The organism is Pseudomonas spelaei, assembly GCF_009724245.1.
GTDB classification, from domain to species: domain Bacteria; phylum Pseudomonadota; class Gammaproteobacteria; order Pseudomonadales; family Pseudomonadaceae; genus Aquipseudomonas; species Aquipseudomonas spelaei.
Window position 1 is genome coordinate 172123 of record NZ_WNNK01000003.1, and the last position, 57671, is coordinate 229793.

54 protein-coding genes and 1 pseudogene (2 of these 55 only partly in view) are annotated in these 57671 nt (G+C 58.2%); 23 read left to right on the forward strand and 32 right to left on the reverse strand.

Features of this window, described 5'->3' with window-relative positions:
* From GNF76_RS04920 to GNF76_RS04945, 6 genes and pseudogenes are all read left to right on the forward strand, one after another.
* A protein-coding gene (locus tag GNF76_RS04920) for a hypothetical protein (protein ID WP_218585281.1) crosses the window boundary here: on the forward strand, window positions 1-583 show its 3' portion. Its footprint begins 86 nt before the window's first position; only the last 583 of its 669 coding nucleotides appear in the window; its start codon lies beyond the left edge, outside the window; its stop codon occupies window positions 581-583.
* Window positions 583-1044 carry a hypothetical protein gene (locus GNF76_RS04925; RefSeq protein ID WP_155582051.1) on the forward strand — a complete coding sequence of 154 codons (462 nt, stop codon included), beginning with the start codon at window positions 583-585 and terminating at the stop codon, window positions 1042-1044. The genes GNF76_RS04920 and GNF76_RS04925 overlap by 1 nt, the downstream gene beginning before the upstream one ends.
* A gap of 126 nt (window positions 1045-1170) precedes the next feature.
* A complete protein-coding gene (locus tag GNF76_RS04930; RefSeq protein WP_155582052.1) occupies window positions 1171-2190 on the forward strand; it encodes a hypothetical protein in 1020 nt (339 codons plus the stop codon).
* A gap of 14 nt (window positions 2191-2204) precedes the next feature.
* Window positions 2205-2753, forward strand: coding sequence for a hypothetical protein (locus GNF76_RS04935; protein WP_155582053.1), 549 nt, complete (start codon window positions 2205-2207; stop codon window positions 2751-2753).
* A 34-nt stretch (window positions 2754-2787) separates the two neighbouring features.
* Window positions 2788-3432 carry a hypothetical protein gene (locus tag GNF76_RS04940; RefSeq protein ID WP_155582054.1) on the forward strand — a complete coding sequence of 215 codons (645 nt, stop codon included), beginning with the start codon at window positions 2788-2790 and terminating at the stop codon, window positions 3430-3432.
* Between the two features lie 450 nt (window positions 3433-3882).
* A pseudogene (locus GNF76_RS04945) lies at window positions 3883-4149 on the forward strand (Arm DNA-binding domain-containing protein); the annotation flags it as partial.
* A gap of 234 nt (window positions 4150-4383) precedes the next feature.
* Here GNF76_RS04945 and GNF76_RS04950 read toward each other — a convergent pair.
* Both GNF76_RS04950 and GNF76_RS04955 read right to left on the reverse strand, forming a co-directional pair.
* A complete protein-coding gene (locus GNF76_RS04950; protein WP_155582055.1) occupies window positions 4384-4740 on the reverse strand; it encodes a type II toxin-antitoxin system RelE/ParE family toxin in 357 nt (118 codons plus the stop codon).
* Between the two features lie 2 nt (window positions 4741-4742).
* Window positions 4743-5033 carry a type II toxin-antitoxin system ParD family antitoxin gene (locus tag GNF76_RS04955; protein ID WP_155582056.1) on the reverse strand — a complete coding sequence of 97 codons (291 nt, stop codon included), beginning with the start codon at window positions 5031-5033 and terminating at the stop codon, window positions 4743-4745.
* Window positions 5034-5336: 303 nt separating this feature from the next.
* Between GNF76_RS04955 and GNF76_RS04960 the strand changes: the two genes are divergently transcribed.
* From GNF76_RS04960 to GNF76_RS04985, 6 genes are all read left to right on the forward strand, one after another.
* Window positions 5337-6320 (forward strand): 5'-nucleotidase, encoded by a 984-nt coding sequence (locus tag GNF76_RS04960; protein ID WP_155582246.1) that lies wholly within the window; start codon window positions 5337-5339, stop codon window positions 6318-6320.
* A gap of 238 nt (window positions 6321-6558) precedes the next feature.
* Complete coding sequence (locus GNF76_RS04965) at window positions 6559-7335, forward strand: AraC family transcriptional regulator (protein ID WP_155582057.1); 777 nt, start codon at window positions 6559-6561, stop codon at window positions 7333-7335.
* Window positions 7336-7435: 100 nt separating this feature from the next.
* Complete coding sequence (gene yddG / locus GNF76_RS04970; protein WP_155582058.1) at window positions 7436-8341, forward strand: aromatic amino acid exporter YddG; 906 nt, start codon at window positions 7436-7438, stop codon at window positions 8339-8341.
* A gap of 292 nt (window positions 8342-8633) precedes the next feature.
* Window positions 8634-8801: a hypothetical protein gene (locus GNF76_RS04975; protein ID WP_155582059.1), complete on the forward strand. Its 168-nt coding sequence runs from the start codon at window positions 8634-8636 to the stop codon at window positions 8799-8801.
* 25 nt (window positions 8802-8826) lie between these two features.
* Window positions 8827-10437, forward strand: a complete 1611-nt coding sequence (locus GNF76_RS04980) for a gamma-glutamyltransferase family protein (protein WP_155582060.1) — start codon at window positions 8827-8829, stop codon at window positions 10435-10437.
* Window positions 10438-10607: 170 nt separating this feature from the next.
* Window positions 10608-13034, forward strand: a complete 2427-nt coding sequence (locus GNF76_RS04985; protein ID WP_155582061.1) for a penicillin acylase family protein — start codon at window positions 10608-10610, stop codon at window positions 13032-13034.
* A gap of 358 nt (window positions 13035-13392) precedes the next feature.
* On the opposite strand, the gene paaZ is transcribed toward GNF76_RS04985, so the two are convergent.
* The 12 genes from paaZ to paaG all read right to left on the reverse strand — a co-directional run bounded on the left by paaZ (window position 13393) and on the right by paaG (window position 25238).
* Entirely contained in the window at window positions 13393-15447 is a 2055-nt protein-coding gene (gene paaZ / locus GNF76_RS04990) for a phenylacetic acid degradation bifunctional protein PaaZ (RefSeq protein WP_155582062.1), read from the reverse strand.
* A gap of 29 nt (window positions 15448-15476) precedes the next feature.
* A complete protein-coding gene (locus tag GNF76_RS04995; protein ID WP_155582063.1) occupies window positions 15477-17123 on the reverse strand; it encodes a cation acetate symporter in 1647 nt (548 codons plus the stop codon).
* Window positions 17120-17428, reverse strand: coding sequence for a DUF485 domain-containing protein (locus GNF76_RS05000; RefSeq protein ID WP_155582064.1), 309 nt, complete (start codon window positions 17426-17428; stop codon window positions 17120-17122). Before GNF76_RS05000 ends, GNF76_RS04995 begins: the two co-directional genes overlap by 4 nt.
* Window positions 17429-17476: 48 nt before the next feature.
* Complete coding sequence (gene paaE / locus GNF76_RS05005) at window positions 17477-18553, reverse strand: 1,2-phenylacetyl-CoA epoxidase subunit PaaE (protein ID WP_155582065.1); 1077 nt, start codon at window positions 18551-18553, stop codon at window positions 17477-17479.
* A 33-nt stretch (window positions 18554-18586) separates the two neighbouring features.
* Window positions 18587-19120: a 1,2-phenylacetyl-CoA epoxidase subunit PaaD gene (gene paaD, locus GNF76_RS05010; protein WP_155582066.1), complete on the reverse strand. Its 534-nt coding sequence runs from the start codon at window positions 19118-19120 to the stop codon at window positions 18587-18589.
* Entirely contained in the window at window positions 19107-19868 is a 762-nt protein-coding gene (paaC, locus tag GNF76_RS05015; RefSeq protein ID WP_155582067.1) for a 1,2-phenylacetyl-CoA epoxidase subunit PaaC, read from the reverse strand. Before paaC ends, paaD begins: the two co-directional genes overlap by 14 nt.
* A gap of 8 nt (window positions 19869-19876) precedes the next feature.
* Window positions 19877-20158, reverse strand: a complete 282-nt coding sequence (paaB, locus tag GNF76_RS05020) for a 1,2-phenylacetyl-CoA epoxidase subunit PaaB (protein ID WP_155582068.1) — start codon at window positions 20156-20158, stop codon at window positions 19877-19879.
* A 27-nt stretch (window positions 20159-20185) separates the two neighbouring features.
* On the reverse strand, window positions 20186-21175 hold the full coding sequence (gene paaA / locus GNF76_RS05025; protein WP_155582069.1) for a 1,2-phenylacetyl-CoA epoxidase subunit PaaA: 990 nt from the start codon (window positions 21173-21175) through the stop codon (window positions 20186-20188).
* A 176-nt stretch (window positions 21176-21351) separates the two neighbouring features.
* Window positions 21352-22677 carry a phenylacetate--CoA ligase PaaK gene (gene paaK, locus GNF76_RS05030; RefSeq protein WP_155582070.1) on the reverse strand — a complete coding sequence of 442 codons (1326 nt, stop codon included), beginning with the start codon at window positions 22675-22677 and terminating at the stop codon, window positions 21352-21354.
* A 101-nt stretch (window positions 22678-22778) separates the two neighbouring features.
* Entirely contained in the window at window positions 22779-23990 is a 1212-nt protein-coding gene (pcaF, locus tag GNF76_RS05035; protein ID WP_155582071.1) for a 3-oxoadipyl-CoA thiolase, read from the reverse strand.
* Complete coding sequence (gene paaI, locus GNF76_RS05040; RefSeq protein WP_155582072.1) at window positions 23983-24432, reverse strand: hydroxyphenylacetyl-CoA thioesterase PaaI; 450 nt, start codon at window positions 24430-24432, stop codon at window positions 23983-23985. Before paaI ends, pcaF begins: the two co-directional genes overlap by 8 nt.
* Before the next feature lie 14 nt (window positions 24433-24446).
* The gene (gene paaG, locus GNF76_RS05045) at window positions 24447-25238 is read right to left on the reverse strand and encodes a 2-(1,2-epoxy-1,2-dihydrophenyl)acetyl-CoA isomerase PaaG (RefSeq protein WP_155582073.1); all 792 of its coding nucleotides are present in this window, start codon (window positions 25236-25238) and stop codon (window positions 24447-24449) included.
* A 361-nt stretch (window positions 25239-25599) separates the two neighbouring features.
* Between paaG and paaY the strand changes: the two genes are divergently transcribed.
* Together paaY and paaX are read left to right on the forward strand one after the other, a co-directional pair.
* On the forward strand, window positions 25600-26190 hold the full coding sequence (gene paaY, locus GNF76_RS05050) for a phenylacetic acid degradation protein PaaY (RefSeq protein WP_155582074.1): 591 nt from the start codon (window positions 25600-25602) through the stop codon (window positions 26188-26190).
* A 61-nt stretch (window positions 26191-26251) separates the two neighbouring features.
* Window positions 26252-27175, forward strand: a complete 924-nt coding sequence (gene paaX, locus GNF76_RS05055) for a phenylacetic acid degradation operon negative regulatory protein PaaX (protein ID WP_155582075.1) — start codon at window positions 26252-26254, stop codon at window positions 27173-27175.
* Between the two features lie 410 nt (window positions 27176-27585).
* On the opposite strand, the gene GNF76_RS05060 is transcribed toward paaX, so the two are convergent.
* Window positions 27586-28017 carry a hypothetical protein gene (locus tag GNF76_RS05060; RefSeq protein WP_155582076.1) on the reverse strand — a complete coding sequence of 144 codons (432 nt, stop codon included), beginning with the start codon at window positions 28015-28017 and terminating at the stop codon, window positions 27586-27588.
* Window positions 28018-28652: 635 nt separating this feature from the next.
* Here GNF76_RS05060 and GNF76_RS05065 point away from each other — a divergent pair.
* Window positions 28653-30068 (forward strand): serralysin family metalloprotease, encoded by a 1416-nt coding sequence (locus GNF76_RS05065; protein WP_155582077.1) that lies wholly within the window; start codon window positions 28653-28655, stop codon window positions 30066-30068.
* Window positions 30069-30212: 144 nt separating this feature from the next.
* On the opposite strand, the gene GNF76_RS05070 is transcribed toward GNF76_RS05065, so the two are convergent.
* Entirely contained in the window at window positions 30213-31493 is a 1281-nt protein-coding gene (locus GNF76_RS05070; RefSeq protein ID WP_155582078.1) for an MFS transporter, read from the reverse strand.
* Between the two features lie 376 nt (window positions 31494-31869).
* Here GNF76_RS05070 and GNF76_RS05075 point away from each other — a divergent pair, with 376 nt between their 5' ends.
* From GNF76_RS05075 to GNF76_RS05085, 3 genes are all read left to right on the forward strand, one after another.
* Window positions 31870-32874, forward strand: coding sequence for a helix-turn-helix transcriptional regulator (locus GNF76_RS05075; RefSeq protein ID WP_155582079.1), 1005 nt, complete (start codon window positions 31870-31872; stop codon window positions 32872-32874).
* 126 nt (window positions 32875-33000) lie between these two features.
* Complete coding sequence (locus GNF76_RS05080; RefSeq protein WP_155582080.1) at window positions 33001-34743, forward strand: amidohydrolase; 1743 nt, start codon at window positions 33001-33003, stop codon at window positions 34741-34743.
* A 100-nt stretch (window positions 34744-34843) separates the two neighbouring features.
* A complete protein-coding gene (locus GNF76_RS05085) occupies window positions 34844-35572 on the forward strand; it encodes a TorF family putative porin (RefSeq protein ID WP_155582081.1) in 729 nt (242 codons plus the stop codon).
* Window positions 35573-35838: 266 nt separating this feature from the next.
* Here the strand turns inward: GNF76_RS05085 and GNF76_RS05090 are convergent, their stop codons facing one another.
* Window positions 35839-36399 carry a TetR/AcrR family transcriptional regulator gene (locus GNF76_RS05090; RefSeq protein WP_178123182.1) on the reverse strand — a complete coding sequence of 187 codons (561 nt, stop codon included), beginning with the start codon at window positions 36397-36399 and terminating at the stop codon, window positions 35839-35841.
* A gap of 99 nt (window positions 36400-36498) precedes the next feature.
* Between GNF76_RS05090 and GNF76_RS05095 the strand changes: the two genes are divergently transcribed.
* A complete protein-coding gene (locus GNF76_RS05095; RefSeq protein WP_178123183.1) occupies window positions 36499-37902 on the forward strand; it encodes a flavin monoamine oxidase family protein in 1404 nt (467 codons plus the stop codon).
* A gap of 26 nt (window positions 37903-37928) precedes the next feature.
* Here GNF76_RS05095 and GNF76_RS05100 read toward each other — a convergent pair whose 3' ends face one another.
* The 5 genes from GNF76_RS05100 to GNF76_RS05120 all read right to left on the reverse strand — a co-directional run bounded on the left by GNF76_RS05100 (window position 37929) and on the right by GNF76_RS05120 (window position 42166).
* Complete coding sequence (locus GNF76_RS05100; RefSeq protein WP_155582084.1) at window positions 37929-39368, reverse strand: catalase; 1440 nt, start codon at window positions 39366-39368, stop codon at window positions 37929-37931.
* A gap of 95 nt (window positions 39369-39463) precedes the next feature.
* Window positions 39464-40324, reverse strand: a complete 861-nt coding sequence (gene focA / locus GNF76_RS05105; RefSeq protein WP_155582085.1) for a formate transporter FocA — start codon at window positions 40322-40324, stop codon at window positions 39464-39466.
* A gap of 121 nt (window positions 40325-40445) precedes the next feature.
* Entirely contained in the window at window positions 40446-40682 is a 237-nt protein-coding gene (locus tag GNF76_RS05110; protein WP_155582086.1) for a thioredoxin family protein, read from the reverse strand.
* 211 nt (window positions 40683-40893) lie between these two features.
* Window positions 40894-41598, reverse strand: coding sequence for an MOSC domain-containing protein (locus GNF76_RS05115; protein ID WP_155582087.1), 705 nt, complete (start codon window positions 41596-41598; stop codon window positions 40894-40896).
* Window positions 41599-41605: 7 nt separating this feature from the next.
* Window positions 41606-42166: a MarR family transcriptional regulator gene (locus GNF76_RS05120; protein WP_178123184.1), complete on the reverse strand. Its 561-nt coding sequence runs from the start codon at window positions 42164-42166 to the stop codon at window positions 41606-41608.
* A 301-nt stretch (window positions 42167-42467) separates the two neighbouring features.
* Here GNF76_RS05120 and GNF76_RS05125 point away from each other — a divergent pair, with 301 nt between their 5' ends.
* Window positions 42468-44186, forward strand: coding sequence for a hydrogenase maturation protein (locus GNF76_RS05125; protein WP_155582088.1), 1719 nt, complete (start codon window positions 42468-42470; stop codon window positions 44184-44186).
* 104 nt (window positions 44187-44290) lie between these two features.
* On the opposite strand, the gene GNF76_RS05130 is transcribed toward GNF76_RS05125, so the two are convergent.
* From GNF76_RS05130 to GNF76_RS05170, 9 genes are all read right to left on the reverse strand, one after another.
* Window positions 44291-44947, reverse strand: coding sequence for a S8/S53 family peptidase (locus tag GNF76_RS05130; RefSeq protein ID WP_155582089.1), 657 nt, complete (start codon window positions 44945-44947; stop codon window positions 44291-44293).
* On the reverse strand, window positions 44940-46223 hold the full coding sequence (locus tag GNF76_RS05135; protein ID WP_155582090.1) for a PEP/pyruvate-binding domain-containing protein: 1284 nt from the start codon (window positions 46221-46223) through the stop codon (window positions 44940-44942). Before GNF76_RS05135 ends, GNF76_RS05130 begins: the two co-directional genes overlap by 8 nt.
* 1 nt (window position 46224) lies before the next feature.
* Window positions 46225-47151 carry a hypothetical protein gene (locus GNF76_RS05140; RefSeq protein WP_155582091.1) on the reverse strand — a complete coding sequence of 309 codons (927 nt, stop codon included), beginning with the start codon at window positions 47149-47151 and terminating at the stop codon, window positions 46225-46227.
* Window positions 47152-47153: 2 nt separating this feature from the next.
* Window positions 47154-47951, reverse strand: coding sequence for a hypothetical protein (locus GNF76_RS05145; RefSeq protein WP_155582092.1), 798 nt, complete (start codon window positions 47949-47951; stop codon window positions 47154-47156).
* Entirely contained in the window at window positions 47941-48717 is a 777-nt protein-coding gene (locus tag GNF76_RS05150) for an ABC-2 family transporter protein (RefSeq protein ID WP_155582093.1), read from the reverse strand. The genes GNF76_RS05145 and GNF76_RS05150 overlap by 11 nt, the downstream gene beginning before the upstream one ends.
* Entirely contained in the window at window positions 48717-49652 is a 936-nt protein-coding gene (locus GNF76_RS05155; protein WP_178123185.1) for an ATP-binding cassette domain-containing protein, read from the reverse strand. Before GNF76_RS05155 ends, GNF76_RS05150 begins: the two co-directional genes overlap by 1 nt.
* Before the next feature lie 23 nt (window positions 49653-49675).
* Window positions 49676-50824 (reverse strand): peptidase M16 family protein, encoded by a 1149-nt coding sequence (locus tag GNF76_RS05160; protein WP_155582095.1) that lies wholly within the window; start codon window positions 50822-50824, stop codon window positions 49676-49678.
* Window positions 50821-51948 carry a hypothetical protein gene (locus GNF76_RS05165; protein WP_155582096.1) on the reverse strand — a complete coding sequence of 376 codons (1128 nt, stop codon included), beginning with the start codon at window positions 51946-51948 and terminating at the stop codon, window positions 50821-50823. Before GNF76_RS05165 ends, GNF76_RS05160 begins: the two co-directional genes overlap by 4 nt.
* Before the next feature lie 98 nt (window positions 51949-52046).
* Window positions 52047-52271 (reverse strand): hypothetical protein, encoded by a 225-nt coding sequence (locus GNF76_RS05170; RefSeq protein WP_155582097.1) that lies wholly within the window; start codon window positions 52269-52271, stop codon window positions 52047-52049.
* Window positions 52272-52472: 201 nt separating this feature from the next.
* Between GNF76_RS05170 and GNF76_RS05175 the strand changes: the two genes are divergently transcribed.
* From GNF76_RS05175 to GNF76_RS05185, 3 genes are all read left to right on the forward strand, one after another.
* A complete protein-coding gene (locus GNF76_RS05175; RefSeq protein WP_155582098.1) occupies window positions 52473-52622 on the forward strand; it encodes a hypothetical protein in 150 nt (49 codons plus the stop codon).
* 127 nt (window positions 52623-52749) lie between these two features.
* Window positions 52750-55164, forward strand: a complete 2415-nt coding sequence (locus GNF76_RS05180; protein WP_155582099.1) for a DUF3772 domain-containing protein — start codon at window positions 52750-52752, stop codon at window positions 55162-55164.
* Window positions 55165-55458: 294 nt separating this feature from the next.
* Entirely contained in the window at window positions 55459-56508 is a 1050-nt protein-coding gene (locus GNF76_RS05185) for a DUF2931 family protein (protein WP_178123186.1), read from the forward strand.
* 99 nt (window positions 56509-56607) lie between these two features.
* On the opposite strand, the gene GNF76_RS05190 is transcribed toward GNF76_RS05185, so the two are convergent.
* On the reverse strand, window positions 56608-57671 hold the 3' portion of the coding sequence (locus GNF76_RS05190; protein WP_155582101.1) for an MFS transporter. 163 nt of this gene lie beyond the right edge of the window; 1064 of the gene's 1227 nt are visible here — the last part of the coding sequence; its start codon lies beyond the right edge, outside the window — the gene reads right to left on this strand; its stop codon occupies window positions 56608-56610.

Here is a 57671-nt window from a genome sequence, read left to right on the forward strand (position 1 = left end):
GATGCCGGCCACCACCAAGGTCTTCAACAATCACGAGCAAAAAATTACCGTGAAAAACATGGGGGATGCACCGCTGTATCTCTCCATATCGCTGCAAAAGGTCATGAACCCGGGGCTGGTGCCGGAAACCAAGGTAGGTCTGGGTGAACTTCAGCACCCCGGCATGCTGGCCAGCCCGGAAAGACTGACGCTGGGGCCGGGCCAGAGCCGTAAGGTCAGCCTCAAATCATTGTTCGAACCGGTGGATGAACAGCTGTACCGACTGTATATCGTGCCGGTCAGGTCGCTGAAGGTGGACGATGCACCCAAGGACAAGATCACCGCGCCGATGTCGGTCGCGATTGGCTACGGCGTGTTGGTTCGGCATATGCCGGCCCCGGACAAACAGCGCAGCGGCTGGAGCCATCGCTGTGATGCTGGTGCAATCACATTGGTTAACACCGGTAACGTGCGTTATGTGCTGTCGGATGTTGGCAAAGTCGGAGAGACCGTGGCCGTGTTCCCCGGCACTCCTCATCAGTTTCCGGGCAAGCGCTTGAGCGTGCTCGACCAGGGCCAGGCCCGGACTGTGGATTGTCCCTGATGATAGACACGAGCAGATTGTTCCTGGGGGTACTGTTGGCACTGTTCGCCACACAGGGCATGGCGGAGGGCGTACTGAAGCTTTCGCGTACCGAGCTGAAGCTGGAGCCCGGTAAGCCAGCCCACACGCTGTACGTCGAAAATACTGGAGACACGCCCCTGTATCTGGAGGTTAAACAGGAGCTGCTGCTCAATCCGGGGCAGACTCCCGAACACCTGGTGCCGATCCAGGAAGTGGAGCGTCCGAGTCTGTTGATCACCCCCGGCCGGTTGGTCCTGGCACCTGGACAGAAACGCCGAATGGTGATTAGAGAGCTGAAGCCCCCCACGCGAACGTTGGTATGGCGGGTGACTTTCCGTCCCAAGGAACAGTTGGTCATTGATGCTGAAGGGGTATCGGCGCCGCTTGTCGTCAGTGTCGGTTATGGCACGGTGATCTATCAATTGGGCCTTGATAGATAAGTGATGACGCATGGAGGTGAACGCCAGAAGGAAGGGTATATCGAACAAGATTCAGTTAGCCCGAGGGTGCCGACTTACGAGTGTGAGAGATAACTTTTCTGTAGCAGAATAGAGGAGGGGTTACTTTTGAGAACTTGGAAAACGTATTTGTTAGAAATTGGTAAGTTATGCATTTTTGTCGGTGTTTGGAGTTTTATGAAGTGCGAGATGGCGTACTCAGTCACTCTAGAGCTTGGCGATATCAGTAGCGCCTACTCAAACTGTACTTTTAAAAGTAACGGTAATGGAACCTCTACCGTATCGACAGTTGTTGACTATAAGGAGATTAAGCGGGTATGTGGCATTGGTTGCAAGGATCCTTATGCGGGTCGAGGGCTTATAATTTATGCTTACGATAAAAATGGAAAACCGAAAGCGTCTTCGTTTGCAGCCACATCTGTAAAGTTGAATGGGGTCGATAACTATGGTAGGTATTTGGGTGAGGGCTACTCTATATATCAGAATAACTATCGTCATTATCCATGGGGTAGTATGTCCCAATTTTCCGCAACGTTCACTGCTATTATTCCTGACTCTAACTTTTCGGCCTGGCCTGCTATTAGCCTGCGGGCTGCAAATGTTGGGATTTTAGGTACTACGAATGATACGGCAGAGATCAAAGGCGCGGCATATATAGCCACGAGTTCAAGTAATGACGGTACTTGCAAGGTGATTGTCAATCCAGAAACGCCGCCGCCGCCCGATATCAATATTAGCGTATCTGCACCGGACTGGAATCTGGGTGAGCTACAGCAAGGTTTATCTGACACCCGATTGAGCCGTGCGGATCAGATGCTTTGCTTCAGTTATGATGCGGCAGATGTTCAGGGAGGGAAATTTATCATCGGTGCCAGCAATGCCAATGGTGTGGTGAACAACCGCTATCAACTTAGGCATCTGTCGGATACCACCCAAGTGGTGCCCTACAGACTGACGCTAGACAGCGGCAGCACGCTTATTAAGTTACCTGATAACAGCAACGCACTTCCCCTCGGTGGTGCTGGCCGTACCTGTTTTATTCCGACATTTACAACAGAGGTGGGTAAGGCCGTGAAAGAGGGCGACTATAGCGACGTATTGACCTTCACGATCACCACAAAGTCCTAGAAGGCTATAGTGATATGAAAAAATACACCTTCGTGTACCTGTTCCTCGCACTAGGGTTGTTGCCGGTAATGGCGCCGGCTGCGGTGATACTCAAAGGCAAGACCAGCAGCAAGGTAACTGCACATGTCACCCGTCCCAACAACCTGTTTGTGACCGATGATAAAGGTGGCTGGTTCGAGCAGGGGCTGGAAATGCAGCAGCTCGGTGGTTGGGATACCCCTTACGAGGTCAGCGCACGGTTGCGGGTGGTATCCACCACCGGATTGTTTCAGGTGCGCATGGACGAGCCCTTGCAGATACGCAACCAGGCCAACCCCGCATTGGTGTTTCGCACACCGGTAGTCCGGCTTGGGGTGGAGGGCGGGGACCTGAAACCCCTTATGGTTGGTCAAGGCACTGAGTTTCGCAATCCGGCATCGCCCTCGGAAGACGAGGACTCTGTCGGTTACTACGGGTTGGCCATCTCGGCCCTTCCTCCAGACGGCAATTTCAAAAGCACAGCGGGCATCTACGGCGGCGTTCTGTCGCTCACCTTCGAGCCGGTGGCGAAGGCGCCTGAGTGATGACCCTGAAAATGCCCTTTAAGGAATAGTGAACATGCGCTTGTCCGTACTTTCAGCTCTGCTTTTATTGCCCTACCTGGTTGTGCCTGCGCCGGCTTTTGCGCTGATCGACATTTCACCCAAGGAAATCGTCGTCCAAGGCAAACCGGCTACCGTCCAGATCATCAATAATGGCGAGCGTCCGGAGTATGTATCCATCACCCTGTCGCGCCTGCTCAACCCCGGGGTGGAGGGGAGTAGCGAACGGCTGGAGCCTATTACGCTGGCGAGCAAACCGATTCTCTACGCTTTTCCTTTCCGCATCACGCTGGCACCCGGACAAAGCAAGACCATTACCCTGAAGCCGCTCGAAGAAGTTCAGCGGGAACAGGTCTACCGTCTGGACGTCACACCCGTCATCAGCCTGAAAGAGACGGAACATCGGGCGTCGTCCGGCAATGTTTTGATCAACCTCAGCTTCAGCGGTCTGGTCCGCCAACTACCGTACGCCGAAAAATCCCGATTGGCGGTGACCTGCGAAGGTTCAGGCGCTCTTCTGGCCGCCAGCGGAAATGTGCGTTACCCCGTAAAGGGCGCCAAGGTGGATGGCTCTACAGTAGACCCCTTCAATGTTTACCCAGGTGAGCCAAAACTGTTGAAAGGGAAGTCGATTTCAATTCCTGGCCAGCCGTCTTGTTAAGTTGCTTTGGGGAAGTGTTAGCGCTGGAGTGGCCCTCGTCCGATTGGCTATGAGTAGGACACCAATAGCCTTGCTTAGAATTACCCCTTTTTTCGCTCTTGAAACCTCCCAATAACAAGTCCAGAATTGAGTCTTTTCCTGCTTCGGCAAGAAAAGAAACCTCTTAGACTTCAATGGGTCGGACGTCAGATGCGAGTCTCGTTTCCCGCTCCAAACATAGAAAAAGCGCTACTCATTGAGTGGCGCTTTTTTTTGCGCGTTATTTTATTGTCAGCATTGAAAAAGAGGCTTCAGTCTCTTTTTTCGTTCCAGTAAGTTCCACTCGAAACCACAACCAGCCGCGATTTTTAAATACATTATTCCGGCATCTGGCAGATCGCTCTTTCGTGGTATTCGCCTCACTGGAAGCCGTACAAATCACCTCCATCCAAACGAGACGGAGATTGTACGATGGCTCTCACCGATACCGCGGTCCGACACGCCAAACCCCGCGCCAAGGGCTACACCCTCCCTGAATACGATGGCCTCGCTCTTTTCATGAATACGAAAGGCGCCAAGTGCTGGCACTTCCGCTTTTCCTAGGCGGATAAGCAACGGCGTATTTCTCTCGGAACCTATCCTGAAATTGGTTTGCGGGATGCATGTGCTCTGCGTGATGTTGCGAGAGCAGTGGTTGCCAGGGGCATCGATCCGCGTGTCCATCGGCGGCTGGTGCGTAATGCCAGGCGCCTGGCCACGGAAAACGCTTAAGAAGCGGTTGTTCAGTATTGAAAGTGACACGCAACGTTGAGCATCGTGCTTCTGGCCGTGGGTCTCGATAATCCGGTCGAGCCCAGAACCTCCCGCTTCAAGTGACCACCGAGTCGGCTGGCAGCGAGGGCGCTCAGGTTGCATGTAGAGGCGGGCGCCTTACCTTCGCTGTTGATGGCCAGCTAAGCCTTTGGGCCAGGATCAGTCATTAGGCAAGTGCAACTGCACTTCCATGGCGTCATGAAGGAGCCTGACGACCTCAATCACATCGTCGTTTGCCACACGATAGAACACGATATGGCGTGGGCTTTTGACCATTCCATGGGTTTGTTTGGCCTGCTGGCGTGAATAGATGAGGTGATAACTGCGAAGGCCCGGTGCCAGCTCATCGCGTTCGTGGCTGCCAATGCGATAAGGCGTGCAGGCAATCGCTTGCAGCGCCGCGAGGATCAACGCCTGATACCGCTGGCGTGCTTGATCGCCGAACTGCGTCTGGGAGAGCCTGAGGATGTCGACAATGTCGGCGCGCGCCGCGTTGGAAATTCGATACGGCGGCATGCTCAGTGTTTCGCGCGCGCGGGGATGCTCGCCTCCAGGCTCAAGCCCTCGAGGTAGTGCTCCAGATCCCCTTCGTTCAACTGAGTAAAGCGCCCGTGCTCAAGGTCCATGATGCCGATCGAGGTCGCCTGACGCAGGGCCTCAATTTTGGCGGTGTCTTCGGCTACGCGCTGTTCCAATAGGCGCAAACCTTCTCGCATCACTTCGCTGGCATTCTGATAACGGCCGGACTGCACCAGGTCCTGGATAACCTGTTCCTGGTGAGGGGTGAGCACAACGTTTCGCGTCGCCATAATTAGCTCCAGCTCTATGCAATCAGGTACTTTCGATTATTGGCATATTATGCCATTTTCGCTCAAGAGCATAGCTTAGGGCCGACATTCGGCGATCAGGTGATGGCTGACTCGGGGCCAATTAGCAAGGGTCAAAGTGATCCACCCATTAATAAAGCAACCTGCAGATTGATTTGAAGATTGATATGCCTGACTGTGCGCCGGAGGAGGCGCGCGATGTGTGCTTCTCGATCCGCCCTGAAATCGATCGGCATGTTCGGTGCCCATCAATATTTGCGTTTAGAGGCATCAAGAGAGGTTCCAATGCCCTACGAGTTAGAAAATCGCCTGGTGATCGGCGTGGCTTCCAGCGCTGTGTTTGATCTGCTGGCATCGGACGCAGTGTTTCAGAGTCAGGGGGAAGAGGAATACCGCAAGTTCCAGCAGGAAAATCTCCACGTCCCGCTTCCTAAGGGGATCGCGTTTCCGTTCATCAAGCGTTTACTGTCAGTGAATGACCTGAGCGTCGATCCTACGGATCCGCTTGTCGAGGTAATACTTCTTTCGCGAAATGATCCCGACACTGGGCTGCGCGTTCTGAAGACTATCGAGCACTATGGGCTTGGGATGACAAGGGCGATTTTCATGCAGGGAAAGTCCCCGTACGAATACATACCGGCACTGAATATCGCTTTATTTTTGTCGGGTGACAAAAAAGACGTGGAAGCCGCTATCAAGGCCGGGTACCCGGCAGGCCAGGTGCTCGATTCAAAATTCGAAGACGACGAATCTGATAAAACCCTGCGCATCGCATTCGACTTTGACGGCGTACTCGCCGGCGATGAGTCTGAAACAATCATGCAGGCCTCGGGATTGTCCGAGTTCCATGCGCACGAAGTGAAGAACGTTATGCAACCCCATAACCCTGGGCCGCTGAAGGAGTTCATGGTGCGGATATCCAAGATCCAGTCGGTCGAGGAACAGCACAAAAAGCTCAATCCTAAATACGAAAACCGCATACGCGTTTCGATCGTCACGGCCCGCAATGCTCCGTCTCATGAGCGCGCGATGAATACACTCAAGAGTTGGGGTGTCATGGCCAATGACGCCTTCTTTCTGGGTGGCATCGAGAAAGGGAAAATTTTGGGCGTGTTGAAACCGCACATTTTCTTCGATGACCAATCAGGGCACCTTAAATCGACTAGCGCGGTTGCTCCATCCGTGCACATTCCTTTTGGCATCACCAACCATGTGGCGACAGAGGTTGCGCTAGAGCTTGAAGCTGATCAGGTTCAACAGGTGGTGTAATACGGTGGCTTGCGCGCGTAAGTGTGAATCGCCCCGGATTTCGTAGACACCTCTTTGCCTTAAACTGAGGCCAATCAGGAGGTGCCATGAGCAACCCACGTTATCCCGAAGAATTCAAAATCCAAGCGGTCAATCAAGTTAACCGCAGCTACTCGACCGCAATTGCTACCGTTAGCAGACTGGTTCCCGGAATTACCGTTGACGTAAGATAAGTGCTTCGGATTAAGGAGAGTGATGGATGAACGCTACGCCCCCCCAACCATTCTCTCTGGCTCTGCGCTCCTATTCTGGTCAGGTCGAGCTTCACGAACACGACTTTCATCAAATAGTCCTGCCCCAGTCCGGTTGTATGGAGATTGAGGTCGACGGACGCGGTGGCAAGGTCGATGCGAGCCAGGGCGTGGTGATCGCCTCCGGGGCCCGGCATACATTCCTGGCCAACACCCATAACAGTTTCCTGGTGCTGGACGTATTGACTCAGTGTGCCGATGGGCACAAAAGCACCGGACAGTTACTTGACCCTCTCTATGACAAACGTTTTTTTGCGGTCAGGCCCGATATCCGTCATTTGCTCGATTACGCAAGCAGCAATGGACCACGGTTGATCAGTTCGCCCACGATGGCTGAGTCATGGAGCCGGCTGTTGCTGGGTTCTTTATTGCAGCCAGAGGTTGCACCGAACGATCCCGGGCAGTTTATCCTCGCCAGGGCATTGGCCTACATCGAACAACATCTGAGTACGCCCATGACGGTGCATGACATTGCCCGTAATGCGGGCACCAGCGAGCGGCGCTTGTATGTCCTGTTCGGGCGGCACCTGAAAATCACCCCGTTTACCCATATAGCGACCTTGCGCCTGAATCTGGCCATCGACCTGTTGCACCAGACCGCTCTGTCGATCACTGATATTGCGCATCGCGCCGGTTACGCCGACCAAAGTGCACTGAGCCATGCCCTGAAGAAAGCCCGCAACCTGACCCCTGCCTCGGTGCGCAAGCAAGCGCGCGACCACTAAAAGCAGCAGACTTGAACAATTTTTTAGCGGGCTTGATCAATACGTCCTCGCGCAACCTTTCTATTGTCCTCGCATCAGGATTATCCGCAGACGGGCTTGCATGAACACGACTAACGCATCCATCGCCATCACCAAAGGCGCCGCAGGTGCCACTCTGATTGGCGTGATTGCGGTGTTCCTGTGGGCGTGCCTGGCGCTACTGACCACCTTGACCGCCGGAATCCCGGCCTTTCAGTTGCTGGCATCGAGTTTCGCCGTCGCGTTCGTGGCCAGTCTCTGCACGCTCGGCCTGCGTGGCGCTGGGGGGTTCAGCAGTTGGCGACAGCCCTGGTATGTATGGGCAACGGGGTTCGCCGGCATCTTCATCTACCACTCGTTGTATTTCTTTGCCCTGAAGACCGCACCGGCGGCGGAGGCCAGCCTGATTGCCTACCTGTGGCCGCTATTGATCGTCCTGCTCTCAGGGTTTTCTACTGGCGAGTCGTTGCGCAAGCGCCAACTGCTGGGAGCCTTGCTCGGCCTGGTGGGGACAGCCTTCATTATGCAACAGCGTGCCGAGGGTGAAAGCGTCGCCATGCCGCTCATCGGTTACGCCGCAGCCTTTGCCTGCGCGTGGGTCTGGTCGATCTATTCGGTGGTCAACCGGCGTTTCAGCAATGTCCCAAGCAGCATCATCGGTGGCATTTGCGGCCTGGTCGCAGTGGCTGGGCTGCTCTGCCACCTGGCTTTTGAAACCACGGTGCGGCCGGACGCAGGCCAATGGGCAGCAATCATCGCCCTGGGGTTGGGCCCAGTGGGTCTGGCCTTCTTCGCCTGGGATCACGCGACCAAACACGGAAACCTGGCGATGCTTGGCGCCTTGTCTTACCTGGCGCCGCTGTTCTCCACCCTGCTGCTTATTGCCGTGGGGCAAAGCGATGCCAAGCCGACCCTGATAATTCCCGCAGGGCTGATCATCACGGGGGCTGTCATTGCCACTTCCCGGTCACGCAAGACCTCACAGTGATATCGACCAATTAAGGAGACAGGCAAATGGATTTGATCGCTTCGCAGGGAACCATGCGGATCGAAAGCAGTTGCTGGAGAGCCGACGCACTGAGGGCATCATGCCTTGCATTCAGATTCATGAAGCGCTATTGGTTACTTTTGAGGGGGCTGACAGGGCAACAGTGGCTCTTTCACGGACATGATTGAGGGTTGTTGTTTGCGCGGTGGTGTTACTACTCTCGCCTATTGTCTGGAGAGGCGCCGTTCGCCGTGTAGCACTAGCTAACACGATTCGAGGGTGAAGCACTCCAATGATAGGGAGTAGAAACTCCCCGATCTCGCTCGCCCGCTGCGCCGCCACTGTCCCCAGGACTCCCGCCGGCCCGCGCCTGATGCAACGCCTGGAAGCCGCCGACCTGCCGGCAGCCATCCAGCGCGTGATGACTGGTGAATGGAGCCGGGTCAAATCCGGCCAATGAATCCTTGTTTTGAAGAGCCTTTGCCATGTTGAAATTTTCTGCCCATGAATACCCCTATCCCTCCCAGCGCCAGAGTGTGTTTGCCCGCCGTGGCATGGTCGCGGCATCACAACCCTTGGCCGCCCAGGCGGGCATCGAGATCATGCAACAGGGTGGCAACGCGATCGACGCCGCCATTGCCACAGCGGCGGCGCTGACGGTGGTCGAGCCCACCGGCTGCGGCCTGGGGGGCGACGCGTTTGCATTGGTCTGGAGCAAGGGCCAGTTACACGGGCTTAACGGCAACGGCCATGCGCCGGCGACGGTGTCGATCAAGGCGGTCAAGGACGCCGGCCATGAGCAGATGCCGCTGTATGGCTGGACCCCGGTGACGGTGCCGGGCTGCCCGTCGGCGTGGGCCGAGTTGTCGCAACGCTTTGGCAAGCTGCCGTTTGCCGAACTGTTGCAGCCGGCCATCAGCCTGGCGCGGGACGGTTTTCCGCTGTCGCCGGTGATTGCCCATCTATGGCAGGTCGCCCTGGACAAGTTCACGCCCCATCGCGACCCTGTGCTGGAGGCGTGGTTCGAGACCTTCCTGATCGACGGCCGGGCACCACAGGCCGGGGAGCTTTTCCGCAACCCGGCCCAGGCCCGAACCCTTGAAGAGCTGGCTGCGACCCGCTGCGAAAGCCTGTATCGCGGTGCCCTGGCCGAGCGCCTGGATGCCCATTCCCGGGCCACCGGCGGCTACCTGCGGGCCACCGACCTCAGCGGCTACCGTGCACAGTGGGTGGAGCCGATCCACATCAATTATCGAGGCGTCGACGTCTGGGAAATCCCGCCGAGCGGGCAGGGCCTGGTAGCGCTGATGGCCCTGAAGATTCTGGAAGGGTTCAGCTTCGATCACCGTGACAGCCCGCAGACCTGGCATCGCCAACTGGAGGCGATGAAACTGGCCTACAGCGATGGCCTGCACTACATCACCGACCCGCGGCACATGCGCGTGGCGGTGGCCGATTTGCTCAGCGATGACTACAGCACCCGGCGGCGCAGCCAGATCGACGAACAGGCCCAGCTACCCAAGCCCGGCGACCCCCATGCCAGCGGTACCGTGTACCTGGCCACCGCGGACGCGGAAGGCAACATGGTCTCGTTCATCCAGAGCAACTACCACGGCTTCGGCTCCGGTGTGGTACTGCCCGACAGCGGCATCGCCCTGCAAAACCGCGGGCAGGAGTTCAGCCTTGACCCGGCCCACGCCAACTGCCTGGCGCCCGGTAAAAAAACCTTCCACACCATCATCCCCGGCTTCCTCACCCAGAATGGCCAGGCCCTCGGCCCGTTCGGCGTGATGGGCGGGTACATGCAGCCCCAAGGCCACGTGCAGATGGTGATGAACCTGGTGGATTTCGGCCTCAACCCCCAGGCGGCGCTTGATGCACCGCGTTGGCAATGGCTGGGGGGCATGAAGGTCGGCATTGAGCACGGCGCACCCCGGGACCTGGCCAATGCCTTGGCCCGGCGCGGGCACCAGGTGCAGATTGCCAGCGACCTGACGGGCTTCGGGCGCGGGCAGATCATCTTGCGGGACCCGGTCAGCGGCGTGCTGTGTGGCGGTACCGAGCCCCGGACGGATTCGCATATTGCGCTCTGGTAATCCTGTCGTAATCGGAATTCGCTTCTATTCAGTACTCAAACTGAATCGCTTGGTTGCGGAAAATAAACGTGAGTAACGAGAAAGAGGCTGACGGCTCTTGCTATAAAGCGATACTCATTATCTAATTAATGTTAGATATTAGTATCGAATAATAATAGCTAGAGGATTCTATGAACTACCTCCTACCGTCACGATTCGCGCTGCGGCTTTCCACCGTTCTGTTTCTTGCGGTGCCCCTTGCTCAGGCTGCCGACGTCACGATCAAGCGCGACGCATACGGCACCCCTCACGTGTACGCGAGCGAGGTCTATGGTCTGTTCTACGGCTATGGCTACGCCATTGCACAAGATCGCTTGTATCAACTGGAAATTTCCAGGCTCAGTACCCAGGGGCAGGTGGCGGCAGTATTGGGTAAGGATTATGTGAGCTTTGATATTGGTATTCGTAAAAACTATGCACCGGCCAATATCAAGGCACAGTTGGCGAAGCTACCCAAGGCGGATAAGGACATTCTTGAAGGGTATGCGCAGGGCATCAATAAATGGCTGGATGAGATCGATAAAAACCCGCAAGCGTTGATGCCTAAACAGTTCATCGACAAGGGTTTCACCCCGCAGCGTTGGACCGCGTATGACGTGGCGATGGTGTTTATCGGCTCGATGATCAACCGTTTTGGCGACTACAACACTGAGCTGCAAAACCAACAGATACTCGACGGGTTGATCCAGAAAAACGGACAGGCAAAGGGCAGGGCGATCTTCGAGAAACTGCTGGCCGTCGGCAACCCGGATGCGCCTACCACCATTGCCAAGGGCGAATGGCAACCCTCTCTGCGCAACGGCGCTTATGTGGCCCCCAAGGCTTCGATAGCGGCGCAGCGGTCACAGCCGTCGGTGGCAAAGAACCCGACCCAAGGCTGGGAAGCGCCGAAGGAGCGTGCCTTCAGCAACATCATCGTGTTGGGCGCGCAGAAGTCGAAGGACGCCAAGGCCATTCTCCTCAACGGCCCACAGTTCGGATTTTTTCAGCCGGCCTATACCTATTCGATTGGTTTGCACGGTGCGGGTTATGACGCGGTCGGCAACAGTCCCTTCGGTTACCCGATGGTTGAGTTCGGTTACAACAAGGATATTGCGTGGGGCAGTACCTGGGGGGCTGGCGACAACGTCGATCTGTATCGCCTGGAACTGAACCCGGAAAACCCGCAAGAGTACCTTTATCAAGGGCACTACCGGCCCTTTGAAACGCGCACCGAAACGGTTGAGGTCAAAGGTGAAAAGAGCCAACTGATCACGGTCTATCGCAGTGTCCAGGGCGCGGTTGTCGAATATCAGCCAGAGGCTGGCGTTGCCTATGCCAAGCGGCGCGGCTGGGAAGGCGAAGAAGTTGCAACGCTGCTGAGCTGGAATAAAGTCAGTCAGGCAAAGAACCACGAGCAATGGGTCGATCAGGTTCAGCACTCTGCGATCAACGTCAATTGGTACTACGCCGACAACCAGGGCAATATCGGCTACGCCCTAGGCGGGCGGTATCCGGTGCGCGTGCAAGGCCACGACAATCGCTTGCCGGCGCCTGGCAACGGCGACTTCGAGTGGCAGGGTTTTATGCCCTTCACGACCAACCCACAGGTCTACAACCCCAAGAGCGGCTACATCGCCAACTGGAACAACCGTCCAGCCGAAGGCTTTCCAAACCCGGATCAGTGGTGGTACTCCTGGAACACCGCTGACCGTATCCAGACGCTGTTTACCCGCGTGAATAGTCGCGCAACCTTCACCCCCGCCCAGGCCTGGAGCCTGATGATGGATGCCGGGTTCGAAGACCCTAATGCGCGATTCTTCGTGCCGCGCCTGGTCAAGGCCGCCGAGCACAGTGATCAGCCGAAGATCCGCGAGGCAGCAGCAATCCTGGCTCAATGGGATTATCAAGAACGCGATACCGATGGCGACGGTCGCTACGACTCAGCGGCTACACCTGTCTTCCGTGCCTGGCTCAAGCATATGTTGGTGCTGTCGCTGGGCGATGTATTGCCCAAGGAACAGGCCGAACAGTTCCTCGAAACCGGCCACTTCAAACCGGGCAGCAGTTCGCCGGGCAGCCAGAATATCAACGTCGGCACCAAGGTCATGCATCAGGCGATGATCGCCAGCGCAGCTGAAAAAGCCCAGGGTTTTGACATGTTCAAGGGCAAGGATATCGACGCGCTGATGCTCCAGGCATTGCAACTGAGTATCGATGAGCTGAGCGCGGAACAAGGCGCAGACGTTAAAGCCTGGCGCACAGGAATCGCACACACCACCTACGGCACGAAGAACTTCCTCGGTATTCCCCAGGCGGGCGATGAACAACCGATGAGCAATCGACTGGCAATGAACCGTGGCACTGAAAACAATCTAACGGTGTTCACCACTGCCGGCGTTCAAGGCTTTGAGGTTGTTGCCCCCGGGCAATCGGGGTTTATCGCCCCGGACGGGACTCGGTCCAAACACTTCGATGATCAACTGGCGCTCTATGGCGATTTGAAGAACAAACGCACGTGGCTGAGCGATCAAGATGTGGACGCTCATACGGTCGAGAAAACACACCTCAGCTACTGACTCCACTTGCGCTTTCAGGGCTCAACCCTGAAAGCGCAGCGACCAGACTGGAGCGAGGTCGGGGCTATTGAGCTGACACCTCGCTCAAGGCAGTGAAGATCAATTGTGGGAGCTGTCGAGCCCCTGCGAGGCTGCGATGGCGGCGGCACAGCAAACATTGATGCCGCCTGATCCACCGCTATCGCAGCCTCGCTGGGGCTCGACAGCTCCCACAAGGTGTTCGCTTCGCCGGTTAGATCTTCGTCCCTCGCCAGGCGATTGGTGTTTCAAAGACCTTGAAAGGGCTGACTTTAAAGCCGACAGGGCTTGGGCGGATAGCTGATTTCAGCCCGCCACCGCCACTGTCTTTTCTGGCCGTTTAGCTGTCGCGCTTCACCACCAACGTCAAAATGTCATAGCTGGCCACCAGTTCTCCCAACTGATTGGTCACTTCCACGTCCCACGCCACCACCCCTTGTCGTATGCCCTGAGGGCTCTTCTTGCCCTGATCAATCTTGCGCTTGCAGGTCAGTCGCGCCTGGATGGTGTCGCCAATCCCCACCGGATTGATAAAGCGCAAGGTGTCCAGGCCATAGTTGGCCAGTACAGGCCCCGGTGCCGGGGATACAAACAGGCCCGCCGCTGCGGACAGTACGAAGTAACCATGGGCAATTCGCTTGCCGAATTGCGACGCCTTGGCGGCGATGTCGTCGAAGTGCATGTAGAAGTGATCGCCAGACAGGCAGCCGAAGTTGACCAGGTCGGCCTCGGTAACGGTGCGGCGGTGGGTCAGCAGCGACTCGCCGATTTGCAGGTCCTCGAAGAACCGGCGGAACGGGTGCACATCGGTTTCAATGACCTTGGCACCGCGCACGTATTCGCCGGTGACCGCTGCCAGCATGGTCGGCGAGCCTTGTACGGCAGCGCGTTGCAGATAGTGTTTAACCGCACGCAAGCCACCCAGTTCTTCACCGCCGCCGGAGCGGCCCGGGCCGCCGTGTTTGAGTTGTGGCAGTGGTGAGCCATGGCCGGTGGACTCGGCGGCGGATTCGCGGTCGAGCACCAGCAAACGGCCGTGCCAGGCGGCGGCAACGGGGATGGCCTTGGCGGCGATCTGCGGGTCTTTGGTGATCAGGCTGGCCACCAGGCTACCTTTGCCGCGTGCAGCCAGTGCCAGGGCTTCGTCTAGATCCTCATAGGCCATCAACGTGCTGACTGGGCCGAACGCTTCGATGTCGTGGGCGCCGCCCTCGGCATGCGGGTCGCGTGCTTGCAGCAACGTAGGGGCGAAGAAGGCGCCCTGGCTGACGTTTTCACCGCGAGGCTCGAAACCGTCGCGGGCACCGAACAGCAGGTCGCTGCTCTGTAACAGGCTTTCCAGGCGTTCGGCCACGTCTTTCTGTTGGTCGTGAGAGGCGAGGGCCCCCATGCGTACGCCCTCCACCGACGGGTCGCCCACCACGACTTTTTTCAATCGATCCCGCAGACGAGCAGCGACCGCATCGATGTGTTTGGCCGGGACAATCGCACGACGAATGGCGGTGCATTTCTGCCCGGCCTTGGTGGTCATTTCTCGCGCGACTTCCTTGATGAACAGCTCAAACTCTTCATCGTCCGGTGTCACGTCCGGGGCGAGGATCGCGCAGTTGAGCGAGTCAGCCTCGGCGTTGAACGGCACCGAGTGGCGGATCAGGTTCGGGTTGACCCGCAGCTTGGCGGCGGTGTCGGCAGAACCGGTGAACGTCACCACGTCCTGGCCTTGCAGGCGGTCGAGCAAGTCACCGGTACTGCCGATGATCAACTGCAGGCTACCCGCCGGTAGAAGACCTGATTCGTCCATCAGGCGCACCACGGCCTCGGTCAGGTAGCTGGTGGCGCTGGCCGGCTTGACGATGCACGGCATGCCGGCCAGAAAGCTGGGGGCGAACTTCTCCAGCATGCCCCAGATCGGGAAGTTGAACGCATTGATGTGCACCGCCACGCCGCCACGGGGCACCAGGATATGGGTGCCGGCGAAACGGCCCAGTTTGCTCAACGGCATCGCCGGGCCTTCATGGACGATATTGCCCGACGGCAGTTCCCGTGAGGCAAGGCTGGCGTAGGTGAACAGCGTGCTGTTGCCGCCTTCGATATCGATCCAACTGTCGGCGCGGGTAGCGCCGCTGTGGTGGGACAGGGCGTAGAGCTGTTCCTTGCGTTCGCTCAGGTACAAGGCGATGGCCTTGAGGCGCTGGGCCCTTTGCTGGAAGTCCAGGGCCATCAAACCCGTGACGCCCTGGCGGCGCCCATGTTCGATGGCTTCAGCGAAGTCCGGACGTTCTTCGTGAGTGCGCGCCAGCTCATGGCCGTCGATGGCGCTGCGCAGCACCTGGGCACCGTGTTGGCCGATCCAGCGGCCGGCGATAAAACTTTGCAGGGTAGGGGCGTGAGGCATCACGATTCCTCCGGGTTGGGTAAAGAGCGTTAGTGTTTGCTGGCGCCTGCGGCACCAATGCCAGTCATGGAGCGGATGAACTGCGCCAGGTAACGGCCGCGCTCAAGGGTGGCGCGAGGCGAGCGGTCGGTGACGGAGAAGATCCAGGCGCTGAAAAACGCCAGGCTCATGGAGAACAGTGCCGGGTTGGAGTAGGGGAACAGTGCCTGGTCGTAATGCAGCACGTTGACCCACACCGCCGGGCTGAGTAGCAGCAGCACAATCGCCGAGACCAGCCCTGCCAGGCTGCCGGTCACCGCGCCACGGGTGGTCAGGCCCTTCCAGTACATCGAGAGGAACAGCACCGGGAAATTCACCGAGGCGGCAATCGCCAAAACCAGGCCGGACAGGAACGCAATGTTCTGCGACTCAAACAGCAGGCCGAGGATGATCGCCAGCACGCCGATGCACAGCGTGGCGATGCGCGAGACGCGAATTTCCTGCTGCTCGGTGGCCTGCCCCTGGCGGATCACGCAGGCATACAGGTCATGGGAAACCGCTGATGCACCGGACAGCGCCAACCCGGCCACCACGGCGAGAATGGTGGCAAAGGCCACGGCCGAAATGAACCCGAGGAACAGGTTGCCGCCCACGGCCTGGGCCAGGTGCACGGCGATCATATTGCCGCCGCCGATAATCGCGCCACTGGCGTCGCGGAAGGCCGGATCGGTGCCGACCATGACGATGGCACCGAAGCCGACAATGATCAGTAAAAGATAGAAGTAACCAATGAACCCGGTAGCGTAGAACACGCTTTTACGCGCTTCCTTGGCATCGCTGACGGTGAAAAAGCGCATCAGAATATGCGGCAGGCCGGCTGTGCCGAACATCATGCCCAGGCCCAGGGAGATCGCATCAATCGGGTTGGACAACAAGCCGCCCGGCGCCATGATCGCGCTGCCCTTGGCGTGCACGGCGGTGGCGCCGGCGAACATCGCTTCGGTGCTGAAACCAAAATGCTTGAGCACCATGAACGCCATGAACGTAGTGCCGAACAGCAGCATCACCGCTTTGATTATCTGTACCCAGGTGGTGGCAAGCATGCCGCCGAGGGTCACATAGAACACCATTAGCACGCCCACCAGCATCACGGCATAGAGGTAGTCGATGCCGAACAGCAACTCAATCAGTTTGCCGGCGCCGACCATCTGCGCCACCAGGTACATCAGCGCTACGGTCAGGGTGCCGAAGGCTGAAGTCAGGCGCACCGGGGTTTGTTCCAGGCGGTAGGACACCACATCGGCAAAGGTGTATTTACCCAGGTTACGCAGACGTTCGGCGATCAGGAACAGAATGATCGGCCAGCCAGCCAATACGCCCAGGGCGTACAACAAACCGTCATAGCCGTTGAGGAACATCATCGCCGAGATGCCGAGAAAGGACGCTGCCGAGATCATGTCGCCAGCAATCGCCAGGCCATTCTGGAAACCGCTCATGCCGCCGCCGGCGGTGTAGAAATCGCTGGCAGAACGGGTGCGCAAGGCGGCCCAGCGCGTCACGCCGAGGGTGAATAGCACGAACACCAGGAACATGCCGATGGCGTTCCAGTTCAGTGGTCGGGAGGCGTCGTCGGCGGCAATCGCCAGGTCTGTGGCCAGCGCCAGGGGCAAGAGAAACCACGCTGCAAGCCGGCTCATGATGTGCACTCCTGCTTGAGTTTGTCGTTCAGCGGGTCGATTACATGATTGGCGCGGTACACATAAAAACCGGTCAGTGCGAACGCCAACAGCACGATCACCACACCCACCAGCATGCCCACCGTGGTCACGCCGCCACTCAGCGACTGCCCGAGGGTGGCCGGGGAGAACGCCACCAAGAGCACAAAGCCGAAATAGATCACCAGCATGATCAGCGACAGCGACCAGTACAGGTTCTGTTTGCGGCGTACCAACTGGATGAAATCGGGATGTCGACGGATGCGTTCGATAGCGTCGGGGGTCATGGCGGTGTGCTCCTTTTTATTGTTGTGGTTGTGGTGTTGCGGCACGCGTTACAGCTGATCGAAGTCCAGTACCACCTTGTCGCTGACTGGGAACGCCTGGCACGACAGCACATAGCCGGCGGCCACTTCGTAGTCCTCCAGGGCGTGGTTGCTGTCCATCTCCACTTCGCCTTCGATGACCTTGCATTTGCAGGTGGAGCACACGCCGGCCTTGCACGAATACGGCAGCTCAGCGCCTTGGGCGTTGCCCGCGTCAAGAATGCTTTGGCTGTTGCGCGGCAGGTCGAAGGCCAGGGCGCGGCCATCGCTGATCACGGTGATCTGGCTGACCGCCGCATCCACTTGCCGCGCCGCTTCACGAGCCTCGCGTTTGTGCTGGCTGCCGGCGGCGGCGAACAGTTCGAAATGAATGCGCTCCGGCGCCATGCCCTTGGCCTTGAGACTGTCGCGCACGGTTTCGGTCATTTCCTGGGGGCCGCAGATAAAGGCCGCGTCGAGGGCTTTTACGTCGAGCCAGCGGGAGAACAGTTGCTCGCATTTGTCGGCGTTGATGCGGCCGTTGTAGAGGTCCACGTCCTGCTGCTCGCGGCTGAACACGAAGATCAGGTTCAGGCGCTGCAGGTAGCGGTTTTTCAGGTCTTCGAGCTGTTCGCGAAACAGCGCGCCGGAGCTGGAACGGTTGCCGTACAGCAGCGTCACGCGGCTGTGGGGCTCGGTTTGCAGGGTGGTCTTGATGATCGACAGGATCGGCGTGATGCCGCTGCCGGCCGCCACCGCCAAGTAATTGCCATGGCGAGCGGGATCAAGGTCCACATGAAAATGCCCGGCGGGCGGCATCACTTCCAGGCTGTGCCCGGCCTTGAGCTGCTCATTGGCAAACGCCGAGAACCGCCCTCCGGCCACGCGCTTGATGGCGATGCGCAGTTCACCGTCATTGACCCCGGTGCAGATCGAATAGGAGCGGTGCACTTCCTCGCCATCCAGCTGGGTGCGTATCACCAGGTGCTGGCCTTGGGTGAAGTGGAAGCTGTCTTGCAGGTGCTGCGGAATCTCGAAGGCGATGGACACCGCATCACGGGTCTCGTTGCGCACATCCTTGATGATCAAGCTGTGAAATTTGCTCATTATTGTTCTCCAACCAAGCGGGCCGCTGGCCCCTCAGATGCACTTGAAATAGTCGAACGGTTCCAGGCAGTCGCGGCAGCGGTGCAGCGCCTTGCAGGCGGTGGAGCCGAATTCGCTGAGCACTTCGGTGTGAGAGCTGCCGCATTGCGGGCAGGCAATCACCGGGCTTTCACCGAGCAAGCTGCGCTTGCTGGTGCTGCCTTCTGGCGGCGCGATGCCATAGGCGCGCAGGCGTTCGCGGCCGTGGTGGGTGATCCAGTCAGTGGTCCAGGCCGGGGTCAACTTGCGCTCCAGTTGCGGTGCGCGAAAACCAGCTGACTCCAGCGCCTGGCGAATGTCACTCTCGATCACTTCGGTGGCGGGGCAGCCGGAGTAGGTGGGCGTGACGACGACATGCAGGTGGCCGGCCTGCCAGTCGAGGTCACGGACGATGCCAAGGTCGACCACGCTGACCACCGGCACTTCCGGGTCCATGACCTGCGCCAGGGTGGCCCACGCGGCGGCCAGGTCGGTGGGTTGCGCCGGCCGTGCGCCCTGGTCGCTGGCGATCAGCTCACCAGGTTGCATCGGGGTACGCTCGGGGCAGGAATTGCATTTCTGCCAGCAGAATCCCCAGGTGCTCGCTGTGCAGTCCACGGCGGGCGTCCAGGTAGAAATAGCTCGCGGCCGGCGGCAGGGGCAGGGTGGCGCTGGTGAAGATCTCGCTGACCTTGGCCTGCCACGCCGCAGCCACTTGCGCCGCGTCCGGAGTGATGCCGGCGGTGTGCAGGCGCTGTTCACTGTCGTCGGCGCTGGTCAGCTCCACGGTGAAACGCCACACCTCGGGGATCGCCGCGAGCATGCGTTTGTGACTTTCTTCGGTGCCGTCCCCCAGGCGTTCCACCCACTCACCGGAGCGGCGCAGGTGGTAGGTGACTTCCTTCACGGCCTTGGCGGCGATCCCGGCGATGCGCTCGTCGCTGGACTGGGCAAGACCGCTCAACACCGGCAAGTGCCAAGCGTCATAGAGAAACTGCTTGAGCAGGGTCACCGCGTAATCGCCGTTGGGTTGTTCCACCAACAGCAGGTTGCGATAGGCCCGTTCGTCCCGACGAAACGCCAGGTGATCGGCGTTGCGCCCGTCATCCAGCAGTTCGGCGGCGTATTCCAGCCAGTTACGGGCCTGGCCCACCAGGTCGAGGCCGACGTTCATCAGTGCCAGTTCTTCCTCCAGTGCCGGTGCATGACCGCACCACTGGCACAGGCGCTGGCCCTGAATCAGGGCGCTGTCGCCCAGGCGCAGCAGGTATTCGATCAGATCGGTTTTAGTGTTCATGGTCGACCTCACATGTGCCCGACTTCGGCCGGCAACTCGTAGAAGCTGGCGTGGCGGTAAACCTTGTCGTCGGCCGGATCGAACAGCGGGTCTTTCTCGTCCGGTGATGAGGCGGTGATCAGCTTGGAGGGCACCACCCACAGACTCACGCCTTCGCTGCGGCGGGTGTACAGCTCCCGGGCGTTTTCGATGGCCATGGTGGTGTCGGCGGCATGCACACTGCCGACATGTTTGTGATTCAGGCCGTGCTTGCTGCGCACGAAAACTTCAAACAGGGTCCATTCAGACATAACGGTGACTCCACATCAGGTGGCCGATCAGGCGACGTTCTTGTTCTGTTTTTTACGCGCATGGGCAACCGCGGCTTCGCGCACCCAGGCGCCGTCTTCAATGGCTTTGCGGCGAGTGGCGACACGTTCCTGGTTGCACGGGCCGTTGCCCTTGAGCACTTCGTAGAACTCGCTCCACTGAATCTCGCCGAAGTCGTAATGACCGCGTTCAGCGTTCCATTTCAGGTGCGGATCCGGGCAGGTGCAGCCCAGCAACTCCAGCTGCGGGATGGTCTGGTCGATAAAGCGTTGGCGCAGTTCGTCGTTGCTCTGGCGCTTGATCTTCCAGGCCATGGATTGGGCGCTGTTGGGCGAGTGTTCATCGCTGGGGCCGAACATCATCAGCGACGGCCACCACAGGCGGTTGATCGCGTCCTGGACCATGTCTTTCTGCGCCTGGTTACCCTCGCGCATCAGGGTCAGGAGGATTTCGTAGCCCTGGCGCTGGTGAAAACTTTCTTCCTTGCAGATACGCACCATGGCCCGGGAGTAGGGGCCGTAGGAGGTGCGCTGCAACACCACCTGATTGACGATGGCGGCGCCATCCACCAGCCAGCCCACGGCGCCCATGTCGGCCCAGTTCAAGGTTGGGTAGTTGAAGATGCTCGAGTACTTGGCCTTGCCGTTGTGCAGCTTGGCGATTTCTTCGTCGCGGTCGGCGCCCAGGGTTTCCATCGCGCTGTATAGGTACAGGCCATGACCGGCTTCGTCCTGGATCTTGGCCATCAATTGCAGTTTGCGTTTGAGGGAGGGCGCGCGGGTGACCCAGTTGCCTTCCGGCAGCATGCCGACGATTTCCGAGTGGGCGTGCTGGGAGATCTGGCGGATCAGGGTTTGCCGATAAGCGTCGGGCATCCAGTTCTTGGCTTCGATCTTGATTTCGGCGTCGATCTTTTCCTGGAAGGCGCGCTCCTGCTCGGACATCTCCGACAGCGCCTTGATGCGCTTCACTCCGGTTTCAACAAGCTGTGCGTACATGGGGTTTCTCCCGCCGTGTCTCTGTTCAGGGCATGGATAACTTTATAAGCGATACCAAATTTAATATCAAACGCAAAATGACGTGTCGTAATTGTTTTTTGTATCGCTTTGGTCGAATCAGTTGTTTCACGGGCGAAAAAAAGCCCCGCAGAGGCGGGGCTATAAAGGTGCAGCAGTCATGCTTTAGGGCGTCTGTCCATGACGTGGCAGGCCTTGCCCTCGGACCGTTTGATCGAGTGCAGCGGCTGCAGGACGATACGTGAACTGATGCCGATATAGGTCTTGATGTGCCGACTCAACTCGGTCGCGACGGCTTTTTGCTGTTCGTCGCTGAAGTGCTGATGTTCCGCCTTGAGTTCTACATGCACATCCACGCTGTCGAGATTGCCATTGCGATACAGATGTATTTCATAGCACTCTGAAAGTTGTTTGATTTTAAGTACCTGCTCCTCAATCTGTGTGGGAAACACATTGACCCCGCGGATGATCAGCATGTCGTCGCTGCGCCCGGTGATCTTGTCGATGCGCCGCATGGGCCGCGCAGTGCCGGGCAGCAAGCGTGTCAGGTCGCGGGTCCGGTAGCGGATCATCGGCAGCGCTTCCTTGCTCAAGGACGTGAACACCAGTTCGCCCATCTGCCCGTCCGGCAGCACTTCCCCTGTCACGGGGTTGATGATTTCCGGGTAAAAGTGATCCTCCCAGAGCGTTGGGCCATCTTTGGTTTGCGCGCACTCCATGGCCACACCCGGGCCCATGATTTCCGACAGCCCGTAGATATCCAGCGCGGTGATACCCAGGCGCGTTTCGATGGCGCTGCGCAATTCGCCAGTCCAGGGTTCGGCACCGAAGATCCCCAGGCGCAGGGCCAATTTGTGTGGGTCGATGCCCTGGCGCTCGATTTCGTCGGCGATGTTCAGCATGTAGGAGGGCGTGACCATGATGATGTCCGGCTGGAAATCCTTGATCAGTTGCACCTGCTTTTCGGTCTGCCCGCCGGACATCGGAATCACCGTGCAGCCCAGGCGTTCTGCGCCGTAGTGGGCCCCGAGGCCGCCGGTAAACAGTCCGTAGCCATAGGAAATATGCACCTTGTCGCCACGCCGGCCGCCGGCGGCGCGGATCGAGCGGGCGACCACGTTGGCCCAGGTGTCGATGTCGCCTTGGGTATAACCCACGACCGTCGGCTTGCCGGTGGTACCACTGGAGGCATGCAGGCGCACCACCTCATTCATGGGGACGGCGAACATGCCGTAGGGGTAACTGTCCCGCAGGTCGCTCTTGGTGGTGAAGGGGAATTTCGCCAGATCGTCCAGGGACCGGATGTCATCGGGGTGCACCCCCAACGCATCGAAGCGTTGACGATACAACGGTACATTCTGGTAGGCGTGGCGCAGGCTCCAGCGCAGACGTTCCAGTTGATGGCTGCGCAGTTGGTCGACACTGGCGGTTTCCATCGGGTCCAGAACGGGATCAAGCACGGCTTTGGTCATTGGCATGTTCATGAGTTCACTCGAATTATTTTTGTGTATCAGCCCACTGCACGAGGCGGGCTTTGAGTGCATGCCCAGAGGATACCGCTCGGGTCCCCGGGAATCGCGATTCTTTAGACGGACAGCCGCTCAATGATCAGCGCGATGCCTTGGCCGACGCCGATGCACATGGTGCACAGCGCGTAGCGGCCGCCACGTTCCTCCAGTTCATGCAGAGCGGTGGTCACCAGCCGCGCGCCGCTCATGCCCAGTGGATGCCCCAGGGCAATGGCGCCGCCGTTGGGGTTGACCCGTGAGTCGTTGTCGTCAAGGCCCAGCTCTCGCAACACCGCCAGGCCCTGGGCGGCGAAGGCCTCGTTGAGTTCGATCACGTGCATGTCCGCCAGGCTCAGGTTGGCCAGCTCCAGCACCTTGCGAGTGGCCGGCACCGGGCCGATGCCCATGATCCGAGGGTCCACACCGGCGGTGGCCATCGCCACCACTCGGGCTCGGGCTATCAGGCCGTGACGCTTGGCCACTTCCGGGCTGGCGAGTAGCAGGGCGCAAGCACCGTCATTGACGCCGGAAGCATTGCCGGCGGTGATGCTGCCGCCTTCTCGAAACGGTGTACCGAGCTTTTGCAGTTGCTCAAGGGTGGTGTCGCCGCGTGGGTGCTCGTCGTGCTCGACCACTTTGGCCGGGCCTTTGCGTTGCGGGATGTCTACCGCGACGATTTCCCTGGCCAGGCGCCCGCTGGCCTGGGCGGCAGCGGCCCGTTGCTGGCTGCGCAGGGCAAAGGCGTCCTGGTCGGCGCGGGAGATGTTGAACTGCTCGGCGACGTTCTCGGCCGTCTCCGGCATCGAGTCGATGCCGTAGGTCTTTTTCATCAGCGGATTGACGAAGCGCCAGCCAATGGTGGTGTCGTACACCTTGGCCTCGCGGGAAAACGCCTGCTCGGCCTTGCCCATCACCAAGGGCGCGCGGGACATCGATTCGACGCCGCCCACCAGCATCAACCCGGCCTCGCCACAGCGAATTGCCCGGGCCGCGCTGCCGATGGCATCGAGCCCGGAGCCGCACAAGCGGTTGAGGGTGGTGCCCGGTACGCTGACCGGCAGCCCGGCCAACAGTGCCGACATGCGGGCGACGTTGCGATTGTCTTCGCCGGCCTGGTTGGCGCAGCCGTAGATCACATCGTCGACGCTGTTCCAGTCAACTTGCGGATGGCGGCGCAGCAACTCGCGCAACGGCACGGCGCCGAGGTCGTCGGCCCGCACGCTGCTCAGGGCGCCTGCGTATCGGCCAATCGGGGTCCGTACTGCGTCGATGATCAGGGCGTCATTCATTCGGGGTCTCCTGCGCCAGCACCGTGCCGCGCACTTTGTAGGATTTGCCATGGAACAGCGCAATCAGCTGGCCCGTCTGGTTTTCGATGCGTACGTCGTAGTTACCGGTGCGGCCGGCACGGCTTTGCTCGCGGCAGTCGGCGCTCAAGGTGTCGCCCAGATGGGCCGGGGCGATGTAATCGATGCTGCAACCGAGGGCCACGGTGGCGTCGTTGTAGCTGTTGCAGGCCACGGCAAACGCCGAGTCCGCCAGGGCAAACAGGTAGCCGCCGTGGCAGGTGCCGTGTCCCTGGATCATCTCGGCGCGTACGCTCATGCCCAACCGGGCGCAGCCAGGTGCCACCGAGAGCAGGCGTATGCCCATCGCCTGGCTGGCGGCATCACGGTTGAACAGGGTCTGGGCGCACTGGTTGGCCAGGCTCATGGCTTCAGGGTGGGTCATGCGGTGTGCTCCCTTCAGCGGCCCTTGAAGTGTGGGCTGCGTTTTTCCATGAAGGCGCCGACGCCTTCGCGGTAGTCCTCGCTATGCCCGGCTAAACGTTGCAGGTCCCTTTCCAGTTCCAGCTGTTCATCAAAGGTGTTGCTCAGGCTGGCGTTCAGGCTGCGTTTGATCAGTGCCAGGCCGTAGGTGGGTTGTGTGGCCAGGTGGCGGGCGAGGGTCAGGGCTTCGTTGCGCAGATCGGCGTCGTCCACGCAGCGGTAGATCAAGCCCCATTGCTCGGCCTGTTCGGCGCTCAGGCGGTTGCCCAGTAAGGCCAGGGCCTTGGCGCGAGCCATACCTACCAGGCGCGGCAGGGTCCAGGTACCACCGGAGTCAGGGATCAGGCCGATCTTGCAGAAGGCTTGAATGAAGCTGGCTGAGCGGGCGGCTAGCACCAGGTCGCAGGCCAGCGGAATGTTCGCCCCGGCCCCGGCGGCCACGCCATTCACCGCGCAAATCACCGGCAGGGGCAGGTCACGCAGTTGGCGGATCAGCGGGTTGTAGAACTGCTCGATGGATTCGCCCAGATCCGGCACCGTGCCGCCGGGCGCCACGTTGCGGTCGCCGAGGTCTTGCCCGGCGCAAAAGCCACGGCCTTCGCCGGTCAGCAGCAGTACTCGCACGTCGGGGGTTTGCTGAACCAGCCTCAGCGCTTCTTTGACCTCGCCGTGCATCTGCGTGTTGAAGCTGTTGAGTTGCTCGGGGCGGTTGAGGCTGAGCAGGGCGACGCCGGCCTCGATGGAAAACAGGATGTGTTCGAAGTTCATGGTCGTGAGGACCTCACGGTGCACGCTCGGCAATCAGCCGGCTCTTTATTGGATCGGCCGAGTCAGCCGGTTTTGTCGGAGTATAGTCTTAATGCGATACATAAATGCAATTACAAAATAGATTTAATGTGTCTTGTTTTGAGTTTTCTAGAATTTATCGTGAATGTTCCTGGCCGCGAATATTGCGATAATCGCTATGTTTCATTGAGTTATGACTGATGTGTCAGGCCGCACATTCCGCTTGCATCGGTCGATATATCAAGCGATACGCTTTTTCAGCTTTGTGCTTGAAAAATTGATGTGATACAAAATGAATCAAGATCGCCATCGCTTTGCGAACACGCCTCACAAGGAATTCTCCATGACCTGCTACAGCCTCGACGGCCTGACCCCGGTGGTTGACCCCACGGCCTACGTCCATCCCTCAGCGGTACTGATCGGCGACGTGATTGTCGGCCCCCATTGTTATGTGGGACCGCTGGCGAGTTTGCGCGGCGACTTCGGGCGCATCGTCCTGGAAGAGGGCGCCAACCTGCAGGACACCTGTGTGATGCACGGCTTCCCCGACAGTGACACCGTGGTCGAGCGCAACGGTCATATTGGCCACGGCGCTGTGCTGCATGGTTGCCGGATCGGCACGGATGCCCTGGTGGGAATGAATGCGGTGGTGATGGACAACGCACGCATTGGCGCGCGTTCGTTCGTCTCGGCAGCGGCCTTCGTCAAGGCCGGTTTCGAGTGCCCCGAGCAGTCATTGGTGATGGGCACACCGGCCAGCGTCAAGCGCAGCCTCAGTGACGAAGAGGTGGCGTGGAAGCAAACCGGTACCCGCGAATACCAGCGCCTGGCCCAGCGCTGCCTGGAGCAGATGCAGGTGTGCGAGCCCCTGAGCGCGCCGGAAACCGACCGGCCGCGGATCAGCGACAGTGGCCTGAGACCCAAGGGCCAATGAAACGCCTGCATCCTGACGCCGCTAAAAACGGTATATTTTCTCTTTTTGCCTCGGTACGCCCATGTCGTCACTGACCCCTTTGAACCAACTGATTACCCGCTTCCAGGAGCAGACACCGATCCGCGCCAGTTCACTGATCATCACGCTGTACGGTGATGCCATTGAACCTCACGGCGGTACGGTCTGGTTGGGGAGCCTGATTCAGTTGCTTGAGCCCATCGGCATCAATGAACGGCTGATTCGTACGTCGATCTTTCGCCTGACCAAGGAAGGCTGGCTGACCGCCGAGAAAGTCGGTCGTCGTAGCTACTACAGCCTTACCGGGACCGGGCGTCGTCGTTTCGACAAGGCCTTCAAGCGGGTCTACAGCTCCACCGTGCCGGCCTGGGACGGTTCCTGGTGCCTGGTGATGCTCACCCAGTTAGTCCAGGAAAAGCGCAAGCAGGTACGTGAAGAGCTGGAGTGGCAAGGTTTCGGTGCCATTACCCCCACCGTGCTGGCCTGCCCACGCAGCGACCGCGCCGACGTCAACGCCACCTTGCTCGACCTCGGTGCTCAGGAAGACACCATCGTTTTCGAAACCACCGCACAGGATGTACTGGCCTCCAAGGCTCTACGGGGACAGGTACGTGAGAGTTGGAACATCGAGGAACTGGCGGCCCACTACAGCGAGTTCATTCAACTGTTCCGGCCGCTCTGGCAGGCACTTCGCGAGCAGGAGCAGCTACAACCGGCAGACTGTTTCCTGGCGCGAGTCCTGCTTATTCACGAATACCGCAAACTGCTGCTGCGCGACCCACAGTTACCCGATGAGCTATTGCCGGGAGACTGGGAAGGGCGTGCCGCGCGTCAGCTGTGTCGCAACATTTACCGGCTGATTTACGCCAAGGCTGAAGAGTGGCTCAACAGTGCCCTGGAAACGGCTGATGGTCCGCTGCCGGAGGTGGGTGAGGCGTTCTATCGACGTTTTGGCGGGCTTAAATAACCTCACTGCATATGGGGAACCCCTGAGATTGTCCCGTTACGACAGCGTCATGCCTGAGGCCACACTACTGGAAACCGGTCCTCGCGCATCCGATCACCCGTGTTCAAGTCGATGCCAGGGAAGGGCGGTGAGGTACGGCCCGGGCTCTGGATATAACACACGTCGTCGCCCATAAAACGGGTGGCAAACCTGTGCGAGGGCTTTTTGCCGGTGTGGAATAGGTGCGGTCGCCATCGAGGAGAGGGTAGGTCAGAACGAAAAAGCCCGGCACGTGGCCAGGCTTTCTGTAGAGGGGGCCAAGTCCTTTTGGCTGACCGTAGTATGTTGGGTCGATGTGATGAAGAGATGACAGGCCGATACGAAAAACCCGGCGCTAGGCCGGGCTCGAACGTGGATAAATACTCTATCTATCAGCGATGTTTGTTCTTGTGCTTGTGTTTATTCTTGCCCTTGTAGTGCTTGCCGCCTGACCTGTGTTTACTGCCGTCGTCGGCCAGGTTATTGCCCACCGCGCCACCCGCTGCGCCGCCCAGACCGGCACCGATGGTCGAGCCGGTGGTGCCTCCCAGCTTGTTGCCGATGATAGAGCCGCCAGCTGATCCGATCCCGCCACCGATGGCGGCTTCGGTTTTGTTACCTCTCGGCGCTCCGATTGCACTACCCGCAGCTCCGCCTACGCCAGCGCCCACGGCAGCCCCCGTGGATCCGCCTAACTGCTGGCCAACGATGTTACCCAGCACGCCACCGACACCACCTCCGACAGCGGCGGAGCCATCTCCAGCGGCCATGGCGCCCTGTGCAAACAGGAGGCTTACAGCAAGGATCGGGAGTGTCATTCGCATTTTCTGAACCTCGACAGGGAGTGATCTGACGCTCACGGTTTGAAAGACGTCTAGGGTTTAAGAGCAGGCGAAAAGCTCAAAGTTCTTTGGTTGCCAAGGCGCCACTTGTAACAAATAGTTTCTCCGTGAGCGGATCCTGCGTTGTCAGCCGTGCATGATGGGCATCAGTGGCGCTTGCCCCAGCACCTGGCCGTTCAGCGTTTTTAGTCGACTAAAGGGCCTGTTCGTGTAATGCCCGCTCGCCTACTTTGTAACAAACCAATTCATTTTCATGCCTGCTGTTTGCCCCCGATATCGAGGACAAGCCGCACGCGTATCGGCACAACACTTCTGTCCAGGCTCCATGAACTTTCTTGTCACCCCACAACAGTAAGTGCATGACCTGACAGCCTTTACCCTCATCGAAGTGATGAAACACGGCTCAAGAGTCATTGCCATCCCACTGATGGGCTCCGAATAACACCTTGACAGTGTTTCAGAGACTTGCTGGCAACTAATTAATAATTAAATTAGACGGCAAGTTACGCGCCATGCCAGTTTTATCGTGCCCCCAATGAAGTGAGCGACCGGTTCTTTTTCGAAGGATCGGTGTCGTCTATTGGATTTTCCTCAGCAATCAGATAACAAGGATGTCTATGTCAAAGCTCAAAGAGAACGTACTGTCATCGGTCGGCCAGACCAGCAAGGCCTTCGATCAGGTGGTGAGTTTCGGCCATTGGTACGATCGCGGTGGCGCCGATCTGGTGAACGGCAAGCCTTCGTTCACCGCTGATCAAGCCGCAGACGAATTGCTGCGTAAAGGCGCGAGCTGGCACGATCAGAACGGCGACGGCAAGATCAGCCTCAGCTACACCTTCCTGACCGCCAAGCCTGCTGATTTCAACCCGGCCCTGGGTACTTTCAGCGAGTTCAGTACGCTGCAAAAAGCTCAGGCGGTACTGGCATTGCAGTCCTGGTCTGATGTGGCCAATGTGACCTTCACCGACACCCCGGGTGGTGTCGATGGTCAACTGACGTTTGGTAACTACAGCAGCTTTGCCGGCGGCGCCGCCTTCGCCTACCTGCCAACCGGTGGTTCGCGCGACGGCCAGTCCTGGTACATGGTCAATGACCAATACCCGACCAATACCACACCGGACAACGGCAACTACGGCCGGCAGACCCTGACCCACGAAATCGGTCACTCCCTGGGCTTGTCCCACCCCGGCAACTACAACGCCGGCAACGGCAACCCGACGTACAACGATGTCACGTATGCCGAGGACACGCGCGGCTATAGCCTGATGAGCTACTGGAGCGAAAGTAATACCCAGCAGAACTTCAGTGGTGCTTATTCGTCCGCACCGTTGATGGACGATATCGTGGCGATCCAGAAGCTCTACGGAGCCAACCTGGATACCCGCGACGGCAACACCGTTTACGGTTTCAATTCAAACACCGGCCGCGATTTCTACACGGCAAACACCTCCAGCGACAAGCTGGTGTTTTCGGTCTGGGACGGCGGCGGCAACGACACCCTGGACTTTTCCGGTTTCAGCCAGAACCAGAAAATCAACCTCAATGCAGGTTCGTTCTCCGATGTGGGCGGGCTGGTGGGTAACGTGTCTATTGCTCATGGGGTGACGCTGGAAAATGCCATCGGTGGCGCTGGCGACGATCTGCTGATTGGCAATTCGGCGGCCAACATCCTCGAGGGCGGTGCGGGGAACGACATCCTCTACGGTGGTGGTGGCGCAGATACCTTGTGGGGCGGCGCCGGTGCAGACACCTTCGTGTTTGGCCAGGCCAGCGACTCGACGATGACCGCGCCGGACTGGATCATGGACTTCACCAGTGGCGAGGACAAAATCGACCTGTCAGGTCTGTTCGCTTCAGTTGGCGCGACGTTGAACGTTGTGACCGGCTTCACGGGCCATGCCGGGGACGCGATCCTGACCTACTTCCAGGAGACCAATCAGACCAGCCTGATGATCGACCTCACCGGCAGTGGCCTTGTAGATTTTGCGGTAGGCACGGTGGGGCAGGCTGCGATGACCGATATCGTAGCCTGAGCCAAACCTGGAATAAGAGGTAAAAAAAGCGAAGCCAGATGAATGGCTTCGCTTTTGATTTTATGGCGCTTGAAACGCCTGAAAAGTAAGACGTCGCGCCCTTTAAAGGCCTTTACTCAAGGCCTCCTCTCCGATTTTTCGAGCTTAAGCGGTTGCCACGGTTTTCAGTTGCCACGGCTTAAAACTCAGCCACAGCAACACCCCCGGTACCTGTAGCGCAATCATCACGCCCAGCGACCACTGATAAGCTTCCACCGGGTGCCCTTGTCCCGTGGCCGGCCACAGGTTCAGAATTTCCCCCATCAACCATTGCAAGACAAACGCCAGCACGAACACCACCAGGTTGAATGACGAACTGACCCGCCCGGCCAGTTCAGGCGATACCGACTGAGCCACGATCGCGTAGTTCATGGTGGTGGAGGTGCCGAAGAAGCTGAAACCCATGGCAATCAGCAGGGGTGATATAGGCAGTCCGCTGATCATCAATGATTGAAATACGATGAAGATCGAAACCCCGGCGCCGCACACCATGATCGGCTGTACGCCAAAGCGCCGCAGGTAGTCGGTGATCGAGCCGAAGGCCAGCGAGCCTGCCACCATCGCCACGGTGCCCCAGAGCAAGGTATTGGCCATGCTGGACTCGCCCAATTGGGCGACGTCGCGTAGCCACGGCCCCATCCACAGCGACAGCACCGACATGTAGATCGCATGGGCAAACACCGAGTACAGCGCCAGTCGCCAGAATACCCACGAGGAGTAAAGCGTCCCCACGGCCTTGGACATTTCGGCAAGCGTGGTGTGTTTGGGTTTGTAGGTGCGTGGCACGCTGAGATGAATGACCACGCAGACGAACAGCGTCAGCAGCGCCAGAATCAAGAATGCTTCACGCCATGAGATCCACTTGAGCAACTCATGCAGCGGGGTGGTGGACGCCATGGCGCCCAGGCCGCCTACCGATAACAGGCACGCGGTACTCAGGGGCAGGCGTTCGACGGGCAGCCAGATGGCGCACGCCTTGATCGCACTCATCAACGAACCGGCCACACCCAGCCCGATCAGCCCACGACCAATGATCAGGCCCAGCTCGGTATGGGAGAAGCTGAAAATCAGCGAGCCCAATACCGCGAACAGCAGCATGGGGGCCTGCACGCTGCGCGGGCCGTAGCGGTCGAGCATGACGCCGAGTGGAATTTGCGCCGTAGCGAAGGTCAGAAAGTACACGCCGGTCAGCAGGCCCAGGCTACTGGCGGGCAGGTGCAGTTCCCGCTCCAGGTCCACGTAGATCAACGCGTTGACCGTGCGAAACAGGTACGACACGAAATGGCCGAGGCCAAAGGGGATGAAGATGGTCAAAAACAGGTACAAGAAGGTGTGCTTGATCTCCTGGTCGGCCTTGGTGCAAGAGCCTGTATTCTCATTGCTCATGTCGGAAGAGCCTCGTAGGTGGAAAAGGTTGTGCGTATTTCACAGCAGAAACGACCCCGTGCTTCTTCCAGCCAAAGTTCATCGGGACACGGCCGCATTTCAGAGAACTTTACGTGATTGGCGTTCTTCAGCGCATTAGTCATGCCGTCGAAGGATAACGGGTTATCGAAGTCGAGAAACAGCGGTTTGGGTTCGGTATCGATCTTGACTTTGCGCTGAGAAGGACCGATGAACGCGGACTAAACATGCACTTATCCTGCCTTCCAAGTCGTCCGGCGCGTCACACAATCCCGTTGGGTGTTGCTGAGCTGGACGCGATTGTTCGCCTTATGGCATGGTCGAAACGACAGGTCATGCAGCCAATGGGATCAAAGCGATGGGGGAGGGTGATGAGTTCGATGCTAACGTGTCGATGGCAACGCTGAACGCGTTCAATCGTTGCGTGCTCCAGCTTGCCCACCTGGCTCGATCACGCGGCGGCTCCCATTTCATTGCCGATGGTCTGCAGACGTTTCGTCCACTGGTGCCCTTCGCTTCGGCCTGGTGGGGTGAGATGTCGAGTGCACACGCCAAGGCTGCGCCGCAAAGCTGGATGCATGGGCGCATCAACCTGCCTGAGTCGTTTGCCGCCGAATGGAGCGCGATTGCCGGCCGCGACAGTTTTGCCCATGACACGCTCAATCAACCGGGCAAGGTCGTGCGCGACAGCGAGTTCACCGACCCTGACGAGCAGGTGAATGTGTTTGCACGGCGCCATGACCTCTACCACCTGATGTGCATCACCTTCGAGCTGCCTGAAAGTGGCTTGATGTTTTTTGTGTGTCTGTACCGTGGCATGGATGCACCCGCTTTCGACGAAACGCAGGATGCTCTGTTTTCGGCCTTCTGCGCCCACCTGTTGCAGCTGTGGCGGTTTCAAGTGCAGGACATGATCCGCTCCGACACGGACAACGGGGCGAGCGACGTTGGTGTCGCCCGTATGGACGGCAGTCTGTTGTATGTGGGGGCCAGGCTGTGTGCCGCCATTGAGCGCGAGTTTCCTGGGTGGAGCGGCTCAATGCTGCCTGAACAGGTGATTGCGCAACTGCACGAGGCACCGGGCGTGGTGCGTCTGGGCCGCTCGTCATTGACACTCAGCCCCCATGGCGAGCATGTGATTCTGTCACTTGAGGTGCCGTCGGGGGGGGCAGCGCTCGCGCCACGGGAGCGCACGGCCGCGATGCTGTTCGCCGCCGGCCACTCCTACAAGGAGATCGCCAGAATGCTGTCGTTGAGCCCGGCGACGGTGCGTACCTACCTGCGCAATTGTTACCTGCAACTGGGGGTCAAAAGCAAAGTGGAGCTAGGTTCCGTGCTGCGTGCGGTTGCCCGTCGCGATTAGCGTTGGTTGCCCCGGCATTTCAGTTAATTGCCTTACCCCTCCTCATTTGTGGAGGTCCGTTCTCTGGTCGCTCTCTATAAGGTATGGCTATCCCAAGCCGCCCAATTAAAACAAGAGAGTGTTCCGATGCAACGATTTGTTCCCAGTCTGTTGGCCGCCGCTGTGGCGTTTTCCTCGGTGCAAGCGATGGCCGCTGCTGACCTTGTGCTGTTCAACGGCAAGGTATTCACCGCTGAGTCCGGACAAGAACTGGTTCAGGCGGTGGCGGTGCAAGACGGCAAGATTCTTAAAGTAGGCAGCGATGCCGAGATCACGGCCTTGGCCGATGACCATACGCAACGCATCGATCTGGTCGGCAAGGTGCTGATGCCGGGCATGATTGATAGCCATAGCCATCCGGTGGTCGCAGCCTTCGACAGCCTGGGCGCCAACTTGCTGGACGAGGTCAAACCGTTACCTGCGCTTGAGCAGTGGATCATCGAGCAGGACCAGGCGGGCAACGCGAGGGCAGGGGACGTGGTCAGCATTGCCGGGGTCAGCTCGGCCTATTGGCAACAGAGCAAGGCGCTTGGCGAGCGTTTCAATCAGGGGCGTTGGGCTGAACAACCGCTGGTGCTGAGTGGGATTGACGGCCACACCGGCTGGGCCAACAACGCCATGCTCAAGCGCTTGAAAATCGATGCAGCGCTGGTGAAGAGCCTGCCGGAAGCTGAGCGCGGATATGTGGGCCACGCAGCGGACTTCACGCCCAATGGCTATTTTGCCGAATCTCGTTGGGACCAGGTGCGCAGCCAGATTCCTGCGCCCAGTGCCGAGGTCATGTTGAAGGCTGCCCGCCTGGCGGTGCAGATCAATAATCAATATGGCGTTACCGCCTGGATGGACGCAGCGTCGAATGCCGGCCAAGGTGATTCACTGTTTGATTTCACGGCAACGGAGCAGAGTTACGGTGTGCTGCCGCTCTACCGTGAACTGGCAGAGAAAGGGGAACTCAGTGCGCACGTTGCGGCGTTACTGATCACCAACCCGAAAAGCAAACCGGCCGACCTGGAAGTACTGGCCAAGGTAATGAAGACGTTCGAGGGCGTGCCCAACCTGACCTTCCCGGGCATCAAGGTTTTTGCAGACGGCATCATGGAGTTTCCAGGGCAAACCGCTGCGGTGATCGACCCGTTCAAGAACAGCCTGAAAAACGGCCAGCTGTTAATCGACCCGGCGCACTTTGGCGAGTTGGTGGTGGCGGCGGAAAAGCGCGGCTGGATCGTACACATGCATGCGGTTGGCGACCGCGCGGTCCGTGAGTCACTCAATGGCTTTGAATACGCGCGCCAGCTTAATCCCACGCCAATGCCCCATAGCATCAGCCACCTGCAACTGGTCAACCCCAAGGAGTTTCCACGCTTCAAACAGTTGGGTGTGATTGCCTCCATGCAACTGCTCTGGGCCACCGGTGAGGACTACACGGTGAAGCTGGTCAAACCCTATGTCAGTGCGTTTGCCTACCGTTACCAGTATCCCGCGCAGTCCCTGCATAAAGCCGGCGCCATGATTGCCGGAGCCAGTGATTGGCCGGTGTCCAGCCCCAACCCGTGGAACGCCATTGCTCAGGCCAGCACGCGAAAGGGACCGCTGGGGGTGTTGAATGCCAAGGAAAGTATTGACCGCCAGACCATGTTTTACGCCTACACCCTCAACGCTGCCAAAGCCCTGCGCCTGGATCAGCAGATTGGCTCACTGGCGCCCGGCAAACAGGCCGACCTGATCATCCTTGATCGCGATGTGTTCAAGGTCAGCGACGACGAACTGTTTGACACCCAGGTGCTGAAGACCTTCTTCGCCGGCAAGCAGGTCTACGCGCCCGCGTCCTGACGATCGACCCCTCCTGAACAGCCCAGCCTCTCGTGCTGCGAGGGGCTCGGCACGGCTGTGCTCGAATTTCCCCGTTCACTTATAAAAATAAGAGATACCCATGAAAGCACTCTCCGTCTTTCTTGTGTGTGTGCCACTGACCACGCAAGCACTGCCACTCAACGATGACTTCAACCTGCAGGTCAGCCTGGCCGCCGTCAGCGACTATCGCACCCGTGGCATCTCGCAGACCCTGGGCGATCCGGCGGTGCAGGCAGGCGTCACGTTGCTGCATGGCAGCGGCCTGTATGCCGGTGTCTGGACTTCGAATGTCGATTTTGGCGATGACTTCAAGACACGCGAGGAATTTGAATACTACGCGGGCTATGCCTGGCAGATGACCGATGCCATCAGCCTTGATTTGGGGTACATCAAGTACAGCTATCCCAAGGAAAGCCAATTCAACCTGAGCGAACTCTACGCGATCCTCGACACCTATGGCGTGCAGCTTGGCGCCTATTATTCCAGCGATACGCCGAACGCCTTTGGCGACCACCAATCCACCCTCTACACCTACCTTGGCTACACCACCACTTTGCCAGGTGAGGTCGGCTTGAAACTGCGTTATGGGCACAACGACGTTAAGGATCCGGCGTTCTGGTCCACCCGTGGTGATGCGCGTGATTCCTACCACGAGTGGGAAGTCGCCCTGACCCATGATTTCGTGGGCGTGACCTGGGGCCTCAGCTACATCGATACCGACCTGTCGAAAAGCGAATGCGCGGGCTGGTACGGCTATGGCGACCTGTGCACGGCCACTGTCGTGGCCAGTGTCAGCAAGACGTTCTAAGGGGCGTGCTTTTCAAGGTCTTACAGCGCCATTAAGCAAACCCCAGCTCAAGGCCGCGAAGATCAACTGTGGGAGTTGTCGAGCTTTAGCGAGGCTACGATGACGTCGGCACAGCCAACATTGCTGTTGCCTGACCCGCCGTCATCGCAGCCTCGCCGGGGCTCGACAGCTCCCACAAGGGTTTTGCTTCTCCGGTTGGGTGGCCAAATAGGCCCGGGAGAGGAGGGCGACGGTGACGTTTTAAAGATTGAGGAAGGCCCGGTACGTTACACACTTGCGCCTTTCAAGAAGATCGAGATGAGAAACTCGGGCCCTTGGCGTTTGCCCATCGACTCATCGTCGATCAGGTCTGACGTGGTTTCGCACAACCCCTGAAAGGCCCCTGTCATCCAGGCTGCCGGAAGGTCCTGGCGAAACAGCCCGGCCTGCTGACCCCGCTCAAAGAATGCAACGAGCCGGGCATTAATTGTTTCGACCCGCGCCGCCAGGTCGGACAGCAACGTCTCGATATGCGACCAGCCGTAGCCCAGGCCATAGCCGACCCCCCACACCTGCCCAAGCGTCCTGAAATGCTCGGTCAGGCAGGCGAGACCCTCTTCAAGGCCACCATCCTCCAGCTGCGCCTGGTCCAGGACCGCAGTGGCGTCATTCAAAACGCGATCAATAAGCGCCGCAACCAGGTCCTCACGAGTGGGGAAATGGCGGACCAGCGTCGTGCGACTGATGCCCGCCGAGGCCGCGATTTGCTGCATCGATGCGCTGCGGTCACGTGCATACACCGCCGCAGCGGCGTCCAGCACAGCGTCTCTCTTTTGATCACGGGACATGAATTTAAAATTTCCTGATTTGTTCTTTATGGTACAAAAATGTACCATTTATTCATTGTAAGTACTTTTAGCGCCAATAGCGCCAATCACGAGGCAACGATGATAACCCTTACCCGGCGCCAGGCGCTGATGGCGCTCAGCGCTATGACGGCCTCTCTGGCAGGTGCAAACGCCAGCTTGACCCAAGGCTCGGGCACAAAAGCCAATCGCGCCAGGAAAGATTCGGTGCTGATCATTGGCGCCGGGATCTCAGGCCTTGCCGCTGCCCGTATGTTGTCCGACGCAGGTCACACGGTAACCGTGCTGGAGGCCCGGGACAGAATCGGAGGCCGCATCTGGACAGAGCGAGCGTGGAGCGATGCGCCAATCGATCTCGGTGCCTCCTGGATTCACGGGGTCAACCAGAACCCGGTCGCCAAACTGGCGCAAGAAATGGGCATCAAAACAACGGTGTTCGACGCCGGCACACTGATGAGCAGCCACGACGTGACGCTCTATGATCAGGCGGGCATGCCGCTGTCTGCAACAGCGCTCAAGCAATTGGACGAAGACATCGACGCGGTGCAAGCGCTGGTGTGGGAGATGCTTGAGGACGCACCGCGATCCCTGTCAGCCGAAGAGGCCTTCAACAGCGCACTGAAGACGCTGGGTATCGACGGCGAGCGAGGTCGTGATGTGCTCGAGGACGCAAGCCGGATGGTGCAGGACGACGACGGTGCCGATCTCGCACACCTAGCTGCCTGGGGCCTTGATGAGGGCACAGGATTTGACGGCCATGAGGTCGTATTTCCTGAAGGTTACCTGCAGATTCCCGAGCGTCTGGCACAGGGGATCGATATACGCCTCAATCAGGTGGTGTCAGAGATTCAATACGATGAAACCGCGGTCAAGATCACCACGGGGCAGGGCACGTTCAGCGCCGATAAAGTGATTGTGACGTTGTCGCTGGGGGTGCTGAAACACGGCAATGTGAGATTCACGCCGGCGCTACCGGCGAGAAAACAGCAAGCGATCGAACGCCTCGGCATGGGCGTCTATGACAAGCTGTTCCTGCGTTTCCCCAAGGTCTTTTGGGACGACACCAACATCATCTCGTGGCAAAGCGACCAGAACGGTGCATGGGCTAACTGGTTCAATCTCGCGCGCGTCACCCACGTGCCGATTTTGTGCTCGCTCTATGGCGCCGGTGTTGCTCGCCGTATCGAGGGCATGAGTGATGTCGAGGCCGTGCACGAGGCGATGAAGGTGCTGCGCACGATTTATGGCCCCGATATTCCAGAGCCTGCTGCGTACCGTCGCACCTGCTGGGCGTCGGATCCTTATGCACGCGGCAGTTATTCGTATCCGGCTGTCGGCTCGTCCACCAAGGACCGGTCGGCGCTGGCTGACTCGATTGCTGATCGGCTTCACTTCGCCGGTGAGGCGACCAGCATCGAGATGAGTGGCACCGTGCATGGCGCGTTGTTATCGGGGTGGCGCGAGGCCCGCAACATACTCGGGTAAACAACGCGGGCGAGACTTCAGCGATGTTACTTGCAGGCCTCCAACGCCTTGATAACACCGCGCCCATAATCCGGGTCTGCCTTCGTACAGTGCTCGATATGCAGGCGTTGGATGGGTGTGGAGACGCCTGCAAGGGAACGTGCAGTGTTATCAAACAACGCTTGTTTTTGAGCCGCTGACATCTTTCTGAAGAGTGCCCCGGGTTGGGAGAAATAATCGGGGTCTACCCGATGATTCCAGTGTCCTGCGGCGCCCTCCAGGGTCAGGGGAGGCTCTTGAAAGTCTGGCTGCTCTTGCCACTCGCCTCGGGTATTCGGTTCATAGGAGGTGGTGCCGCCTGCGTTGGAGTCCACGCGCATCAGCCCATCGCGGTGATAGCTGTTGACCTGTTTCGCGCCTCTGGGCGCGTTCACCGGGATTTGCTGAAAGTTGACGCTCAAGCGATAACGCTGGGTGTCTCCGTAGGAGAACAAGCGTCCTTGTAGCATTTTGTCCGGTGAAAAGCTGATGCCCGGGACGATGTTCGCAGGAGAGAAAGCCGCTTGCTCGACATCGGCAAAATAGTTCTGCGGGTTGCGGTTCAACTCCATGATGCCCACTTCAATCAGCGGATAGTCGGCTTTTGGCCAGACCTTGGTCAGGTCAAAAGGGTTGATGTGATACGTGCCCGCGTCCTGCTCCGGCATGATTTGCACAAACAGTTTCCAGCGCGGGAAATCTTGGTTTTCGATGGACTCATACAGGTCGCGTTGGTGGGATTCGCGATCCCGTCCCACCAGTTCCTGGGCCTGTGCATCGGTGAGGTTTTCGATACCTTGCTGGGTGCGCAGGTGGAACTTGACCCAGTAACGCTGATTTTCAGCATTGATGAAACTGAAGGCGTGGCTGCCAAAGCCATGCATATGACGCCAGGTGCGAGGCAGGCCACGGTCACTCATGATGATCGTGACTTGATGCAGGGTCTCGGGCAGTTGCGTCCAGAAATCCCATTGGTTTTCGGCACTGCGCATGCCGGTGCGTGGATCACGTTTGACCGCATGGTTCAGGTCGGGGAATTTGAGCGGGTCGCGCAAGAAAAACACCGGCGTGTTGTTTCCCACCAGGTCCCAGTTGCCTTCTTCGGTATAGAACTTCATGGCAAAACCACGGATGTCGCGCTCTGCATCGGCGGCGCCGCGTTCACCGGCCACGGTGGAAAAGCGGGTGAACATTTCGGTCTGTTTGCCGATCTCGGAAAAGATCTTTGCTCGTGTGTACTGCGTGATGTCGTGGGTGACAGTAAAGGTGCCGAATGCTCCCGAGCCTTTGGCATGCATGCGGCGCTCGGGAATGACTTCCCGGTCGAAGTGCGCCAGTTTTTCAAGCAGCCATATGTCTTGAAGTAAGGCAGGGCCGCGAGGGCCGGCGGTTTGAATGTTTTGATTGTCGACGACCGGCGCGCCAAACGCCGTGGTTAACTTTTTCATATCTATTCCTCATCGGTTGGGGAGTGACACAGACAGAACAGAAAATAAGAGTGGGCAGAACTCAATAAAAACCGGCCTGCGCAGTATTTCGATGATTAACGTTGTCCTTCAGGGGCTCGCAGATAAATCACCCAATAAGTCAAACCGACCAATAACCCTCCGCCAATAATGTTGCCCAAGGTAACGGGGATAAGATTGTCGAAAATAAAGTTATTGATAGTTAAATGCGCAAATTGTTCGGGCGCTGCACCCACGCTGTTCCAGAACTCGGCGCTGGCGAAGTGTTTGATCACAATGCCCATGGGGATCATGAACATATTGGCAATACAGTGTTCGAAGCCGCTGGCGACAAACATGGCCACCGGTAAAATGATTGCGAGCATTTTGTCCGTCAGGCTACGGCCGGAATAACTCATCCAGACGGCCATGCAGACCATCAAGTTTGCGAGGATGCCAAGGCAAACAGCTTCAATAAAAGAGTGGTGTAACTTGTGGCTGGTGGTGTGCAGCACATTCAGCCCCCACAGACCGTTGGCTGCCATGTATTGGCCGGAGAACCAAATCAGCGCAACGAAGAATAGGGCTCCAATCAGGTTTCCAACATAGACATTCAGCCAGTTTTTGGCCAGTTGCCCCCAGGTTATGCGGCCGCTGGCTTTGGCGATCACGTTCAGGATGTTGGAAGTGAACAGGTCTGCGCCGCACACGACCACTAACATCAGCCCCATGGAGAAGCAGATGCCGCCCACCAGTTTGGCCAGTCCCCAGGAGTTGTCGGCGATGCCAGTGGTGGCGGTGATATAGAACACAAAACCGATGGAAATAAACACGCCGGCGATGATGGCTAGATAAAAGGTTTTCAACGGCTGCTTGGTGGCTTTATAGACGCCCGCATCTTCAGCGAATTGTGCCATTGCGGCGGGCAGAAGCAGGGCGAAGGGACTGTCTGTTTTCATGTTGACTGTCACTCTTGAGCGTTAAGTGTTAACTCGCGGATTTATCGGTCTCTCCGTTGGCTTATTGATGAACACCGCGATAGAGGTTGCAGGGCGCCGTTTTCCGGCCCCTGCAAACGGATCAACGTAGAACTTCGATACCCGCGCCGAAGTTGATATGGAACACTTGCCCGTCAATGACCAAGGCCGGAACGGACTTCACGCCAAAGCGCTCGGCCTCCGCCACTCGGCCTTTGGCATCACCCAAGTGCACAACTTCAACTTGATAGCGTTGTGGATCCAGCGCCGTAACGAATTGCTGTTCCGCACTGACACACACCGAGCAGCCTGCATGATAAAAAACAGCTTTAGATAACATGATGTCTCTCCAACAAGGGTTTTACTTCAGGAAAAGCCTGGTTCAGGCTTGGTTTTGATTATGGTTTCGATCCGATACCATAATTTCGCCTGGCAGCTTTCTTTTGTCAACATAATTTCGAGTCGACACTAAAAGTGATTGTCTTGGTGTTGAGGACGGGCGGCGGGAGCGGCCATGGCCGCTGGTGTTGTTTACGGATGCGTGCGGTGGGTCAGTCAGGCTTGCGTGGTGTGCCTTCAAGGCGCGGGCTCCAGTCCTCGACCTGAGCTTTTTCCAGGCGTCTCCCGAGGGTTCGACGCCAGGACGCGGCCAAGGGCAGGGTCAGGCATTCGCGGATCAGGTCGGCGTCTATGACACTGGAAAACAGCACTGAAGACACACGGGCGATGCTCCATTGCGGGCAGGGGCGTTCAATCAACTCCAGTCGATCACCGGCAGCCAGCCTGCCAGCCTGTATCACCCGGTAGTACCAGCCGGTTCGCCCGGTTTGCTGGACGCGCAAGGACATGTCCTTGACGGCGAACCGGTCGTTGAGCTTCCAGCAGGGCATGCGGCCCTGGGAAATTTCCAGCAGTACACTGCCGACCTGTACGCGGTCGCCCAGGCACACCGTTTCCTCGGTCCAGCCCAGGGTGCTGAAGTTTTCGCCAAAAGCGCCGGGAGCCTCCAGCATCGGGTTTTCACCCAACTCTGCGACCCAGGCGGCGTAGTGTTCCCGGGGATAGTGGTGAATCGCCTTTTCGACGCCGCCATGGATCCGCAGATCACCCTGTTCATCGTCCACAAGGCCGAGTTCGGTCACGCGCTGTGACTCGCGGCTTGGCGTCTTGGCTATCGCGCTAAAGGTGCCCGGGCGGCTGAAAGGCACGGCCTTGCCGGTGAGCAGGGTGTCGAGGATGACGCAGTGTTCAGGCATGAGCACCTCAGGTATCGGTTGTTTCTGGCTGCTGGTGTTCGCGGCAGATCAGGTTGATATCGCTCTTGGCCAGAGGCTCCTGGGTCAGGCCGCAGAACGGCCCGGCGGGCAATGTTTGATGGAAGCGGCAGGTGCGGCACAAGCCAAAGCTGGGCACATCTGTGCCTTGTTGAATGTTTCTCAACAGGTCCAACAGCAAGCCTTCCAGGTCCTGAGCCTGAGTGCCCATGCGTTCGGCGCCAGCCAGCAGGAAATCAGGCGGCACTACGGCTTCCAGCAAGCCGCGGGCAGGCTCGCTCAATGTCAGGTGCACGCTGCGCTTATCCCGTGCGTCCTGAGTCTTGACCAGCAATCCCTTGGCTTCCAGGGCCTTGAGGGATTGGGACACAGTGCCTTTGGTCAACCCAAGGTAGTCGGCGACTGCCAGCGGCGTGTTGGAGTAGCGGTTGCAGCGGCCCAGGTACATCAGGGCACTCAACTGAACCGGTTGCAGGTCGGCCAGCAACGGGTGCTCGCGAAACCAGACACGGGTCAGGCTCGACAGGCGTTCCAGCAGATCGAATAACACAGGCGTATTTCCGGTGGGGGACACGGGTTAATAGTATCGAGTAAAAACTAGTTTGACAAAGTTGCCTTCTGGTCATGAATCAACATTCGAGTGTTGGACGCTTGTCAGTCTGCGCGCTGCCCGCAGGACCCAGGCAGCGTCCCGCGTGGCAACGATCACAACGGATCAACGATTTGCTGACGCAAGATTGATCTCGATCAGGTGCCCGCCCTGGCATCGCCTCTATCCTCGCGCTTCCATCAAAGGCCAGGGACGGCTCATGGAGAGCCCCCGGCCGCGTATTCTCAAGGAAGAGTCAACCATGCGGTCATTGAAGATCATGTTGTTGTCATCGGCGTTCAACGGTTTGACCCAACGAGCCTGGCTGGACTTGCGCCAGTCGGGTCACGTACCCAGCGTGGTGCTGTTCACGGATGACGCCACGGTGTGTCGGCAGATCGAGGCGTCGGCAGCCGACCTGGTGATCTGCCCGTTTCTCAAGGATCGCGTGCCACAGCAGCTCTGGAGCAACCCGGATCGTCCGGTGGTGATCATTCATCCGGGTATCGTCGGCGACCGTGGCGCCAGCGCGCTGGACTGGGCCATCACCGAACAGGTCAGGCGCTGGGGTGTCACGGCCTTGCAGGCGGTGGAGGAAATGGACGCCGGGCCGATCTGGTCGACCTGTGAATTCGACATGCCCACTGATGTGCGTAAATCCGAGTTGTACAACGGCCCGGTGAGCGACGCCGCGATCTATTGCATCCGCGATGTGGTGGAAAAATTCGCCAGCGGTTTCGTCCCGACGCCACTCGATTACACACAACCCAGCGTCATCGGGCGTTTGCAGCCGAACATGAAACAGGCTGACCGCACCTTCAGTTGGTACGATTGCGCACGCTTCATCAAACGCAGCATCGACGCCGCCGACGGCCAGCCCGGTGTGTTGGCGAACCTCGCCGGCGGGCAGTATTACCTGTACGACGCGCACCTGGATTCACGCCGCGGCACGCCGGGAGAAATCCTTGCGGTACAGGACGACGCGGTGTTGGTCGCGGCCGGCGATCACAGCCTGTGGATCGGCGCGCTCAAACGCAAAGCCCAGCCAGGGGAGGAGACCTTCAAGTTGCCGGCACGTCACGTGCTGGCCGGGCAACTGGCCGACATCCCCGTGCTGAACAGCTCGATCGCCAGCCAAGCGTTCAATGAGGCGGTCTATCAACCGATTCGCTATCGAGAATCCGCTCACGTGGGCGAGCTGACCTTCGAGTTCTACAACGGCGCCATGAGCACCGAACAGTGCCGGCGGCTGGGCGCTGCACTGCGCTGGGCCAAGGCGCGAGACACCCAAGTGCTGCTGATCAAGGGCGGGCGCGGGAGCTTTTCCAATGGTGTACACCTCAACGTCATTCAGGCTGCCGAGGTGCCTGGGCTGGAAGCCTGGGCCAATATTCAGGCCATCGACGATGTCTGTCAGGAGTTGCTGACGGCCCGACAACTGGTGGTCAGCGGCCTCACAGGCAGCGCTGGCGCGGGTGGCGTGATGCTCGCGCTGGCGGCCGACATCGTATTCGCCCGGGCAGGCGTCGTACTCAACCCGCATTACAAAACCATGGGCTTGTATGGCTCCGAATACTGGACCTACAGCCTGCCCCGCGCAGTCGGCAGTGAGGTCGCACACAAACTCACCGAAGAGTGCCTGCCGGTCAGCGCCTTTCAGGCCCGGCAATGGGGGATGATTCAGGACATCGGCCCACGCTGCCCACGGGAATTCAACCTATGGCTGCTGCAACAGGCCGGCAGTGCGTTGACCGATGAACGATATGCCCTGCATCGCGCACGTAAGGTAGATAGGGACGTTGAGCAAATTGAACGCTGCCGTGAAAACGAGCTGGCACAGATGCAATTGGACATGGTGCACAACCGTCAACAGTTCGCCGAGAAGTGCCGCAACTTCGTGTTCAAACGCAAAACCTGCCAGACCCCGCAGCGCTTGATTGCGCCGTGGGCATTGGAACTCAAGGCCGCGTTGGTTGATTGATTGGCCCCACAGGCGCGGCAGGAGGCAGCGCTCCCACGAGCGTCGTTAAAATCAGAGGCTGCCTTGGGCAACCTCTGGCGTTTTCTACCTCTGTTATCGCACGGTCATTTGCGGGTCAGAAAATCCCACACGGCACGCGTCGTCCCGGCGCCTTGGGTGTCACCCAGGTGATTGGCAATCAATGCCGAAATGAGTGGTGCGCTGTAGCTGTTACCGCACACGTGCACCGGTATTCCCTCAAGTTCAATCCGGTGAGCCTGCGGTTTGAGGGCGATCAGTTTCATCTCTTCGTCCACGACCTTCAGCGCTCTACCGTCGCCGCCTTCTTGTTCGGTGACGCCGATGGTGTGTGCGCAACTGGCAGGAAAGCCGATTCCCAAGTGTCGCTCATTGTAGGCCGAGGTAACGACAACAGTACCGGCCTCCTGCATGTCCTTGATCAATTCGGCGATGACATCGCAGGCCGAGGTGTGCGCCATTGAAAAACTCAGGTTGATCACGTCGAACCGCTGCCTGGCCAACCGGCACAGCAGGTAGTAGAAGTCCTTGCCGTTGGTTGTGCCTTGGGAGCAGAGCAAACCGTAATAGCTGAGCGCATGTGCAACCTTGACCTGGCGATTGAACAGGGAAACCACCAAAGCACCATGGTTGGACTGCGCAAGACCAGGCAGGTGAGGGTGATGATTTTCAACCTGTTGCAGGTTCAGGCACGCCGCCTGTGAGGTGCTCAGCACCGTGTCGACAATGGCAACCTTAATCAAACACCCAAGCTCCATCACAAAAGCGCGAGGGCTGGCGCTGCAGCCGCTCAAACTGCTGAGCAGAAATCTTGTAGACGGGAATACCGGCCTCCCGGCACACAATGGCGATGTGAGAGTGTGGTGAACCGGAAAGCGTCAGGATGCCCTTGATGTTCCTGAGAAAGGCGATCATTGAATACTCTAGGTTACGCACGGCCACGATGGCGTTGTCGGGAACCTTTTGCCGCTCGTTCCAGCAATGTATTGGCCCCTGTAGCTTGCCTGCGACAATGGCTTCCATATCGTTGGGTACGGTGAACGCTGAGGCGTCCAGTGCGGTGATCGCGCGCAGTTGCACCAAAAAAAGCCGATCGGCTTGGGCCACCCACTCAAACTCGAAGTCCCGGTGCCCCAGGTGCTCAATGAGCTGATGTGTGACGGTATACAACTGGCGTCTCAATGATCGACCGACACATGGCAGGAAGGCTTTGGACAACGGCAGTCGGGTTTTTGAAAGGTGAGATTTATACCTGCCTACGACCACCAACTCACCCAGTGCTGAAGCAATGCCTTGGCCCAGCGCTAAGCGCGATGCTTTGTGAGGCCATAACACCAGCCGGTGTTTGGCATGCCGGACAACATGAAACGTCTCCTGGTGTTCCACCAGCTCGCACTGGTGAACGCCCAGGGTATTGAGGGTTTCTCCTGCGCCGTAGTTGGCATAACAGGTGGCACGCGCCGCGCCGCACACCGAGCGCGAAAATACGACGCCAGAGCGATCCGCTAATAGGTAGGGCTGGATGATAGCGCCCATGGTACCGATAAAGTCCCGAGGTTTTTTGGGCGTGCCCAGGGCGCTTGTGTATGCCTGGACGTGGTCTTTAAACGGCGAAAGCCACACGGCGATCAACGACTTTACGAAGCTCTCATAAGTGTGCAAATCAAAGCTCACGCTGGAGAAGATCCCCGCATACGAGCATTTGGCAGCATCCTCGAAACGGGAAGAGGAGCGGGTGATACCGACGCTGGAAAGGGCGCCGAAGTGTTCCACCAGTTGTTCGTACAATCGATGAACGCTGACCGGTACGATGGCTGCCACCTCACCAAAATGCTGAATGATCCGGGCATGAGCATCGAGTGGGCTCAGCTCATCGTCGAGGAGCTGTTCGATGGCGTTCAGTTCGCAAAACTGTCGGTGCAACGCGTGATCGACCAGGATAAACGGTGGGACGTCGATACCCAGGGTTTGCAGGTATTTCAGGCCGCCGTCTTTGCCGGTAAAGGCTGCGCTATTCATCTCAAAGTCCTTTTAACAGCTCATCCAGTTCATGCAAGCTGGTGTGTTGGATGGGCAAGCCGTATTTGATCATGAGTAGGCCGAACTCCTTGATCGCGCGGGCTTGCCAATAATGCCTGACCTCTTCCATATCGATGGCCGTTAACAACAACTGCAGCAAGGGCGGTTCGCTGCTGGTTATCAAGCAGCGATTCCTTAGCCGCTTGACCTCAGCCCTGCGCAGGGCTTCTTGATGTCGATAGCCGCGGTACGGCAGCTTATTCAACGCGGGGTTATTGCAAATGGATTGGATGAAGCCGTCCATTTTTTCCAGCGAAAGCAAGTATTCGGACAAGTCCGAGTATTGAAGAAAATAGGCAAACCTCATGTAGTGGTCCGTGGACCAATGACTGTCCCTTACCTTGAGCGCACCACCTTCCAACCATTTGAGAAAGGGCATGACACCGGGTTGCCCCAAGACAACCTCCCGTTCCTGAGGCGCCAGCGTGGCCTCTGCGGTCAGACGCAACAGCTGGCTGCCGGTGGTGTCAATGTAGGTCTTGGCAAAGTTGCTGCTAGCCATCAGTTCGATGAGGGCTGCCCGCGCACGCCTGTAGGTGGTGTAGAGGTGTGGGTCACAGGCGTCGTGAATGCTTCTGGACAGGCGTGAAACACTCAACGCAACCCTTGCGTTGAGCACGTTCAGGCGCTCGGGGTAGCGACGGCTGATCAAGCGCTGCGCCAAGGCTTGACCATCGCCAAGATGGACATGGGGTACGCTGATAATGTTGTTGGTTTGGCTCACCTCGGACTTATCAATGCCCAGTTCGTGGGTGTAGAAGTACTTGATACCTTCTCGGTACAAGTCAAGTTGCACCTGGCAGGTCCCCACGTAGAACGTGTCGAAGTCCGTGACGGCCAAATCGTTCGAGCGGTAGTAGTAACTCATGCCTAAACCATCGCCGCGTGGGTTTCGTGAATACCCTTGTTGTACAGCGCCCGACAGAGCACAAACAGCGCGAGCACCCATGCCACTTGCGGGACAAGCACGTCCAGCAGGTGGCTGGCAGGGTTCAGGTAGTAGTCCACGGGCGCATACAAGGCGTAAAAGAACGGCGTATACCGTGAGACCATCGCCAGACCCTCAGGCAGCATGCTAAGGGGCACCAAGGTCCCGGTGAACAAGGCTTGCAGGGCAAAGACCAGCGACACTAACCCACGATTGATCACCAGCCAGAAGGTGGCTATTGCCACCAGCAGCCAGATGAGAAACACCACCACGCCCCCGATCAAGGCGGTGAGATAAAATCCTGCGATTTTACTGGCCTCGAAGGGCGTGCCGGTAAAGGCGTGAACAAACACCAGCGCGATCGGAATGCTCAGCAGGTTGTACCAGCAGACCTTGACCAGAAATTCGGCCAGGTGGTCCTCGATCATGCCCACACCACTGAGTATGTATTTCAGATGGTTGCCGTTGGTAATCACCTGTTGCAGGTGGATGGCCAGGCGCATAAACGGATATTGATTGGCGAGGATGTAAATCAGTGCGTAATACGCGTAGAGGTAGTGTTCGTCGATGGCGGCCCCTTGCTGCTTGAGCAGGGCCCAAAGCGCCACCATCATGCCCAGTTGTAGCGGGTAGCCCACCAACTTGGTGAACGTATCGAAGCGAAAGGTCGAAAACTCGTTAACGTGTAACCGTAAGAGTTGCCCAAACACCCGCCAGTAAATCTTGAGATTACCCGCCATAACTGACATACCTGTTTAGTCCCCGGGTCCAGATCCACCAGGCAAGGCTTAACCACAAGGTCAGTGAGCTGGTTAACGTCAACGCCGCCCAACCCAATGACTGAATATCGGCATCTTGATAAAACAGTGCGGCATTGGTTGGACCCAGGGCGAAAGGCAGGATCACCGCCAGGGCATACTTGATGAGGTTGGGCAGCACGACGTGGGGAACGCTCTGCACCGCCGTCAACTTGTCCGACAGCTCGTCGAGGACCGCCGAACGGCCCACCCAGAACGCAAAAGCACTGAAGGTGAACTGGATAAGGCTGAAAATAAAAACCCCCAGGGTGACAAAGACCATGCCCGCGCCTAAGGCCAGTGCATCGAAGTCGGCGCCCATGACCCAGACCCAGTAGGCGAGCAGAAATCCGATGGGCACGACTCCGCTCAAGGCCATGGGGTTTATTCCCTCACACAGCAAGGTGTAGTAGGGCGTGCGGGGAAGAATCAGGTACTTGTCCAGGGTACCGTCAATGATGGTTCTCCAGGTTTTCGAGAAGCTGCTGAAAAACGTCTTGTACAGGGTGTGGAAGACCTCAATCAGGATGATGTAGAAATACACGGCGGGCTTGCTGAGCCCACCGACCGTGTCCACGTTGAGAAACACCACCTCCCAAAACACCAGGCTGATAAACAGGTACGAGCCGGTCGCGAGCAATTCAAGCAACAGTGAGACTCGGTAGTGCACCAACACCTTGATCTTGGCTGTGAAGTAGCGGGCGAACATCACCGGGCAGCCTCTGTGCTCGGCATCAGAATGGATTCGCTGCGTTTGATCGACCTGACAGTGTTACCCGCCATGATGGCTGCCAGGCATTGCTGCACGGTCAACTCATCGACGCCGATGTTGAAGGACACCTCGAGTTCGCCCTGTCGTCCTTGGGTAAAGCGCGCCGCGTCCGACCATGGGAGATGACAGGTCGCAGGCGGGTTTACGCAGTCGATGTGGTACTCAATCAGGGTTTTGTTTTTCAGCAGCGCCGTGGGAAAGGATTCGGCCAGGCGCCCATGTGCCAGTGACAGGCATCGATCAGTCAGGTTCAGTAGGGTGTCGGGCTCGTGAGAAACCAGCAGCAGAGTCTTGTCCGCCATCAGGCCGTGGTGGCCAAACAGGGTCTTGAAGCGCAGCTTGGTCTCGGCATCAAGGCCGATGGTGGGCTCATCCAGAATGACCAGCCGGGGGCGGTGGATCAGCGCGCAGAACATCTCCCCGCGCATACGCTGGCCAAAGGACAAGGTCCTGACCTGTTGGGCCATGAAGCCACTGATGTTCAGGTACCTGTCCAGCTCAGCAAAACTGTGGGTGTATTCGGTGTTGCTCAAGCCCCTGGCGGCGGCGTAGAGCCCCAGGCAGTCGTGCAGACTCATATTCGGATACAGATAACTCTTTTGCGAGAAGAGTACCCCGGTGTGTCGCATCAGTTGCTTGCGCTCGGCGTGGGGGGCAAACCCCATCACTTGCACCTGTCCGGTAGTTGTGGCCATGACCCCGCAGATCACTTTGAGCAGTGTTGATTTGCCGCTGCCATTGTGGCCGATGATGCCGATTTTTTCCCCGGCGCCAATCTCCAGTGAGACGTCATCAAGCGCCGTGATAGTTTTCCGGCTGGGGCGAAACAGATCCTTGATGAGCGAGCCGCTGTGCTGTTTTGTCTCGATCACTCGCGACACCGCGCTCAGCGAAATCACGAGGCTAACTCGACAAAGGATTGATCAAAGTAGTTCTGATACAACGCTGCTTGAAAATCGCTCACGCTATAACGATCAATGCCATTGATCATCTCGTCCAGTGACGGGATCGCCCCATAATTGAGGTAGTGCTTGCCTGACCTGGAGGCCAGTACGCCGATATTTTCGACGCTGAGTTTTTGATACAGGCTGGATGTCGCCAATGCCGTCGATAGGCTGTGTGTGGAGGCTGAACCTGTTGAAAAGTATTCGCTGAGGAGGGTGTCCAGCCTGGCCAGCCCGGTTGCTGCCGACTTGACGTATAGCACGTGCTCGCCCACGCCGCCGGTGAGAAAGAAGCGCCGGTCCAGGTGATAACTCAGCCCTTCGCCGCGCAGACGCGATGCCAGGGATTCGGGCCTGCTTGAGCAAAAGAACTGGGTGGCGCCGAGCATCAGCGCGTACTCCCGTGCGCCGTGGGTGGTGACAGGAAATCTTAGGCCGATGGTGGCGGTGGCTTCATCTAGGCAGCGAGCCGGTTGAGCAATGGGCGAGGGTGGCTCGTGCGATGGTTTTTTGCCGGGGGGAAGGGCCGAAAGCGGTGCCAGCAAATCCAGTGCACGGCCCACTTCCAGGCCGGACAGCAGTTCGGCGTATACCCGGGCGCCGCAGAGAAGCCCCTCTGCAAAGACGCACAGCGTCTGCACATCTCCGCGCCAGATGTCATGGCCTGCACGAATCCCCAGCTTGGCATCCAGGGCGCTGAAGGTGCCTTGGGCCTGCCGTTCGAGCTCGCGCTCGATAATACGGGTTTCCACTGCCATCAGCGGCGCAAGCTCTGCAGCGTTTTCGGGGGCACTAATACCCTGTAGGGCGTCAATCAGCGCGCCCATGTAATGCGGTAAAACTTCAACCGGCATCCTGCCAAAAAAGCATAACGCCTCGTCGGTCGTGGCCCCGAGTATGGCCTGATAAGTATCACCGAAAGTGCTGCGTAACCGGCGACTGATGAGGTGTTCCACCAGGTGGGCCAGCCCGATGTCTTGACTGGCTGGGCCACTGCGGTCAAACGCGATCCAGACATTGATGGACGCCAGGGTTGCTGACGCCAATTGGCGGACGCTCAATGTCACACCGTTGGCCAATTGCAGGCTGTGTTCTTTCACAACAATGTCCTTGTGCGAGTCAATTGCGTCAGGCTGATCGGGTTGTGTATACAGCCGAGTTCATGCAGGACATCGATGCCACGCCGGCCGTGGCATGCCGAGGATTGAATGACCTTGTGGTCGCACTCGAGATCCAGGCGATGTTGATAAAATTCGAGCATTTTCAGCGCATCACCGGCTTCGAAAAGACAGGACGGCAGTGTGTCTCCGGTGATAAACCCGAAACGCTCCTGCTGGCCCAGCCTATTTAAACTGTTGTAATGCCAAAAACCGCCTTCGGCTCTTTGCTCGACGCAGGCATGTTCTTTATGAAACTGCACGAGGGGCATGAGCGTGGCGTCAAAGCGTGTTTGATAAAAGTCCACGATGCTGTGGGAGATGGCCAGGCGATTGAGCCAGGCAAAGCGACGGGCGATGTCATAGAGCTGCGCGACCTTGCCATAGGCCACGGTATCGGGATCCAGATGGATCGTCAGGTACGCTAGGGCGTTCACGGGCTCATGTTCGATACGGTGCGCTGTTTGTTCGCGACCAATAATGGTCCGGACGCAGTAATCCAGTGCCCGATTGAGATTGGAAACGCCAGAGTGGACCACCAGGTAAGCTGCGCCATCGCTGCCCATGCAGAGCCCGGCGAATTTTGAGTTCGAGTGGTTTTTCAGGGTCAACAAGGCCCCCGACAGAAATGGCTGCAAGGACTGGATGAAAGGCCCCGATAAAAACTGACCGTGCGTCAGGGGCGCGAATGATTGGATGTGAGGGGCACCCAAACTGTCGACAGACAGCGGTTCGTGAGCATGAAGGCAATCATTCAGTGCCCCCTGGTAGATGCGCCGGGTTTTATTGTTCTGTTCCTGGCCGGTGGCCAACGTCCAGTACTCGACCAGCAGGTTGATGTCCCTGGGAACCAATCGGGTGACCATAAACCCGTCAAACGGCTCATCGCCCATGGAGAACGGATGCAGATGCGCCGCGCCAAAGGCTGTTCCCTTGGGTAGGCCAAGATCATCCTCATAATCGACGAGAAATAGCGGTGCTGCCTGCGCGGCCGACTTCAGGTATTCAACTTTATCTTGTCGCACGCCAGGCACAATCGTTAGCGGATGGGCTTTTTTACTGTCCATGTAAAACCTGACTTGGGCCGTAACACTCAATCACTCAAGCACCAGAGACATTCACGCCTGTCTCTGGTGCTGTACTACGTCAATACGACGATCAACCTTTACTGCGCCTGCGCCATGCTGACGGTGGCCGGCGTGTTGCCTGCTTCAGCGTCCTGCACCGGTTCATAAGCGCCTACCAGTACATCGGCCAAGGCCTCCAGTTCGTCATCCACCTGATCCATGTAGACCATATGAGTGCCTTGAGCGTTAACGGTCAGGCTTTTCAGATCGGCCAGTTGAGCGTCAGACAGGGAGGTAAAGTCGGGTGTGTTAATTCCATTCATACAATGAACTCCAGTAGGTAATTGCGGTAGTTGAACTCGCGGCTACTGAGGGTTTGCTAGTCGCCGCAATACTGCATTTACAACCTTGCTGCGCGCGTTTTAGTTCGGCAGAAGGCGTTGGCATTGTCGGTTTCGGTTGTTGCAGAGGGGTGACGCTTTCGTTGCATCGGGAGTGATTTTATATGACGCCATGGAGGGGCAATGCTTAATGCCCTGTTCTGGCGGGTGGCGCTTTACCAAAATAGCGTGCGCGGCTGGGCGGGGCGCGCGGGTATTTTCCGTTCATCCATTGTCGTCGATTCAAAAACAGCAAGCCGAACCAAAACGCTCATCTTCTCGGGGTATCGGTAAGCGCAGGCGCTGGTTCTGCGTGGTGTAATTTTGCACCAAGCCCCCGTTCTTTTGCGTTGAGCACGGAATTTCCGTTCTCCCACTACGGTCCATAGTCCGATGGTAAAAGACTGAAAGGGACGACTTGATGCGGCGAATGTATAGAAACGTCATCTGCCAGGCCATGCTGGCCATGGTGATGGCTATCAGCTTGGCGGCATGGGCAGATGCGCCCGCAACAACGGTGCCGGTCGAGGTCGTCGACAGTTTACCGCTGTTGCCGGAAGACGCCGACCTGAAGCAGCTCAGCCAGCAGCTTGAGCTGATTCGCCAGAGTGTCCCCATCAGTACCAGTGACGAGAGGCTGGCGGAGTTCCGACAGGGCGCACTCCAGGTACAGCAACAGGCCGAGATGCTGCTCACGGTACGCGCAACCGACATGGAGCGCCTTGATGATCAGTTGAAGGTAGTGGGCGCGGCCCAGCCCGGGGAAGCGCAGAGCCTCACCGCTCAACGGGATGCCCTGACTCAGAAAAAGAACCGCCTGCTTGACGATGAGCGTCAGGCAAAACAGCTCAGTCAGACGGGCCGTGAGCTCGCCGCGCAGATCGTCAGCTTGCGGCGCAATCTGTTTAATTCCCAGGTCACTTCACGTACCGATACCCCCTTTAGCCCCACGTTCTGGTCGACCCTGATCCGCCCCACCGCTGAAGACCTGCAGCGCCTGGACAACCTGAAGACCGAGGGTATCGTCGCTTTGAAGAGTGCCGTCAGCCCCGAGCGCCGCTGGGCGTTCTTCAGCACGCTGCTGGCGGCCGTGCTGATCTGGAGTTTCGGTCGGCGACTGCTTGAGCGTCTGCTCACCTGGGCGATGATCCGCTGGCTGCCGGAGGGGCGCCTGCGGCGCAGCACCCTGGCGGTGGCGGTGGCGTTATCGTCGATCCTGACGATCATGGGGGCCGTCTCACTGATGCGCTGGGGGTTGGAAAGCAATGCCGTCTTGAGCGAAAACCTGGCCCGGCTCTCCGAGCACCTGGTCACCCTGGCCACGTTCTGCGCGTTTATTGCCGGCCTTGGGCGCGCCTTGCTGATGCTGCCGCGACCGTCCTGGCGGTTGGCGGCCGTTGCCGATGAGATCGCCAGTGCCCTGGGGCCATTCCCGGCGATTCTGGCGGTGGCGCTGATGCTGGTGGCCACCGAGGAGCGGATCAACAGTGTCACCGGCACCAGCCTGGCGTTGACCGTTGCGCTCAATGGCCTGACGGCACTGACCACGGCGCTGATCTTCATTGCCGCGTTACTGCGTTTGCGCTACGTGCGCAAAAAACTCGACCTGGGTCGTCCGGGTGGGTTCACCGGCATATTGCCCTTTGTTACAGCGGTGTGGGTGGCCTTGATTGTCCTCGCGTTGTTCACGGGGTATCTGTCCCTGGCCTACTTTCTTACCGTCAAGCTGCTGTGGGTCGGTGTCGTGGCGGCGACGGCCTATCTGCTGATTGCCTTTTTCGGCGACGTCTGCGAAACCCTGCTCTCGCCCAAGCAGCCCAGCGGCCTGGCACTGGCCAACGCACTGGGGCTGTCACCCCGGCACCAGGCCCAGGCCTGCACCGTGCTGGCTGGCGTCGGCCGTACATTGCTGCTGCTCACCGCGGTGATGGCGGCCTTCCTTCCTGCGGGCTCCAGCCCCAGCGAGTTGCTCCAGGGGTTCAGCCAACTGGGAGAAACCAGCAAGACGCTGGGCAACCTGCACATCATTCCCCAGGACATCCTCGTTGCGCTGCTGATGTTCGTCGTCGGGTTGTTCGCTGTGCGCACCCTGAAGCGCTGGCTGAGCGAGAGGCTGCTGCCGGAAACCAACATGGACGCCGGCATGCGTGCATCCCTGGTGACCCTGGTGGGTTACCTCGGGTTTGTGCTGCTGAGTCTGTTGGTGATGTCCACCCTGCAGATCAACCTGACCAGCCTGACCTGGGTGGTCAGCGCCTTGTCGGTGGGTATCGGCTTCGGCCTGCAGGCCATTGTGCAGAACTTCATCTCCGGGCTGATCCTGCTGACCGAACGACCCGTGAAGGTTGGCGATTGGGTCAGTCTGGGAGGGGTAGAGGGCGATATTCGCCGGATCAACGTACGGGCGACCGAGATCCAGATGTCCGACCGCTCGACGGTGATCGTGCCGAACTCGCAGTTCATCTCGCAAAACGTGCGCAACGTCACCATGGGCAACGCGCTCGGTGTGGTGGGCATCACCCTTACGTTGCCGCTGGACACCGATGTAGTGAAAGTTCGCGAACTGCTCATGCACTCGTTTACCGAGCACGAGTCGATTCTCGACACCCCCGCACCTTCAGTCACGTTCAAAGACCTGGCCAGGGACGGTCTGATCATTGGTGTCAGCGGCTACGTCAACAGCCCGCGCTCGGTGTCCGGGACCCGCAGCGACTTGCTATTCATCCTGCTGGCCCGTCTTCAGGAAATGGGTATTACCTTGTCTTCACCCCAAAGCCTGGTGTTGATTCCGGGAGAGGGAAGTCCCTCGACGCCGAACCCATCGGCGCAGCCTTGAGTACCGCGAAGGAGACATGAACAATGAAGTTTTCGATGGCGCAAAATTCGGTCAGTCATATTTACGTAGACATCAGGGATCTACCCATCCGTTTAGCGAAAGACTTTCTATTGTAGGCGGGCCACTTATGATTGACAGCAGATGACTAGACAAAAATAGAGCTCAGCACTACATTCAGTGATGTGTGAAGCATGGCGCTTTACTGATGACTAGGTTTGATCAAAAAATAGTGCAGGTTTTTATAGAGTTAGTTGGTGTTTGTTGTTCGATAAAACAATAAGCAGGTGGCGGTACGTGAAAGTAAAAAGTCCGATAGCTGTGATTGTTTATGTTCTGTTTTGTTTTTCTTTGGTGGGTTGCAAGAGTAAGAATATGCCTGACGCATATAGCTGGTCGGGAACGGTGTCTGCACCGCAGGAATATCCTGTGGAAGTCTACAGTGGCGCCATAATAGCTGAAGATTTTACCTACGGCTTTGATGCGATCTGGGGCACGCAGAATACCGGGTGGGGGAGTCAGGGCGGTACTATGACCACGGGGGTTGAAAGGAAAGGAGTCCCCTATCAATTGGAGTTTACGTGGTACTCCCTGGTGGAGAGAAAGTTTTATACGGGGAAATGGGACTTGGACAAAGAGAGGATAAAGAGTCTCTTTGATGAGGGTTTTATCGATCAAGATACCCATAAAAAAGATACCTATAATACGTTTGTCGTGGGGTTGGCTCCAGAGGGTAGGGTGGTGCTCTGGATGAGTGGCGCGGGAAACCAAAAAGAAGTGGGGGTTTTTAAGGCGCCGGTGACAGTCCTGACAAAGGACGGCGCCTACGACAATGCAAGGTACATGTTTAAAGACGGCTATGCAGACCGAATGCTGAACGATCCATCCTATAAGACATTCAACCCGGATGTCAGGAAGAAAATAGAAACACAAGGTTATCCTTCGGCAGGCATCTATAACACATACAGGGATAAATATAGCTGGAGGCCCGTCGTTGTTTTGCAGGAAGGTGGGCAATGGATAGATTTTGGATTCAGTGCCTACAACGGTGAGCAGGAAAATCTTTTCGGAAAAAGTCTACTGGATAATCAGTATGAAAAAAGGGCCATTCCAAAATTCTGTGGCTTCTATTGGCGGGATAAAAACAACAGATATGGCGTATGGATTGACGCTTTTGACGAAAAAGAAATCTTTGATCTTTTTCAGAAGCTCGGCAAAGAAAAAAATATAGACTTGGTGGTGAAGATTAATGCGGACAATACCAGGCTTTCTTTGTCGTTAAGGTCGGGCGAGCAGGAGTTCCCAGTGGGGAAGGCTAAAGTCAGACTGTCTCGTAAAATAGAGTGATCTCCCAGCGCATGCGACAGATCAACGATGCCTGGGTTCGCCGCCCGTGTTGTGTTAACGGGCTCGAACCTTAACGATTAGCTGTCTACATCGCTCTGGTCAGCCGGGTTGGGCCGCCAGGCTATTACTGACGTTACGTCCCAGCACCAGCACGGTCACAAAACCGCAGCCCACCAGGGCCGTGGCCAGACTCAGCAGCACCGAGCTGCCCAGTTGATCGACGATCCGCCCGCCGAAGAACGAGCCCAGGGCAATAATCACCTGGAACAAGGCGACGAATAACGGCATGCCGCGTTCGACATCCTTGGGTGCCACGACAAACATCCAAATACTCGCGCAAGCCGGGAAGGCGCCGAAGGCGAAGCCCCAGAGTGCGATCAGCATCGCAGCGCCGGTCATGCCGGTGGCGAAGTAGGGGAACAGGGCGGTGCTGGTGCCGATCAACAGTGCGACCAGCAACAGGGTGTGACGTACGCTGCGGTTGGCGGCGAAACCGGCAAAAATATTACCCATGACTCCAGCCACGCCATAGAGCAGCAACAGTGAGCCAATGGTTGGCCCGTCGAAGCCGGAACTGTGTTTGAAGAAGGGCGCGACATAGGTGTAGGCGGCAAAGTGCGCCAGGCCAATCAGCAATACAGCGATCAATCCGACCCGCGCTTGCGGATTGATAAACAAGGCCGGCAGGTCACTGATGCGAATCGCTTTTTCCGGGTTGAGTCGCGGTAGCAGGAAGATCTGCGCCAGTAACACCGGTACGCCCACCAGTGCGGTTACCAGGAAGGTCATGCGCCAGCCCATCAGGCCACTAAGCCAAGTGCCTACGGGCACGCCCAGTACGGTGGCCAAGGTCACACCGACCATGATGATCGAGGTGGCCTGGGCAACGCCCACGCCCTTGGGGGCCAGTCGGCCGCTGAGGGCGATGGCCGTCGCCCAGAAACCGCCGATACTGATGCCCAGTAGCACGCGGCCGAACAGCAGCAGGCTAAAGTCGGTGGCGTAGGCCACGACTGAGTTGGCGATGATCATGATCAGCGTCAGGCCGATCAGCAGGTAACGACGGTCCATGGCACCAATGCTGACAGACAGCAAGGGAGCGGCGAGGGCGGCCATTATGCCGGGCAGGGTCACCATCAGACCGGCGTGGCCGGCACTGATGC

Coding starts and splice junctions, on each gene's coding strand:
- GNF76_RS04925 (WP_155582051.1), top strand. CDS start 583: ATGATAGACACGAGCAGATTGTTCCTGGGGGTACTGTTGGCACTGTTC.
- GNF76_RS04935 (WP_155582053.1), top strand. CDS start 2,205: ATGAAAAAATACACCTTCGTGTACCTGTTCCTCGCACTAGGGTTGTTG.
- GNF76_RS04940 (WP_155582054.1), top strand. CDS start 2,788: ATGCGCTTGTCCGTACTTTCAGCTCTGCTTTTATTGCCCTACCTGGTT.
- GNF76_RS04950 (WP_155582055.1), bottom strand. CDS start 4,740: ATGCCGCCGTATCGAATTTCCAACGCGGCGCGCGCCGACATTGTCGAC.
- GNF76_RS04955 (WP_155582056.1), bottom strand. CDS start 5,033: ATGGCGACGCGAAACGTTGTGCTCACCCCTCACCAGGAACAGGTTATC.
- GNF76_RS04960 (WP_155582246.1), top strand. CDS start 5,337: ATGCCCTACGAGTTAGAAAATCGCCTGGTGATCGGCGTGGCTTCCAGC.
- GNF76_RS04965 (WP_155582057.1), top strand. CDS start 6,559: ATGAACGCTACGCCCCCCCAACCATTCTCTCTGGCTCTGCGCTCCTAT.
- yddG (WP_155582058.1), top strand. CDS start 7,436: ATGAACACGACTAACGCATCCATCGCCATCACCAAAGGCGCCGCAGGT.
- GNF76_RS04975 (WP_155582059.1), top strand. CDS start 8,634: ATGATAGGGAGTAGAAACTCCCCGATCTCGCTCGCCCGCTGCGCCGCC.
- GNF76_RS04980 (WP_155582060.1), top strand. CDS start 8,827: ATGTTGAAATTTTCTGCCCATGAATACCCCTATCCCTCCCAGCGCCAG.
- GNF76_RS04985 (WP_155582061.1), top strand. CDS start 10,608: ATGAACTACCTCCTACCGTCACGATTCGCGCTGCGGCTTTCCACCGTT.
- paaZ (WP_155582062.1), bottom strand. CDS start 15,447: ATGCCTCACGCCCCTACCCTGCAAAGTTTTATCGCCGGCCGCTGGATC.
- GNF76_RS04995 (WP_155582063.1), bottom strand. CDS start 17,123: ATGAGCCGGCTTGCAGCGTGGTTTCTCTTGCCCCTGGCGCTGGCCACA.
- GNF76_RS05000 (WP_155582064.1), bottom strand. CDS start 17,428: ATGACCCCCGACGCTATCGAACGCATCCGTCGACATCCCGATTTCATC.
- paaE (WP_155582065.1), bottom strand. CDS start 18,553: ATGAGCAAATTTCACAGCTTGATCATCAAGGATGTGCGCAACGAGACC.
- paaD (WP_155582066.1), bottom strand. CDS start 19,120: ATGCAACCTGGTGAGCTGATCGCCAGCGACCAGGGCGCACGGCCGGCG.
- paaC (WP_155582067.1), bottom strand. CDS start 19,868: ATGAACACTAAAACCGATCTGATCGAATACCTGCTGCGCCTGGGCGAC.
- paaB (WP_155582068.1), bottom strand. CDS start 20,158: ATGTCTGAATGGACCCTGTTTGAAGTTTTCGTGCGCAGCAAGCACGGC.
- paaA (WP_155582069.1), bottom strand. CDS start 21,175: ATGTACGCACAGCTTGTTGAAACCGGAGTGAAGCGCATCAAGGCGCTG.
- paaK (WP_155582070.1), bottom strand. CDS start 22,677: ATGAACATGCCAATGACCAAAGCCGTGCTTGATCCCGTTCTGGACCCG.
- pcaF (WP_155582071.1), bottom strand. CDS start 23,990: ATGAATGACGCCCTGATCATCGACGCAGTACGGACCCCGATTGGCCGA.
- paaI (WP_155582072.1), bottom strand. CDS start 24,432: ATGACCCACCCTGAAGCCATGAGCCTGGCCAACCAGTGCGCCCAGACC.
- paaG (WP_155582073.1), bottom strand. CDS start 25,238: ATGAACTTCGAACACATCCTGTTTTCCATCGAGGCCGGCGTCGCCCTG.
- paaY (WP_155582074.1), top strand. CDS start 25,600: ATGACCTGCTACAGCCTCGACGGCCTGACCCCGGTGGTTGACCCCACG.
- paaX (WP_155582075.1), top strand. CDS start 26,252: ATGTCGTCACTGACCCCTTTGAACCAACTGATTACCCGCTTCCAGGAG.
- GNF76_RS05060 (WP_155582076.1), bottom strand. CDS start 28,017: ATGCGAATGACACTCCCGATCCTTGCTGTAAGCCTCCTGTTTGCACAG.
- GNF76_RS05065 (WP_155582077.1), top strand. CDS start 28,653: ATGTCAAAGCTCAAAGAGAACGTACTGTCATCGGTCGGCCAGACCAGC.
- GNF76_RS05070 (WP_155582078.1), bottom strand. CDS start 31,493: ATGAGCAATGAGAATACAGGCTCTTGCACCAAGGCCGACCAGGAGATC.
- GNF76_RS05075 (WP_155582079.1), top strand. CDS start 31,870: ATGGGGGAGGGTGATGAGTTCGATGCTAACGTGTCGATGGCAACGCTG.
- GNF76_RS05080 (WP_155582080.1), top strand. CDS start 33,001: ATGCAACGATTTGTTCCCAGTCTGTTGGCCGCCGCTGTGGCGTTTTCC.
- GNF76_RS05085 (WP_155582081.1), top strand. CDS start 34,844: ATGAAAGCACTCTCCGTCTTTCTTGTGTGTGTGCCACTGACCACGCAA.
- GNF76_RS05090 (WP_178123182.1), bottom strand. CDS start 36,399: ATGTCCCGTGATCAAAAGAGAGACGCTGTGCTGGACGCCGCTGCGGCG.
- GNF76_RS05095 (WP_178123183.1), top strand. CDS start 36,499: ATGATAACCCTTACCCGGCGCCAGGCGCTGATGGCGCTCAGCGCTATG.
- GNF76_RS05100 (WP_155582084.1), bottom strand. CDS start 39,368: ATGAAAAAGTTAACCACGGCGTTTGGCGCGCCGGTCGTCGACAATCAA.
- focA (WP_155582085.1), bottom strand. CDS start 40,324: ATGAAAACAGACAGTCCCTTCGCCCTGCTTCTGCCCGCCGCAATGGCA.
- GNF76_RS05110 (WP_155582086.1), bottom strand. CDS start 40,682: ATGTTATCTAAAGCTGTTTTTTATCATGCAGGCTGCTCGGTGTGTGTC.
- GNF76_RS05115 (WP_155582087.1), bottom strand. CDS start 41,598: ATGCCTGAACACTGCGTCATCCTCGACACCCTGCTCACCGGCAAGGCC.
- GNF76_RS05125 (WP_155582088.1), top strand. CDS start 42,468: ATGCGGTCATTGAAGATCATGTTGTTGTCATCGGCGTTCAACGGTTTG.
- GNF76_RS05135 (WP_155582090.1), bottom strand. CDS start 46,223: ATGAATAGCGCAGCCTTTACCGGCAAAGACGGCGGCCTGAAATACCTG.
- GNF76_RS05140 (WP_155582091.1), bottom strand. CDS start 47,151: ATGAGTTACTACTACCGCTCGAACGATTTGGCCGTCACGGACTTCGAC.
- GNF76_RS05145 (WP_155582092.1), bottom strand. CDS start 47,951: ATGGCGGGTAATCTCAAGATTTACTGGCGGGTGTTTGGGCAACTCTTA.
- GNF76_RS05150 (WP_155582093.1), bottom strand. CDS start 48,717: ATGTTCGCCCGCTACTTCACAGCCAAGATCAAGGTGTTGGTGCACTAC.
- GNF76_RS05165 (WP_155582096.1), bottom strand. CDS start 51,948: ATGGACAGTAAAAAAGCCCATCCGCTAACGATTGTGCCTGGCGTGCGA.
- GNF76_RS05170 (WP_155582097.1), bottom strand. CDS start 52,271: ATGAATGGAATTAACACACCCGACTTTACCTCCCTGTCTGACGCTCAA.
- GNF76_RS05175 (WP_155582098.1), top strand. CDS start 52,473: ATGCTTAATGCCCTGTTCTGGCGGGTGGCGCTTTACCAAAATAGCGTG.
- GNF76_RS05180 (WP_155582099.1), top strand. CDS start 52,750: ATGCGGCGAATGTATAGAAACGTCATCTGCCAGGCCATGCTGGCCATG.